Consider the following 55258-nt stretch of genomic DNA (forward strand, 5'->3'; position numbering starts at 1 on the left):
TCTCACGAAACTCAGGATCCTTTTCCTTTTCCAGGATTTCCTTGGAGCTGTCGATATTTTGCAAAACGAGCTTGTACTCGTCGTAGGCAGAGACTATTTTCTCAAGGTCTTTATACTCCTTGGTGAGCTTTGCGTATTTGCCCATGTCGGACATAGAGTCCGGCAATACGATGAGTTGTGCTACTTCTTCGAAGCGATCTTTAAGGGCCTGTAATTTATCCAGCATGGGTTTTTCCTTCGCAGCGCAAAAGTAGGAATTTTATCGGGAGCGCGCGTGCATAGGCTGGGTATTAAACTTTGGGTAAGTAGCGTTTCCATCAAGCAATCCGTTCTTTAGGATATGAAAAAACCGGCATTCTTTCTCCTTTTTGTTCTAGCTTGGTTCTCTTTCGGATGCGGGGAGGAAAATCCACCCGCCGACTGTATCGACCCCGAAGAAGCTTGGACCGGCCCCTGTACCCTGGAGTATGTTCCAGTCTGCGGCTGCAATGGATCCACCTATCCCAACTCCTGTGCCGCAGACCAAGCCGGCCTCAAATCATGGACTTTGGGCGCTTGCAAGTAAAAAGGCTGCCATTTCCTGACAGCCTTTTGGTCTATTCTACTATTATGATCTTTTCCTCCAGCCTGGATTCGTCCACGGTCAGTTGGCAGATGCTGAGCAAGATGGTGCCTGCTGTCACCGCATAGCCCGCATAGGCCAGGAGGATTTCATTTATTGTGTTCATGGGAGTTAAGAGTGGACTCCGTGTAAAATGTAACTTCCTGCACAAAAGTAAAGGTGTCATACAAGTATATAGGGGGTATCTAGGGAGTATCCTGCGCGTATCTAGGGAGTATCGTGCGGCATAGTACGGCGGATATTGGGTTGTAAGCTTCGCATTTTGGGGAGGGAAGCATAACCTGAAATATGCTTTAGCAATTCTATCGCGGACAGTAATTGCTTCAATATCTGTCTTGTAGTTGATTTTGCCCAATTCACGTTTGGCAGACCAGCCGAGTAATTCTTGCTCCTCCTCCTTGAGCCGTTGGAATTCGGTAATCAGGTACATCTTAAAAGGAATGCTGATCCGGAACCGAATTCAAAAGCAATGTCTTTATGGGCGTAGGTTCCCCCATATTTTCCCTTTCTGACGGTAATTCCAATGGCATTGGCACGACTCTCACTTTTCTTGGCATTTGCCATATCTGTAAGTGATGTATTATCCTTTTCTTCAATGGATAAGATCGTTATTTCAGCATTTTCCACTTTTATTTTAGCCATCTAACCCTGCAATATTAAATGATTAACAATCCAATATGTGAAGCCGGTTGATCAAGAAATAAAAAGATTAGGACTATTAAAATGCCGTGTAGTGGGTGTTTTTTAAACTACCTCACCCCTCACAATACCACCCTGCAAGCTGGCCCCTCGCTAGTCCTCCCTACAGCCCGACTCTTCGCTAGATTGATCTGCCGCGGCCGGTTAATCCTCCATGCTCAGCCCTCCAAAGGGATCATTTCTTAGCGCTCGGTTGCTTCGCACCAGCCCAAGGATTTCCTCCAGGTTCCCGTCCAGTTCATCAAGATGTATTTTTTCTTAATTTGGGCAGCTTTACAATTTCTCATCTATAATTCATGAAAAGCTCCCTGTTAAAAATCATTAGTATTGCCGCTATACTGCTGGTGAATATTCCTGCATTCTCCCAAACAAATTTCAGCAGTAATTTAATTGGTTTGGGCGTGGTGGTATCTGATCTGGAACGATCCTTAGACTTCTATGTCGATGGGATTGGTATGGCCAAGGCGTATAGCTTCACCATCAATGAAGATTTCTCCATACGTTCGGGTCTTTCAAACGGTGTTGCCGTCGAAGTAACCGTTCTAAAATTGGAGAACAGCCCAAACGCAAATGAGTGGAAGCTGATGAGTTTTGGCAATAAACAAACGGAGTCTAAACCGGGCTATATCCAGGATGGAACTGGCGTTCAGTATATCACCATTAATGTAAAGGCGTTGAATCCCGTGATTAAAAGGTTAAAAGAAAAGAATGTCAAATTTTTGGGAAGTACGCCTACACCATTAAATCAGAATTTACATTTCGTCTTGGTGCAAGATCCTGACGGGATCTTCATTGAACTGATAGGGCCTTTGGAATAGTCGACTTTTTGGCATGATCATTCATGCCTTACCCACATCTTCATAATTACAAAGACTTTGATAGCTCACCCTTCCCTCTCCTAGCTCATCCCTTCCTTCTTCCCGATATCGCTATGCTTAAGGGGAGAGGCTATCGGCCACATCATACGCAGAGGCAAATGATTGTTATGTTCTCAACTTTACTTAACAGGACCATTTGTACTTTTAGAGAATCTACCCTAATATCATGGAACTTGCCTAAGCCGTAGTTTTGTTTTTGCTTCTATGGAAGTAATGACCCTTTCGATTGCTTTTGCCACCACTTCAGGATTATCATAGTGAATGAAGTGGCCACTTTTTTCGTCTAGAATGAATATTGAGTTAGTCGATAAGGTGTATCGGCATTGAGAGGCTGCAGGCTAAAGTCATCCAGAATTAGCAGGTGTTTTTTTTCAATCTCATCACAGACTGATTTTTTTTTCCCGTATCCAAGACCCTGGAATAGACTTCCCTTCAATCCACAATCCCTCGGACTTTCCTGATGGAAAATCGATCCGCCAACTGCATTGACCCCGAATAAGCTTGGAACGGCCCCTGTACCCTGGAGTTTGCTCCAGTCTTCGGCTGCAATGGATTCACCTATCCCAACTTCTGAGCCGCAGACCAAGCCGGCCTCAAATCATGGACTTTGGGCGCTTGCAAGTAAAAAGGCTGCCATTCCTGACAGCCTTTTGGTCTATTCTACAGTTACGGATTTCGCTAGATTCCTGGGCTGGTCGACATTGCACCCTCGCATCACAGCGATGTGATAGGAAAGCAGCTGCAGGGGAACGACCGCAACCAAAGGCACAAAGGCCTCGTGCAATTCTGGTATTTCTATCACGTGGTCAGCCATGGCTTTTACCTGGGTATCCCCTTCGGTGACCACAGCGATTACTTTTCCCTTTCTGGCTTTTACTTCCTGGATGTTGCTCACCACTTTTTCATAGGAACTGTCCTGAGTGGCGATGAAAATCACCGGCATCTCCTCGTCGATCAACGCGATCGGACCGTGCTTCATTTCAGCGGCGGGATATCCTTCCGCGTGGATGTAGGAGATCTCTTTCAACTTAAGTGCTCCCTCAAGAGCAACCGGGAAATTATAGCCTCGTCCCAGATAGAGTGCATTTCTGACTTCCTTGTACTCGGAGGCGATGTATTTGATGAGCTCATTGGTCTGAAGAGCCTTTTCTACCTTGGCAGGCACTGCGGCCAATTCATGTAAAAGTTGTATATACTTGCTTTCAGGCAAAGTGCCTCTTTGGTATCCCAGCTTCAAAGCCATCATGGCCAAAACCGAGATCTGTGCAGTAAAAGCCTTGGTGGATGCCACCCCAATCTCCGGTCCTGCATGGGTATAAGAGCCCGCATGGGTTGCTCTGGGAATCGAAGAACCAACCACATTGCACACGCCGAAGATTGTCGCCCCTTTTGATTTGGCCAGCTCGATAGCAGCAAGGGTATCTGCGGTTTCACCAGACTGGGAAATGGCGATGACAAAGTCCTTTTCGCTGATCACCGGATTTCGGTATCTAAATTCAGAAGCATATTCCACTTCTACGGGTACTCTGGCAAATTCCTCAAAGAGGTATTCTGCCACCAAGCCGGCGTGCCAAGATGTCCCACAGGCCGTGATGATGATCCGTTCGGCATTTTGAAATTTGTTCATGTAATCCCGCAGACCGCCCAAAACCAATCGTCCTGACTTGGCATCGAGTCGTCCCCTAAGACAATCGGAAATTGACTTAGGCTGCTCATAGATCTCCTTGAGCATAAAATGTTCGTATCCCCCTTTTTCAATCGCCTCCAACTCCATTTCCAGTTGGTTGATATAGGGGTTGGTCTCGATGTTTTCGATCGTTTTGAGCTGTAGTTTTCCGTCGCGGATCACGGCGATTTCGTAATCGTCGAGGTAGACCACCTTATTGGTGTATTCGATGATAGGGGTAGCATCGGAAGCTAGGAAATATTCATCCTCCCCCACGCCTATGACCAATGGAGATCCTTTTCTTGCTGCAATGAGCGTGTCCGGTTCCTCCTTGTTAATCAGCACGATCGCGTAGGCTCCAACTACCTTGTGCAATGCGAGGCGAAGCGCCTCGTCAAGGGTGCACTGGTTATTCAGATAAATATCCTCAATGAACTTCACAAAAACCTCCGTGTCGGTATCACTTTGGAATTGATAGCCCTTCTGAAGCAAATCCTTTTTCAGCACCTCGTAGTTTTCGATAATCCCATTGTGGATCATCGCAAATTTTTCTGAGGAGGAGTAGTGCGGGTGCGCATTTACATCGTTGGGTTCTCCATGGGTAGCCCATCGGGTATGTCCAATTCCGATCTTGGATTCTATCGCCCCGTTTGAGTCGAGATATTTCTCTAGCTCGGAGACTTTTCCTTTCTTCTTATAGATGCTGAGCCCGTCTTTATCTAGAAGGGCCACACCAGCTGAATCATAACCCCGGTATTCCAATCTCCGGAGTCCTTTGAGGATGATGGGCAAAGCTTCCTGCTGTCCCACATACGCCACAATTCCACACATTTTTGAAAAATAATTAAAGTTGGTTTGTACTTCCGCAAAGAAACAGGATTCATGCCAAAAAAAATAATCCACTTTCCTAAAAACGGAAAGTGGATCAGGTATACTTATCGGAAATCGATTGAACTATCTGGATTTGGAGTAAATTACTTTTATCATGATTTTATCCTTGTTCACTTTAAACTGACGGAGGGATCTTTGAAAATCAATCCCTGTGCTTGACAGCCCAGGTTTAGGGGGAATTGAGCCGTCAAGAAGCCAGTTTTGGCGAATGAGGTCTCCGCGATAGATTGCATTGATATGGGAGGTCAGACCGGTCTGATACAATTTATCCTCCGAGTCATAGGCCAAGATAGCCGCAGTCGTAAAGGCGTTGTTTGGCACTCGCTCTCCCTCTGCGTTTTGCAAGACTTGGGGTTGAGCATCTTCCTGCACATAAAGTTGCGCATTGTTGATTGTACTTCGGATTGGCTCATTATTCTGATCCACGAACTTCATGACCATTCCTGTAATCGGAACGTTTTCCTCATCCTGATCTTCTATTGCGCCAATGGTAAATTGAACCTGATTGAATGTAACTCCAGACAATGTGTCCAAAAATGCATCCAATGGACTAGTGTCTATCCTCATGGCCATTGCAACTGTGGACTTCATCCCCACTATATGGGCCATATCATAGGACAGGCCATATTCCGTCACGACTTCTGTAGGCGTGCCGCTGCGGTCTGATTCTATTCCGTTGAAGCTTCTGGAGGAGAACGTATTGATATCGTATTTTAAGGGTACGGTGTCTCCTACCGCATGGTAATACACTGCGATACCGGTGTTCGCACCCAAGGCAACGCCAATAGTTGAATTGTCTCCTTCCTTGGCTTTGACCGCTATTCCGGGAAAATATTTTCTGAAATTGATCAGATTGTCAAACTCACTCCCGGACTTCAGCTTTTCGAAAAGCTCTTGCTGAAATGCCTCGTCTACCGAAAGCTGCATGACAGTGTCCTTGACCTCATCGAATGTGATGTCGATGGTGGCAAGCGGCTCTGTCATGTAAGCAAGCTTGTCAAAATTGTAATAAAGCGTATCCAGAATAGGCTCGGAGAGCATGTGAACCGAATATCTTTTCGCCTGGTCCAAATCGGAACCATTTACACTGACCACCTCCATATTGAAAAAGACGGAGTCGAGGATCGCATCTGCTTTTGGCCTCGCATCGGTCGCATCAATGTACATTCTCGAGTAGCCCGTAGCGTCCGTCTTGCCAAAGTAGTCATCGGACTCATTGCCCACCACCAAAACTCCAGAATTGGTCGTGTTAAACGAATCCAACAGCACCAATTGAGCATCTAAGGCAAACTCCTCGTAGAATACGCCGATCTGGTTGTTTCCCGGAGCCAACTCAAGGCCGACTGTTGCCGGGTCACTGCATGAACTGTTGAATAAGAAAGAAGCGATGGCCAATCCGGCCAATAATTTAGCCCGCAAGGCTGTTGTATATCCCAAAAAGCTCGTCGTGAGCCTGCTGTTCTTCTTGAATACTGATTTCAAACTTTTTGTCTTTTGAGAAATCCTCGATGAGTTGGTTTAATTCCGGGGAGACCGCTGAGCCTTTTACCACGAGGTCGGCGTATTCCATACCCATCTTGATAAAACCGGTGAAGTCTTTGGTCTTCAAAGGTGCTAAAATAGTGTCATCGATATCCACCATCTTAACCTTGTTTAACAAATCGTCGCCAAAGGTATGCGAAAATCCATTGTTGTAGATCGCAAACACGGTTTTCGTGTCCTTAAAAAGTGGCTCGTTCTTGTAGGTCGTCTTTAGGTACATCGGAATCAGCGAAGTCATCCAGTCATTGCAATGCACGATATCCGGAGCCCATCCTAGTTTCTTCACGGTCTCTATCACACCTTTGCAAAAGAAAATTGCCCGCTCGTCATTGTCTTCGTAAAACTTCTGCTGTTTGTCATGGAAGACATGCTTTCGCTGGAAATAATCTTCGTTGTCAATAAAGTAGACCTGGAGCTTGGCATTTGGGATCGACGCCACTTTGATGATCAGGGGCTTCTCCTCGTCTCCCACTGCAATATTGATCCCGGAAAGACGGACTACCTCATGGAGTCTGTTTTTTCGCTCATTGATCAGCCCAAATCTTGGCACCAAGATACGGATCTCCATTCCTCGCTCTTGCATAGCTTGGGGCAGGGATCGTAAGAAATTGGCTACTTCGGAAGTTTGTAAGAAAGGGTTGATTTCACTGGCAACGTAGAGGATACGCAGTTTGGACATGCTAAAGGGATTTTAATGAACGTGATAAACAACGGGCACAAAGTTAAATAAAAAAAGCCAAAAAGCATTGTAATTCTGGATATTAATCTACTTTTGCCCCAATTTAGCCGAAATACTACCCTGGCGTGAAGCTAATCCGTACCGGAGCCGAATGGAACCCCCTCTGGCTCAATCACCTTCAGAAAAACCATCAGATCGGACTCGTACCCACCATGGGCGCCCTGCATGAGGGGCATCTGCAATTGGTCAGAAAATCCAAGCAAAGGTCAGATCTCACAGTGGTGTCCATTTTTGTTAATCCGACACAGTTCAACAATTCAGAAGATTTTGCCAAGTATCCTGTCACCCTTGAGGATGACTTGGAAAAACTCTCTTCAGAGGGCGTTGACTACGTTTTCGCACCGGAAGTGCGGGAGATCTATCCCACCCCGACCAAGCTTCGTTTCGACTTTGGGGATCTGGAAAGGGTGCTGGAGGGGAAGTTTCGACCGGGGCATTTCAATGGAGTGGGAGTAGTAGTGTCCAAACTATTCCATATCATCAAACCCCATAGAGCCTTTTTTGGGCAAAAAGATCTGCAGCAGGTTGGAATCATCCGGCGCTTGGTGTCCGACCTTTCATTTGATTTGGAGTTGGAAATTGTCCCGACCCACCGGGAACCAAATGGACTGGCAATGTCTTCTAGGAATGTGCGTCTCAATCCGGTCGAGAGAGAAAAGGCATTGATGCTCTTCAAAAGCCTGGAAAGTGCCAAGTCAGGCTTATTCCAAGGCAAACCTTGGACTGAAATCCAAAAGCAGGTAGTAGCGGATTTCGAAGTCGAGCCTTTGGCTAAGCTGGAATACTTCGATCTTGTAAACCCGGAGACATTTGAAGCCCACTCCGAATTTTCAAAAAACCGAAAATCCTCAATCTGCATCGCTGCGTATATCGGAGATGTCAGGTTGATCGACAACATGCCGCTTGTTTCTTAGCACTTGCTGCAAGCGTCGTTTTGTTATTGAACAAACCAACATTTTGCCATGCAAATCCAACTATTAAAGTCAAAAATCCACAGAGTAAGAGTAACCCAAGCCGAACTGCATTACGTGGGTTCGATTACTATCGATGAAGATTTAATGGACGCTGCCAATCTGATCGAAAATGAAAAAGTGCAGATTGTCAATATCAACAACGGGGAGCGACTTGAAACCTATGTGATCAAGGGTGAGCGAGGTAGCGGCGAAATCTGCCTCAACGGTCCCGCGTCCAGAAAAGTCGCCGTAGGCGATATAATCATCATCATAGCTTATGTGGGGATGGATTTTGAAGAAGCAAAAAAATTCAAACCCGTTTTGGTTTTCCCAGACGAAAGGAATAGAATAAGCTGATGCCTCGAACAAAAATCAAACAAGGAATCCAAATAGCACTGTCGCTGGCACTTGCTATTTGGATTTTTTGGCTTCTGTACAGAGACATCGAGTTTACAAACTTGGTAGCTCAAGTAAGGTCTTCCAAATGGATTTGGATTCTTTTGTCGCTCGTCGTTTCCCTTTTTGGGTATTGGCTCCGGGGCTGGAGATGGGCGCTACTGATGAACTTTGACGAGGGGAAAGAGGTAAGCGCCAGCCGGAGTTATCACGCAGTGATGGTGGGCTACGTGGTAAATCTTCTCATCCCAAGGGCAGGAGAGGTTGCGCGTTGCGGAGTCTTGTCCCGAACGAACGGAATCTCGATTGGGCGTCTGCTCGGTACCGTGATTGTGGAGCGAAGCATTGACCTTCTTTTTTTGATTGGAATCATCCTGCTAGCCTTTTTGGTCGAAAACCAACTCTTTATATCTCTTGCCGGCGAAATGGTCGACCTGAACAGTCTCGGGGCAAAGCTGTTGAACAATCTCCCTATTTTCTTGGCTGGAGTCGCAGTATTCGTGTTGCTCGTATATTATCTCGGCAGAAAATTCAGAAACAGCGGGCTCATTCAAAAGGCGCAAAGTTTTGGGAGGCAAGTGGTATTTGGGATAAAGAGTATTTCTGACTTGAAAAACCCATGGGGGTTTTGGGGAAGCTCCATCTTGATCTGGGTGATCTACTTTTTCACCATGTATACCGTATCGCTCGCAATCCAAAGTACTGCCAACTTGACACCAGGAGAGGTCCTTTTGGTGATGGTAATGGGAACTATTGGCATGGTCGCCCCGGTGCAAGGGGGTATAGGTACATTTCACGCACTGGTGGCTTATATTTTGATACAATTTGGCGTGTCGGAATCCGACGGGAAAATCTTCGCCGCGATCATCCATGGTACTCAGGTAATCCTAGTGCTCATCGCCGGTTTTATTAGCTGGCTGATCATGGTGAGAATACCCGCTTGGATTAAACCCGACAAGGTCTAACTTCGTATCCACACCCAGCTAAACAATAAAAAAATGATTATCGTAATCGTTGTCGTATTTGCAATTCTTGGATTTGTCGTCAGCAGCAAGCTGAAAAGCAAATTCAAAAAATACTCCCAGACGGCACTTCAAGCCAACCTCTCCGGAGCCGAAATCGCCAAATTGATGCTTGCCGACCATAACATCCACGATGTCCAGGTAGTTTGCGTCGAAGGTCAACTGACCGACCACTATAATCCGATGAACAAAACCGTCAACCTGTCTCCAGATGTATATTATGGACGAAATGCTGCCGCTACCGCAGTGGCTGCCCACGAGTGCGGGCACGCCGTCCAGCATGCGACGTCCTATGCTTGGCTTAAGATGCGCTCAGCACTAGTACCGGTTCAAAACGTCTCCGGAAAGATTCTGAACGTAGTCTTGATCGCCTCTCTTTTCGGCGGCTTTGCTCTGGGGCTACCGGTACCGTTTATCGGATACATTGTGGTAGGCGCCTATTCTGTGATGACTTTGTTCACCTTAGTCACTTTGCCAGTGGAATTCGACGCGTCCAACAGAGCCCTAGCTTGGGTACAGACGCGCAACATAGTCACCAAGCCAGAGTATGAAATGTCCAAAGACGCATTGCATTGGGCGGCCATGACTTACGTAGTCGCTGCGTTGGCCTCTTTGGCGACCCTCGCCTACTACATCATGGTCTTCTTTGGCAACCGCGATTGATAGGGGCAAAAATAAAAACCGAAAAGGGGCAAGCAGTTGTCCCTTTTCTTTTTTTTGGGGTATATTTTCGGGAAGAAGTCAAACCCAAAATATAATTCCCCATGTATTTTCAATTATCGGAGGAGCAGCTTGCCGTGAGGGACGCTGCTAGAGAATTTGCCAAATTAGAGTTACTCCCTGGAGTAGTTGAGCGTGACACCAACGCGGTTTTTCCCAAAGAGCAAGTCAAAAAAATGGGCGAGCTGGGCTTCCTAGGCATGATGGTAGATCCCAAATACAGCGGGGGAGGTATGGATACGATTTCATATGTCTTGGCAATGGAAGAGTTGTCCAAGATCGACGCTTCCGCCTCTGTGGCAATGTCGGTAAACAATTCGCTTGTCTGCTGGGGCCTGGAAAAGTATGGTACGGAAGAACAAAAGCAAAAGTACCTCACCCGACTTGCGAGCGGCGAGGTTTTGGGAGCTTTTTGCCTCTCTGAACCCGAAGCAGGCTCGGATGCCACATCCCAAAGAACCGTCGCTGAAAAGAAAGAAGACCACTACCTGCTCAACGGCGTAAAAAACTGGATCACTAACGGTTCTTCCGCTTCAATATATCTCGTATTTGCCCAGACTGATTCCCAAAAAGCACACAAAGGCATTTCCGTTTTTATTGTCGAAAAAGGATGGGAAGGTTTTGTGGTTGGAAAGAAGGAGGACAAATTGGGTATCAGGGGCTCCGATACGCATTCTCTGATTTTCACGGATGTGAAAGTTCCCTTTGAAAACAGAATTGGAGAGGAAGGATTTGGATTTTCCTATGCCATGGAAACCTTAAACGGGGGAAGGATAGGCATCGCGGCGCAGGCTCTCGGAATTGCGGCGGGAGCCTATGAATTGGCCCTTGCCTATTCCAAAGAGAGGAAAACCTTCGGCAAGCCCATCAGCCAGCATCAGTCTATCCAATTCAAACTTGCCGATATGGCCACTCAGATAGAAGCCGCTAGGCTTTTGGTGCATAAAGCCGCATGGCTCAAAGACGAGGGCAAAGACTATACACAAGCCTCTGCCATGGCAAAAGTTTTCGCCTCAGAGACCGCAATGAACGTCACCATAGAAGCAGTCCAAATTCACGGTGGTTACGGGTACGTGAAGGAATACCACGTGGAAAGATTGATGCGCGACGCCAAAATCACCCAGATCTACGAGGGCACTTCGGAAATCCAGCGAATCGTCATCTCTAGGGGGATTCTCAGATAATCTGGTTTATCTTATCACCTAGTTCATGGACACGCCACCAGGGTATTTAGCCGATTGTTAGTGGAGAATTTTGACATGTTATCACAATTAAAGCTTTATCAAAACTTACGAAATCAAATAGTTAAATTCCCCGAAACGGTATAATTCCAAATTTTTATCTCTGTTTTTTTATTTTCCTTTAGCATTTTATAGAATATTACTGTTTTCGCTTTGGAAAAATTATATTTTTGCGAATTAACTTTTATTCCGATTTCATGGATTATTACAACAAAGTCATAGAATCAGTCCACGTACGATTTTTGAAAGGCAACAACTTCAAGATTGAGAAGCCAGTAAGCGTGGTGGGCTACGAAGAAAACGAAAACAGCCTCATCCTCCTCCACCATGGCACTCTGAAATTTGGCGAAGATCAGGAGCTGGTCAATGAAGGCGAAGTGCTCTTTGTGCCCAAAGGCCAAAAAATTCAAGTCACCTTTGGCACCGGAGCGAAGAGAAATGAAGTGGACATGGAGCAGTTTGGTGACAACAGGCGCAAATACCTCCAAAGCATCAGCTTCAAGGATATCAAAACCAGTGAAGACGACTGCATTTCCTTGGTGCAATTCGAGTCTAAAGTCTTTGACGTGGTCAACTTTTTCAACTCCCTCGACATCCCACCTTTTATCATCCGCTTCAATGACCGCATCACCACGCTAGTCGAAGATATCATCAAGGAGTTGGAAGCCGCCAATGTTGGAAAAGAAAGATCGCTTAAAGCCCAGACGGAAGTTTTGGTGATCGAGCTGCTCCGCCATATTCTGAAAAACCGACTCTTCACCGAGGAGCTGTCTACCAACTCGACTTATTTCAAAGACCCAAGGCTGATTGACTTATTTAATTTCATTAAAGCGAATATCGGCGGGGATCTGTCCAATAAAGTACTTGCCAAGGTGGCAAATGTATCCGAGGACTACGTAGGCCAATACTTCAAGATGCTGACGGGCATCAATCCCCAAGACTACATCGAATACCAGCGCATGGAGGCAGCGGTGGAGCTCCTACGAACCACCAAAAAATCCATACGGGATATCGGAAAAGAGGTAGGATACAAAGACACTGCTTACTTCTGTCGCCGATTCAAGATGATGTACGGCGTTCCTGCCGGTAAAATGCGCCGCAGGGAGTCCCTGATCAATATTCAATAAAATTGTAGGATTGCTTGACATCCAGGACCTCGGCCAAAAAGCCGGGGTCTTTTTCAATAGCATTGCCGATCACAACCAAATCAGCCCCCGCTTCATATGCGGCTCTAACCTTCTCCGGAGAATTCAGTCCACCGCCCACGATGAGCGGACAATTCACGGATCTTTTTACTTCGGCTATGATGCTTGGGCTGACTGGGACCCTAGCTCCGCTTCCTGCATCCAAATAAAAATAGCGCATGCCGAGGAATTTCCCGGCCAACGCGGTTGCCCTCACCAAATCTATATCTCCGTTTGACAGGGGCAATGTTTGGCTCACTGAATGCACACTGAGCAGCTCACCGCCATTTACCAGCAAGTATCCTGTCGGCAGCACCTCCAATCCCATCTCAGCCACTTGCGGAGCAGCTTTGACTTGCTGGGAAATCAGAAATTCGGGGTTTCGCCCTGAGATCAGGCTCATAAACAGAATTGCGTCGGCATTGGGAGACAGTTGCAGATGGGAGCCTGGGAAAATGCATATCGGGATTTCGCCTGCTAGTGGCTTTAGCGACTGAATGGCTTCCTCAAATACCGAGGCAACCAAACCGCTACCCCCCACTAGGATCAGGTCAAGTGGTGACTCCTTCAGCCACGAGAATTGAGGGACTGAGTTTGTTTTCTCGGGGTCGATCAGCCAGGCAAGTCCCTTTCTGCGGTTTTTCGAGAGGGACTTGAGGAGATTACTTACCCTTTTCACTTGATTTCACTTCGGCTGGAGAAGAAAAAATCTGATGGAACAATTTGTCTTTGGCTAGTGCCAAGCCCAAAATCACCAGTCTTTGGGTAAAGCTGGGCCAGAATGTAGCCCCTTTTGATTTGCTCAGGCGTTTTTTAATGTCTTCGTTGAGCAGGCCTTCCCTCTCGAGAACCTCCATTGCTTTGTCCGTGGGTTTTACCTTCTTCTTTCGCGTTGCCTTGACTATCCCGTAGGTCAGCAGTGCGCCGACAGCCACCACGGCGCCAACTTTTAGCAAGTCCTCAGACTCCTTCTTCAGCAATTCCAGCTGTTTGGCAAGCGTCTGCTCGAGTTCCTCTGGCGTCTTATCCATTCTATTGCTCATTTTCTTCCTTTTCTTCTTGCTCCGATTTCAATTTTGCCTTAAAAATAAAGTCTTTGAGCATCAGCTCGACCCGCTGCTGAATACGCAGGGAGTCCCTGGTAAGGATCATCGCCAAGACTACCAAAAAATAAAGCAAGGCAACGATCAAAAAGCCCAGATACGGACTCTTGGTAAGTTGGCTCAGAAAAAATGCAAGGGAAAGTGATAGAAAAAGGAACACAAGAAGGAGCATGCTGCCGATCAAAACAAGTAAAATCAAACGCGACAAAATCCCAACAAACTCATCTTGGATTTCTTGCTTGACTATTCCGATTCGGGCCTCAATGATTCCCTTTACTGTTTGGACGATTTCGCCTATTTTCAACATAATCCGGGTTTTTACGACTTTTTTCCCCTAACATTTTCCGAATATACTGGAAAACGGAGGAGCAAAAAAATCGCCGAAGGTCTCTTTAGCCGGCCTCCTCGTAAAACTTGAACCTCAAAACCAGCTCCAGAGCTACCAAAATGGCCTGATTGATGGGATACTGCGTGGTGAGGGACTCATCCACATCATACAGCCGGGTATAGAAAGCCATAGCCATGGGGATATCCAACCCCGAATTGATGCGGGAGGTCGCATCGGCATAGTCCTGCGGTTTATTGGTCTTGAGCACCTTGCAAGTGATCAGCTCCTTTTGCCCGTACTTGTTTTTGCGGGCAGAAGCACCAAAAAGCCTGCAGATCAATCCTCGGCCTCCGTAGTTTCCACAAAAACCTTTGGTCTGATCCTCCGATTGAGATCTATACAGGACGCAGATTTCCAATTCGTCCTGCAAAGCCAGTCGGTTGGCAACATCCTCGGCTACTCCCTTTTCATACAGATCAAAAGCCAAAGGCAAAAACTCCAATGGCGACGCGGGTATTTTCGGGTTGGCGCAGCAAAATCCGCATCCAGACACGCAAGCCAGCCCCCCATCGGTTTGAAATTGGCGGGATTCGGATTCAAGCTGGCGAAAGACCTCCTTCACCGCTTCGGATTTTTCAAATAGATTCATTTCAGACAATAAGGATGCAAAAGTAGAGCGAGATTCACCCAAAAAAATCCCGTCCTTCACCATTTTTTTTCACTGATATTCAGAACGTTAGTTTTTCATCCTTCACAAAAACCACCTATTGAGTCTGAGAATCGTTTTTTTGAAAGACCAAAATGAGCAACATGAGCGAACTGGAAGACAAAAAAGCCGAAGAGCGTATTCGGAGAGCCTTCAAGGAAAGAGACTGGAGTGAGATCCGAAGCGAGGATTCCTGGGCAATTTTCAAAGTGATGTCTGAATTTGTCGAGGGCTATGAAAAACTCGCCAAGATTGGACCCTGCGTCTCGATCTTTGGCTCTGCCCGTACGCCCCGCGACCACGAATACTATCAAATGGCCGAAGAAATCGCCGCCAAACTCGTAAGGCATGGCTACGGCGTCATCACCGGCGGAGGCCCCGGCATCATGGAAGCGGGCAACAAGGGAGCTTATTCGGAGGGAGGAAAGTCAGTGGGCTTGAACATCATGTTGCCCTTTGAGCAATTCAACAACATCTACATCGACCGTGATAAGCTGATGAACTTTGACTATTTCTTTGTCCGCAAAGTCATGTTCATCCGCTATTCCCAGGGCTTTGTTGTACTGCCAGGCGGCTTCGGCACACTGGATGAGTTTTTCGAGGCACTTACCCTTATCCAAACTAACAAGATCGGACGCTTCCCGATCGTCTTGGTGGGCAAGTCCTATTGGGAAGGTCTCGTGGATTGGATCAAAAACACGCTCCTTGCCAGACTCAACTACATCATCGAGGAAGATCTGGAACTCTTCACCGTGGTGGACAATGCAACCGAAGCCGTGAAGGTCATCGACGACTTCTACAGCAAGTATCTGCTGAGTCCAAATTTCTGATTGGTCGGAAGCGGCGGGAATCTATGGGTTGCGCTCAGGCGAGCTTCAGCTTGAGCTCTCCCTGTCTTTTGACGACTTTCAGATCGAAGTATTGGTTGATAAAGGCCTTACAGTGGTTTTCTGCCCAGTCTGCCCGCGACTCCGAGTCGTAAAGAAGCGTCATGCGTAGCATCGTTTTCACGTACTGCTCATGCTGCCCGAGTTCAAGCAGCCATGCGATCAAGGTCGACTCCCACTCTTCTTTGAATTTTTCAAAATGGGTACGACCGTCAAAAAGTAACTCAAGTTGGTTGTCCCGGTTTTTGTAGCGGTAGATACCACAAAGCTGCCTGTAGATCATCCTGACCCGCTCTGCTGGAAAATCAAACGTGTCCAAGATCTTGGAATAGGTCTGATCCATAAGCTGGAGCGGATTGTAAAGGTAGGTGTAAGAACGCTTGAGCTCGTAAACCATCTGGTCCATCAACTCCTCTTCCAAAGCATACTGCGCCTGTCTGAGGATGTAATTTTTGTCCAGCGGAAAAAGCTTTTCGATCATGCAGCGTTGGGATTCTGGCAAAAATACAATTTATCTTCTTTATACCATGTATAAGGCCAAGCAAAAGCATGCTTTTAGCCATTGAAATCCCCAAAGTTTGCATCTTTTTTTCAGCCTACCAGTCTGACGGTCGTCGGGCCTGGTAAGCGGCCATTTGGTCCAAGAGATCTACTGGATCATCCGAGACAATAAGCAGCTCCTCCTGCTCGGGATACAAAAAGCCAGCTTCCATGGCATGGCTTAAGAAGTCGATCAACTTGTCATAGTATCCATTGACGTTGAACAGCGCGAGTGGCTTTTGGATATACCGGAGCTGATTCAAGGTCATGATCTCAAAAAGCTCCTCCAAGGTACCTATTCCCCCAGGCAAGGCGATGAAGCCATCCCCACGCTCGGCCATCAGCCACTTGCGGTCACGCATGGTCTCCACTATGATCAGCTCGGTACAGCCCTGATGAGCCACCTCTCGGTCGACCAGCTTTTGGGGGATAATTCCCAAAACCTCTTTGCCCGCAGCCAGCATCTCATCAGCTATGACCCCCATCAAGCCTACCCTGCCCGCTCCGTAGACCAAAGAATAATCCCGTCGGATCATCTCCTGTACCAACGCCCTCGCTGCAGCTTCAAAGACACTGTTGTTTCCCTTTCTCGAGCCGCAATAAATCGTGATCTTTTTCATATCCACGAAAATAAGACAGGGGAATCACTGAAGAAAACCGAAAAGTACAGAAACCCATTTCTGCTCCATAATTCCAATTGTCCGCCGCCTTTGCACTACCTTTGGGCATCTTAAACCGAAAAATCCGTACATGAAAATCTGCTTTGCCACCAACAACCTGAAGAAGATAGAGGAGGTAAAGGCCGCGCTAGGACCCGAATTTGAGATCGTTTCTCTCCAGGAGATCGGGTGTTACGAAGAGCTGCCGGAGACTGGCGATACGCTAGAGCATAACGCCTTCCAGAAGGCTAGGTATGTCAAAGACCACTATGGCATAGACTGCTTTGCCGACGACACTGGCCTTGAAGTGGCGGCTTTGGACGGTGCTCCGGGAGTGTATTCCGGTCGGTTTGCCGGTGAGCCCCGTAGCGATGAACGAAACATCGCTCTTCTACTTCAGAAAATGGAGGGTAAAACCGAGCGCAGCGCTCGATTCCGCACGGTCATCGCCCTGATTTGGCAGGGAAAGGAATTTTCATTTGAGGGAATAGCGGAGGGCGAAATCCTGCCTACCGAACTCGGAAAGGGAGGCTTTGGCTACGATCCTGTCTTCAGGCCTAGCGGATTTGACAAAACCTTTGCGGAGCTGAGCTTGGAGGAAAAAAACCAAATCAGCCATAGGGGACAGGCGGTGAGGGCACTGATTGCCTTTCTTCGCGGTATCAATTCCGGCCAACAAGCTTAAAATGACTTATCTTTTAACCCCATGAAAAAGCCATTTATTGTCGGGATCACCGGCGGATCCGCTTCAGGCAAAACCTTGTTTTTGGAGCGTCTGCTGAGCAGTTTTGATCCTGGGGAGGTTTGCTTGATCTCTCAGGACAACTACTACAAACCGCGGCACGAACAGCCCGTGGACGCACATGGAGTCCACAATTTTGACACCCCCCACAGCATAGATTTCGAGCAATACGCGGGGGACATCCGCAAGATCCAGGATGGCGAGACTGTGCTACGCGAAGAGTACACATTCAACAACGCATCCAAAAAGGCCAAAATGCTCACTTTTACTCCTGCTCCTGTGGTAGTGGTAGAGGGGATTTTTGTGTTGTTTTATCCCGAGCTGGCTGATCTTCTAGACCTTAAAATCTTCATCGACGCCAAAGACCACATCAAACTCAAGCGTCGAATCATCCGTGACAAGGTGGAACGGGGCTATGATCTGGACGATGTCCTCTACCGCTATGAGATGCATGTGATGCCGACCTACGAGAAATACATCAAACCCTTTAAGAACGAAGCCGATCTGATCATTCCCAACAACTCCAGCTTTGACATGGCGCTGGACGTGATCCGTACCTACTTGAGAACCAAGTCGGGACAGCGATTCTAAAAAAACAGGGGCAGAAAGGATGATTTTCAAATAATGTCTATATTTGCGGCTCATGAAAACCAGGGAAACCCATAGTAATCTTTTCCAGCAGCGCTTCACGCTGTTGATGGCTTTGTTGCTATGCCTGTTTGTTTCCGGTATCGAATATTTGCCGCAGGAGGCTTCTGCAGAGCAGACTGAGCATTCCGAGGACCATCCTGACCAGACATTTCTCAATGTGGCCGTGGACGCCGTCGTGCCCTTTGTGCTGCATGTAGCCCACACTGTGCTCCATCTGATCTATCAGGTTTTCAGCTTTGAATTAAAACTACCCCTCGCTCCCGCGGTAGCAGCTATTGCCCCCAACAATCTCGTAGAGATACTTTTTGAGCGGATTATATCCCCCCAGGGACCCTGATTTCCATATTTCCCCGGAAAATCCCCCACGCTGAATCTGCAACGGTTCGGTTACCAATGTGTATTTCTTAAACAATTAAATATCCAACACTTATGCAAAACAAAGGTGTCATTGTGTTTTTGACAGTGATAATCACGGCGCTCTGCCTGTACTATCTGTCATTCACATTCGTCTCCAGCGGTATCCAGCAGAAAGCAGAAGCTTATGCCACGGATGCCTCAGGCAATATCGACTTTGCCAAAAGAAGAGCTTATCTAGATTCCATCTGGCGTGAGCCGGTTTACAACTTCCTCGGAGCTGATTTCACCTACCAGGAGATCAAAGAAACCGAACTTGGCCTTGGCCTTGACCTTCAAGGCGGTATGCACGTGACTTTGGCCGTCTCTCCTGTAGAGATCGTAAAAGGTCTTGCAGGCAATCCAAAAGACGAAGGCTTCAACAAATCCATAGAAGAAGCCAGAGAGCAGGCCAAAACCTCCGACTCCAAGTATGTGGACTTGTTTTATGCTGCTTGGCAGAAAAACAACCCCGGCAAAAAGCTCAGCTCCATCTTTGCCACCGCTGCCAACAGAGGACGCATCTCCCTTGAATCTTCCGACAGCGAAATCCTTGATTTGATCAACACAGAAGTCGAAAACGCAATCGAGCGTTCTTTCAACATCCTGAGAACTCGTATCGACCGATTCGGTACGTCCCAGCCTAACATCCAGCGAATTGCCGGATCCGGAAGAATTCAGATTGAACTGCCAGGCGTGGACAACCAAGAGCGTGTGAGAAACATGTTGCAAGGTGTAGCAAAGCTTCAATTTTGGGAAGTATTGGAACTGAATGAATTTGGCGGAGCGATCGAAAACATCAACTCCACTTGGGTGGCTGACCAAAAAGCAACCGCCACTCCTGTGGACTCGGCTTCAACTGCAGAAGTATCTCCAGAAGATTCCCTGAAAAATGCGCTGGAAAAGCAGCTCGAGCAGATCGACCCTATGGGCAACACCACAGACGTATCTCCACTCATCAGCTCCTTGAAAGCCAACTATGGCTTGGTTTACGATGTCAAAGACACAGTCGCCATCAACAGAATCATCAAGAATGAGCGCTACAAGTCTTTCCTTCCAAGAGACCTGAAGCTCCTTTGGGGTGTAAAACCTACCGTAGCTGAAGATGGAAGCGAATTGTTGGAGCTCTATGCAATCAAAACTACCAGAGGCAGCGACGAAGCTCCACTGGAAGGCGATGTGGTTACCGATGCCCGACAGACTTTGGACCAGACTTCCCGTCCGGCTGTTTCCATGCAGATGAACGCAGAAGGAGCCCGCAAGTGGAGAACTTTGACTTCTGAAAACGTAGGCCGAAGAATAGCCGTCGTACTCGATGACTATGTGTATACTGCCCCAGTGGTAAACGGAGAGATTCCAAATGGCCAGTCTGAGATCGCAGGCAACTTTACACTCGTGGAAGCTCAAGATTTGGCGAATATCCTGAAGTCAGGATCTCTACCTGCACCAACCCAAATCGTAGAAGAGAGCATCATCGGCCCAACCTTAGGCAAGGAAGCTCAAAACCAAGGCGTGTTCTCCATGATCGCCGGTCTGTCGCTTGTGGTTCTTTTCATGATCGCCTACTATGCCAAGGGCGGCTTGGTCGCTATCGCAGCATTGGTGTTCAACATTTTCTTCATCCTGGGCATCCTAGCCCAGCTCGGTACGGCTTTGACTTTGCCCGGTATCGCGGGTATCGTGTTGACGATAGGCATGTCCATCGATGCCAACGTCTTGATCTTTGAGCGTATCAAGGAAGAACTCCGCAATGGTGTCGGTCTGATTGCCGCAATTAACGCTGGTTATAGCAAAGCCTTCTCCGCGATCCTAGACGGTAACGTCACTACCTTCTTGACCGGTGCCATCCTGTTTGCGCTGGGTCAAGGTCCTGTGAAAGGATTTGCAATTGTATTGATGATTGGTATTGCCTGCTCGTTCTTCTCCTCCGTATTCATCACCCGAGTGATCGTATCTTGGATGACTAAAAAAGGTGATAAGAGCAGCATCAACTTTACCGCTCCTTTTGCCAAGAACGCACTCTCAGGCATGAACATCGACTTCATGAGCAAGAGGAAGTTTGCCTACCTGATCTCCACTTCCATCATTGTGATTGGACTTGCAATCGCCGCAATCAACGGCCTGAAATTCGGCGTTGACTTCACCGGTGGCCGTTCCTACATTGTAGCGTTTGAAGAAGCGGTAGTACCTTCTGACTTGAAAGTCGGACTCGACGGCGAATTTGACGGATCTGTGGAAGTAAAAACATACGGATCAAACAACGTGTTGAAAGTCACCACTTCTTATTTGATCAACGAAGATGATGACGCTTCCAACAAAGAAGTGGAAGCAAAAGTAAAAGAAGGCATCGCCAACGTAACCGGATTCACCTATGTGGATAATGCTGAGCAGATCTCCGATGGACAGTTCTCCATCACCGGTTCATCCAAAGTAGGTGCTACTGTGGCAGACGATATCAAGGCTTCTTCTGCTGAAGCGATGATTGTAGCCCTGATCGCCATCTTCCTTTACATCCTCTTGAGATTCCGCAAGTGGCAGTTCTCTTTAGCCTCTATCGTCGCCTTGGTGCACGATACACTCTTTGTGATCGCGGCCTTCGCGATAGGCAGCGCCTTCGGAGCGACCTTTGAAATCGATCAGGTGTTCATCGCGGCGGTATTGACGGTGATCGGTTATTCGATAAACGATACCGTAATCATCTTTGACCGTATCCGCGAAAACATCGATGCAAGAGGCACCAATAAGCTGGTCAAAGTCTTCAATGACTCCATCAACCAGACCTTGGGAAGAACGCTGATTACTTCCTTTACGACCTTGATTGTGGTGATCATCCTCCTACTCTTCGGTGGTGAGGTGTTGAGAGGTTTCTCTTTTGCCCTCTTCGTGGGTATCGTCGTTGGTACTTATTCGTCCATCTACATCGCGACACCGATCGTGGTGGATTTGATGAAAAAGGAAATTGAAAACGAAGGTACTCCTGCTCCAAAGGAGACTAAAAAAGTAGCATAAACCTCACTTTTCCAAATTAAAAAAAGGAGCGGGAGCAATTCCGCTCCTCTTTTTTTTGCCATGCAAAATCAAAATCCATTATCTTTTAAAAGCAAAAAACATTTTTAAACCCACTTTCAACAAAACCAGAAACACCAAATCATGAAAATCACCAAAGAACAGTTCGAAGAAATGAAAGCCAAGTACGATAAGGAGGTCAAAAAAGGAAAACCGGCCAAAGGACCTAGACACGACATCGAAAATCAGACCAACTGGGAGTCCTATTCCAAGGAAGACCTGATGGAAGTACTCAACCAAGACGGTGTGATCGGTCTGAAATTTCACTTGACGGAATACACCCAAAAGGTTGCCGAGGAATTTCACGGCGCAGATGCTGCGGAGTATGTGGGCAGAATCAATCTGGTCTATTCTCCTATCTACGCCGACTCAGGAGCGGATCGATCCGGTAGGGTCGAAGGAGGCGATGAATATTACGATAGAGGCACCACTTGTCCTCCAACTTGCCAATAAAACAAGTAATGAATCAGTTCGATCTTGACTTATTTTTTAATCGTCTGAATTACTACCCAATACTATTGGTAGGCTTCGCCTTTACGGCTTTGGTGGGATATTTTTTACTTTCAAAACAGCAAAGGATGAATGAGGCTGTGTGGTTGTCACTTGCAATTTTGGTTATTGTTGCTTTTTATGAAATGCTTGGGACGGTAATAAGCTCCCAAAAAATTATAAACAACTGGGTTTACAATCTTTTCAATTCGCACGTTGCCGCTATTTTATTCTTTCTGCTGATCCGGAGTTTTCTCAAAAGGAAAAGTCACAAAAAAATGATTATCATTTTTATTGTACTTTTTCTTTTGATTTCCCTGGTTTTACATCTGATCGGGTTTGTGCATTACAATGACTCAGGGGAATACATTTCTTTTTTGAACACTGTCTTAATGTTGTGCTCTTGCGGTTTGTATTTTTTTGAATTGATCACAATTGATGAGGTCTTGGACATCAATCCTCTGAGAGAATTCAGCTTCTGGGCAACCACTGCCATCTTATTCTATTTTTCTTCCTCTTTTATGGTATATATTTCCCATAAATATCTCTACACCCATCATTTGGATATTTTTTACATGGTCAACGAGATCCCAAGAAGTATGACACTTCTCTGTAACCTACTGCTATGCTTGGGCATTTGCCTGGCGGTGATTAGAGATCGGTTTCAAAAAGAGTTCATCCATGTCTGAGCAAGAGAGCCAGTTTCTGCTGATCCTATTTGGAGGGATATTTTTCGCCTTCCTGATGTCTCTTTTTGTAGTGGCTATGGTGATTCTCCACCGTCAGCGCCAAGTCAAAAACCGTCAAAAGCTAGAACAGATAAAGTCAGAATATGAAAAAACCCTGCTCAATGTAGAGAATGAGATCCATCAGGAAACCCTTGCCCAGATCGGCCGGGAGCTTCATGACAACATCGGCCAACTCTTGTCTCTCACCAAGCTAAGTCTCAACTCGGCCAAGCCCGAAAAACAGCAACAGGCCAAGGAGTACGTCAACCAGGTCATCAAGGAAGTGCGGGCGCTGTCCAAGACCCTGAACCTGGACTGGGTGGAATCCCTCAGCTTGGATGAATTTATCAACCAACAGCTGCATCGTATCCAAGCGACAGGGTTTTGCGAAACTTCCCTGCAGTCAGACCATTCCTTCGCAGAGCTGAAAAAGGAGGAAAAGCTGGTCCTGATCCGGGTGATCCAAGAGTGCCTCAACAATGCGATCAAGCATGCCGACCCGAGCAGGATCGATATCCGAATCCACCAAAACGGGAAGGTCCGAATTCTGCAAATCGCCGACGACGGACGTGGCTTTGACACCTCTCAAAAGTCCAGCGGCAGCGGCATGTACAATCTTGGCAAGCGGATGGAGACTATCGGGGGCAAGTTTCAGCTGTCATCTATCGTCGGAAAGGGAACAGTTGTGAATTTGGAGTTGCCTTTCTCGGTTTAGAATCCTAATTTCAGGATCATTATTGCTTTCTCCCCTGCTTTTCTCCGACACACCCATCCAAAAATGATCCGGATCGCCCTGGCTGACGACCACAAATTATTTGCAAAAGGCATCGAAGGGCTCATCGAAGAGCACGAGGGCCTCCTGGTAGTCGGGCTATTTCACAACGGAAAAGAACTGCTGGAATTTTTGGACAAGGAAGAAGTGGATGTCGTATTGACCGATTTGAATATGCCAGTATTGGATGGTTTTGGCGTACTCAAGCACTGCAAGCTCCATCATCCCGAACTGAAAGTCATCGTACTCTCCATGTACGACGAGGAAAAAATCTTCAAGGAATGCATGGTCCTGGATGCGGATGCATTTATCCTCAAAGATGCCGATCCCGACGAGCTTATCTTCACGATCATCGAGGTGTATGAGGGGCGCTACGTCAAAAATTTCAAGCGTGTGATCCAGCAGGCGGAACAGGCTCCCTTCTTTGACGCTTTCCGCGAAAAGTACCGCCTTTCCCGTAGGGAAACCCAAATCCTCAAACTCATCAGTGATGGGATGCTCAATCGCGATATCGCCGACGAGCTGAGCCTGAGCATACAGACCATCGAGACCCACCGCAAAAACATACATCAGAAACTGCAGGTATCTTCCCGCATCGAGTTGATCAAAAAAGTCAACGAGATGCATCTCTAATCCTATCTTCCGATGACCCAACCCCTCCGAACTGCGCTCGTAGGCTATGGCTCTGTAGCCGAAAAGATGCACGCCCCCCTGATCAACGCCTGCCCCGAGCTGGACTTGGTGGCTGTGGTGGAAAGAAATTCGAACAAATGTGAGACTAAATTCCCCAAGGTGCGGACATTCCGAAGCTTGGAGGACCTATTGGCCGCCGATGCGGCCGACCTGATCTGTATCACCACGCCCAACGAACTCCATTTTCCCATGGCCAAGCAATGCCTTCTGGCCGGAAATCATGTAGTGGTAGACAAGCCCGTGACCATCCATTCTTGGGAGGCTGAGGAGCTGAAGGAGCTAGCCCGATCTAAGGGATTGTTCTGCAGTGTGTTTCAAAACCGAAGGTTTGATGGAGACTTCCGCACGCTGCAGAAGCTGGTGGATGAAGGTACATTGGGGAGATTGGTCTATCTGGAGTCCCATTTTGATCGCTTCAGACCGTCTGTCTCCGAAAACTGGCGAGAGGCACTCGTGCCTGGCAACGGCATCACCTACGACTTGGGCTCCCACCTGATAGACCAAGTAGTCCTGCTTTTTGGCAAGCCCGAGGCGGTCTTTGCCGATATCCAAAAACAGCGTACAAATGCCGTAGCGGACGATTATTTCGACATTATGCTTTTTTACGAAGGCTTCAAAGCCCGCGTCACGGCAGGGATGCTAGTGCAAGCCCCTACACCCAAGTTTCTACTTTTGGGGGAGAAAGGAAGCTATCAAAAATTCCATCTCGACGTGCAGGAGCAAGCCTTTAAAGAGGGTAGAAAGCCAGAAGGAGACGATTGGGGTGTAGATCCACCGGAGCGATGGGGAAATATTTTCCTAGACGGAGAGGCCAATCCTCTGCAAACCGTGGATGGAGACTATAGGATTTTTTACCAAAATATTGCTGATGCGATACTCGGGGGAGCCGAACTCAAAGTGACTTTGGATCAGGCCATTTCGGTCTTAAAACTCATCGAAGCGGCTCATGCATCTGCCCGAGATGGCCGAAAAATACGGCAGGAGGAATACGCATGGTAATTTGCTTGGCCTAGGTTTTGCCAATGGCAGACCACACCAACGTTTATTACCATGAAAAAATTGTTTTTCCTTTCGTTCATCCTCTTCGGGTTCATTTCTGTCGCCCAAGCCCAAGTCAGTGTTGGGATCAACTTCCAAACCTCAGACACCTTCATCACTGTAGGCACGGATGCCGACAAGGAGTTTTTCGGAGAAGCCCGCCTGGGCATTGGACACGACTTGGGCCTGGAACTGATGGGCGGATACAACTTCCTGAGGAAATCCGAGGTAAACGCCTATGTAGGGGCCGGGCTTGGGCTCTTGGGCGATCATCACCACCACCACCATCATGACGACCACGACGACATCTATGTGGCCATCCCGGTGGGCATCCTGGTGAAGCCCTTCTCCAATACCCGAAATCTCGGCTTCCTCGTAGAGGCCGCTCCAGTATTTTCCGGCCATGATCACAATTATCTCAGAGGCGGCATAGGGATCAAGTACACATTCAAATAACGGCTCCTGAGGAATCTTGGAATTGGGCCGTGACGGCAAAACCTTGTTGTCCACACATAACTGTGTCTGACATTAAAAAAAGAGCAGCGGAAGCTTGCTCTTTTTTAGTTTTATAGGTTGTAGAAAAACTCCTTTGTCAGAAAATCGGATTATTTTAGGCACTCTTTTTTAACCAAACGAACCTATTTCATGAAAATTTCCAAAGAAGACTTCCAGGAGATGCGCGCCAAGTACACTGCCGAAGTCCGCCAGGGCAAACCTGCCCAAACGCTAACTGGCGAAAACACCAACCAAACCAGCTGGCTTTTTTTCAACCGGGAAACGCTCGAAGGGCTGCTGGCCCAAGTAGACGAAGATCCCAAAATCGGCGGAGTCCAGATTTTTCTCTCGGAATACACCGAAGAAGTAGCCAAAAAACTCTATCCTCAATCCTATGAGAAGGTCGTCGGCTCGCTGACTCTGGTACTCTGCCCCGCCAATCTCAAAGAGGGGATGCTGACCCGAGTGGAACTTGAAAACGGAGGCACCACCTACGAAAACAGGGGAGAGCTGTGTCCACCCGTGTGCGAACCTGATCCTACGGACGTCTAGGCCGTGCGTACTGAACTTTTACCCTACATGTTCAGAGATTGGGTATCTGTATCCAATTACGTCTTCATCGTTTTGTTTTGCGTTGTCTATCTCCTGCGTCGGCCTGCCTTTCGGCAATGCAGCTCAGATCGCTACGCTTTTCTATATGCATTCCTATTGGTGGCTACCCCACCGATCGGATTCGCTTTTCGGGTTTTCCAGGATCTGAACGGGGAGATCAACGCTTTTTTTGGAAATTTGGACAAACCGTCTTACAATGCTTGGTGGCATAATTTGACCCTGTGGATAGTAGTGCCAATGGTAGTCATGCTGCTTATCCATTCCTACCTCCCCAGAGGCAAGAAAGCCCTAATCAAAAAACTAATGTATGGATTCATGGTTTTTGTGCTCATTTTCGAAGGATTGCAGATCCAGCCCTTTTATCTTGTGCAGGGCATCTTGGCAGCCGTCGGCTCGCTTTGTATCCTTGCCTCTTGCATGACTTATTTTTATAGCCTCATGACCCATGAAGAGTATTTGTCGGTAGAGCTACTCCGCCTGCCATCCTTCTGGCAAGTGACGTTTATATTCTTCTACGTCTCCTTAAACTACAGCAGCGATATCTCCTTTTCCTATCTATCTGAACGAAATCCAGAATTCGTGACATCCATTCTATGGGTAGCCAAAGTCAGCGGGGTAGCCCAATCCTTGGTTTTCTTAGCCTGCTTTACTGCACCAGCTTTGAAAATCAAACTAGAAAACCAACCCAGCTATGCTTGACCAAGAAAGCCAAGTCATTGCCATTGTCCTTTCTGGGATCTTCTTTGCGGGACTGATGTCGGTCTTTGTGGTGGCGATGGTCTTTGTCCACCGTCAACGTCAGGATCTCGCCAGACAAAAACTCAATCAGTTACAGGCTGAGCATGAGAAAACCCTGCTCAGCATCGAGAACGAAATCCAACAGGAGACCCTCTCACAGGTCGGAAGGGAACTTCACGACAACATCGGCCAGCTCCTATCCCTCACAAAGCTCAACCTTAATTCTTCCAAGCCAGAAAAACAGGCCGAGGGCCTCAGCATGCTCGGCCAAGTCATCAAAGAGGTCAGAGGCCTCTCCAAGATTCTGAACCTCGACTGGGTAGAAGCATTGACTTTGGAAGACTTTCTTGCCCAGCAGCTGGAAAAGATCCAGTCCACCGGCTTTTGCCAGACGGAGCTGCAAAGCGACCTGCCGCTACCCGGTCTTCCAAAAGAAAAGAAAATCGTCCTGATCCGGGTCATCCAGGAATGCCTCAACAACGCTCTCAAGCACGCCGAACCGAAACAGATCTCAGTGCGTATATCCCTGCCATCTGCAGAAAAAGCTCTACTGGTGATCCAAGACGATGGACGGGGTTTTGATGCGTCTATCCCTTCCCAAGGCAGCGGAATGAGCAATCTCTCCAGCCGGATGAAGGCAATTGGGGGATCCTTTTTGTTGACCTCCAAGCCTGGCGCGGGTACAAAAATCATCTTGGATTTCCCGATCTGAGCCGCAAAAAACCGAAAGCATCCCGAGAACACAGGCTCTCGGAATTCTTTGTTTTTAGAAAAAGAAGGTAGCGCCGATCTGGTAGGAGGAGAAAAGGCCGGCGTTTAAATTTGATGTCGTGTTATCCCCCTCATAATTCTCTGGAATTGACCGATGGTAGTCATAGTCGATCAAAGAGCTTTGGAGATGAATGCCCAGAAAACCTGCTACCAAGTACTGTAAGCCGACAGCGGCAGACCCGCTGAGGCCCTTGCGTTTGGTATGAACAATACGCTCGCCGGAGTCGACGTCCATAGAGGTTGGCTTCCCTAAATAGCCTCCTACCCTCAGATCCCCGTAAAACGCAAGTTTTTCGGAAACTGAGACATACTTCCTCGTAAAAAAGCCCAGTCCGTAGCCCCGGTAGTTTCCTTTTCCGGCTTCACTGCCATCCAGGTTCCTCGTTTCCCCGCTCAAAAACTGGAAATCTCCTGAAATACCCAAGGCCCAGTTTTCCTTCACGAAATACCCCACGCCAGGCTGTAGGTAGAAATTTGCGGTTCTATGCCAAGTGTAATAACTTCCGCCAGCTAGAGTCGCCCGGTTTTCTTCGATCTTGTTATGAGTTGACCCGGCCTGCCCGTCGAGCAACCAAGTTCCTTTTTGCATTTGGGCATGGCCGCTTATAGCCAACACTAAAACCAAGGCAAGAGTAAAAAAAGACTTCCTCATTTCTTTGACAGAAAAAAGTTGACGCCTAAGGTGATCACTGAAGTGTCTATTCCAAAGCTAAATCCGCTGCTGTCCCCCTCGGAATTCTCGGTGTATCCATCATCCTCCCAAGAAGTATTCGTATAGCTGAGCGGGGATATAGAAAGATTAATTCCAAGCCATGTTTTGGGAAAGTAGGAGAGTCCGAGAGAAGCGGCGGCATTTACGCTATTGATATCCTTGCTGGAGGAGGCGTCCTCGTTTCCGTTGGGGATGTCAGTGAATGAGACGTGCGAATATCCGACTTGTACTTGTCCAAAGGCACTGATCTTTTCCCCAAATGGAAAATATCCCCTCACAAACGGCGCCACTCCCCACGAACTGTATTTGGACTCACTGGAGAGTTCCGACGCTCCAGATGAAGACAAGGAACTGGTTGTTGAATTATTCCAACTAAGCGGGAGGCTAATACCGAGCAACCAATTGTCTTTGAAAAAGAAACCAGCGTCGGGGCTGAAGTTGAAATTGCTGTTTTTCGTTTCGGCGTAAAAAGCTCCCGCTTCGGACGATGAACTTGATGATCCGAATCCCACTCCGCCTCCGAGGAGTATAGTTCCTTTTTCGAGCTGCGCAAAGGCCGTAAGGGATAGCAGGAGCATCATGGGCAGCACTGCCAAAAATCGTTTTTTCATAAGGGTTTGGTTAGGTAAGGTTTGGATCATTTGACGGATTTCTGAAAAATTAGTTTTTCTATACAATCGGAATAGAATGCTTGATTTTTTATTTATTTGGTTTAAAACCACTTGCGTTTCTGGATGCTTTCGGAAAAAGTGGAAAATCCTTCCTGAACGGCAAGCGTCAACTTTACCCAAATCAATTTGTTTCCCTATTTTTGCGGCCTATGGCAAAAACTGAGACCCCGGGCGAACACGCCCAACTGAAAGATATTATTTCCCATGCCAAGGAGTATGGTTTCGTTTACCCAAGTTCCGAGATCTATGATGGCCTTCAGGCGGTCTATGACTATGGGGCTTATGGCGTGGAATTGAAAAATAACCTCAAGCGGCTTTGGTGGGAAACCATGACTCGCGTTTCCGACAACATTGTCGGCATCGATGCGGCCATCTTCATGCACCCGACCACCTGGAAAGCCTCCGGTCACGTGGACAGCTTCAACGATCCGATGATCGACAACAAGGACAGCAAAAAACGATACCGTGCCGACGTGCTCGTCGAGGAGCATGCGGCGACTTTTGAGCGTGCTGGCGATATCGAAAAGGCCAACTCCCTGACTGGAGCTTTGGCGCGACTGCTGGAAGCCGAGGACCTGGCCGGAGTTCGCGACCTGATCACCAACGAAGGGATCAAGTGCCCCATCTCCGGCACCTCCAACTGGACCGATGTACGTCAGTTCAACTTGATGTTTTCGACCCAAGTGGGTTCCGTGGCGGAAGATGCTTCGACCATCTACCTCCGTCCGGAGACTGCACAGGGGATTTTCGTGAACTTCCTCAATGTGCAGAAGACAGCCCGAATGAAGGTTCCGTTTGGGATTGCACAAATCGGAAAAGCATTCAGAAACGAGATCGTAGCACGTCAGTTTATTTTCCGTATGCGGGAGTTTGAGCAAATGGAGATGCAATTCTTTGTACGTCCCGGCACGGAGCTCGATTGGTACCAAAAATGGGCTGACACCCGAATGAGATGGCATCTGGCTTTGGGTACACCTGCGGCAAAGCTTCGCAAACACGACCACGAAAAGCTCGCTCACTACGCCAATGCAGCGATGGACATCGAGTTTGAGTTTCCGTTTGGATTCAAGGAAGTGGAAGGAATACACTCCCGAACCGACTTTGATCTCAAGTCCCACCAGGAATACTCCAAGAAAAAGCAGCAATACTTCGATCCGGAGATCAACCAAAACTACATCCCGTATGTGATCGAGACTTCGATTGGTGCGGATCGCCTGTTCCTTTTGACCCTTTGCAATGCTTACACTGAGGAATCTTCAGAGGAGAAAAGCAGAACCTACCTGAAATTCCACCCTGCCATCGCCCCAGTGAAGGCTGCCATCCTTCCTTTGACCAAAAAAGACGGACTACCGGAAAAAGCCCAAGAAATCGTGGACTTGCTCAAATACGACTTCAACATAATCTATGAAGATGCCGCATCGATTGGCAAGCGGTACGCGCGGCAGGATTTGATCGGCACGCCGTTCTGTATCGCGGTGGATCACCAGACTTTGGAAGACAACACGGTCACCATCCGTCACAGAGATACTACAGAACAGGAACGTGTTGCCATTTCCGAGTTGCATGGCAGAATCACCGAAGCAACCAGCTTCAGAAGGATTTTCGAGAAAATTTAAAAGGTCGGATACTTGATGTCCGATGACCGATGAAAAAAACCGTCAGAACCCCAATTCTGACGGTTTTTTGTTTTATGGAAATTGTTTAAAACTCCACCTTCCCCTTTTCCTCGCCTTTACCCAATAGCATACTTTTTGGGGATTTAGAATTGAAGTATACGTGGATGATGTTCTGTTGCCCGTCAAATTCCCCCAAAAGCAACGTATTTCGCATCTCCACGGTCTTGGGAATTTCCGCCTCTGCCGACTCCAAGTAAAACCAGGCTGCATCTTCCTCGACCTCATAGCCCATGTAGTTCAGAGCGATGGGCTTTCCATTTACCCAAAGCTGGTTATGCTTGAGCAGATAGGTCCTGACCAGCTGGTCGAGCTTGGCTTTGTCCTTGGGATTGAGAAAATCCACCGACTGGCCGAACTCCTTCGCCAAGGAAATTTCCAAATCATCCCAGAATATCTTCTGGGCCATTTCCATTTTTTGGGAGCTGGTATTGTACCGCAATTCCGTCAGACTGATGAAGAACGGATGGACGACAAGCAAGGAAAACAAGGCCAATAGCGGCAGCAAAGACAATTTCATGGGGGCGATTCTTTGGGAATAATCCTGTAATATTGCCGCAATTTAATGCTTTAGAGCGCTTACCGCCCAAATATGTCTTCATTTGAACTTTACTTCAAACTTGGCCTCCAGCACATTCTGGATATCAGGGGATTTGATCATATTTTGTTTGTCCTTGCCCTTTGCGCCATCTACGTCGCTCGGGATTGGAAAAAAATACTGATTCTTGTCACCGCATTCACTGTCGGCCATTCCCTCACTTTGGCACTCGCCACTTTCAATATCGTCAACTTTCGATCAGACATCATCGAGTTTCTCATCCCTGTCACGATCGCGATCACGGCTCTAGCCAACTTGTTTAAAAGCAAACCGACCACTGGGAAAGGAATCACCCTAAGTTACTTTTTTGCCGGATTCTTCGGCTTGATCCATGGGCTCGGCTTCTCCAACTACCTCAAGGAACTCTTGGGCAAAGAGGCCAGTATTTGGCAACCACTCCTAGCCTTCAATCTAGGTCTGGAAGCAGGTCAAATCGTCATCGTGGCGGCATTCCTTCTGGCTACCTCTCTCGTCCATCTTGCCGGCGTCAACCGGAAAGACTGGACGCTGATCGTCTCTGCTTTTGTTTTGGGTGTCGCCTGCATGCTCTTGCTGGAAACCAAATTTTGGTAAAAATTAACCGCCAAAAACAGAATTGTTTTCTGTTTGACAATCAATCCGTTTCTTAGCGACCCAATACCCTACTACCCATATGATGAAAAAATTAATTGCTATTGCAGCAGTTGGGCTAGCTGGAATCACTCCACTTCTGGCTCAACATACTGAACAAAATCATGGTTACCGATTTGAACAATTGGGCACCATGCTCCGCACACCAAATGTCTACAGAACCGCCTCCGGCGCTCCGGGGCATATGTACTGGCAGCAGCAGGCCAACTATGTAATCGAAGTCGAGCTCAACGATGACAACCAGTCTATCAAAGGCTCCGAAACCGTCACCTATATCAACAACTCTCCGGATCAGCTCACCTACCTGTGGCTGCAATTGGATCAAAACAATCGGGGAAAGGATTCCGACACCCCAAAGGTGACAGAATCGAGCATTGGACCGAGGATGTCCATGCGGGATTTGGAGGGGATCCTCTGGCATTCAGATGATCACGATGTGAAAATCATCTCTATCAAGGACGCCCAGGGCAATCCGCTCCACATTGCCATCAACAAGACCATGATGCGCGTGGATCTCCCCCAGCCTTTGAAGGCGGGTGAGACCTTTACTTTTTCCATTGATTGGAGCTTCAACATTACCGACCGCGTAGGCTTTATCGGAGGCCGACCGGGTTACGAGCTATTCCCAAAAGACGGCAACTACCTCTACACCATGTCGGAATGGTTTCCAAGAATGGCGGTTTACTCGGACTTCGAAGGCTGGCAAAACAAACAGTTCCTAGGCGCAGGTGAATTTGCCCTAACCTTTGGAAACTATGAGGTGCGAATCACCGTACCGGCTGATCACATGGTCGGAGCTACCGGAGTCCTTCAAAACCCCGAAGAGGTGCTATCTTCCACCGAACTGGAAAGATGGAATAAGGCCAAGCAAACCTATGACAATCCGGTAATCATCCGTACTCAAGCCGAAGCAGAGCAACTGGAAAAAGGGAAATCCAAGGAGAAAAAGACCTGGATTTTCAAGGCAGAAAATGTTCGGGACTTCGCCTGGACTTCTTCCAGAAAATTCATCTGGGATGCGATGGCCGTGAAACTGGGCGCGAAAGACGTGATGGCAATGTCCTACTACGCCAAAGAAGCCAATCCACTTTGGGAGCAATATTCTACCAGAGTGGTAGCCCATACGCTGAAATCCTATTCTGCCCACACTTTTGACTACCCGTATCCCGTAGCGATCTCCGTCGAGGCCAGCAACGGGATGGAATATCCGATGATCTGCTTCAACTTCGGCAGACCGGATGCGGATGGAACCTATTCAGAAGCGATAAAAAACGGAATGATCGGCGTGATCATCCACGAAGTAGGCCACAATTTCTTCCCCATGATCGTCAATTCAGATGAGCGTCAGTGGACTTGGATGGATGAGGGCTTGAACACCTTCATGCAATTCATGGCTGAGCAGGAATGGGACAGAAACTTCCCTTCCAGAAGAGGGCCAGCCCATAAGATCGTTCCGTACATGAGAAGTGAGAAGAATCTCCTGGAGCCAATCATGACCAATTCCGAAAACATTATCCAATTCGGTCCAAACGCCTATGCAAAACCAGCCACGGCCTTGAACATTCTTCGCGAGACAGTGATGGGTCGTGAGCTATTTGACTATGCTTTCAAGGAATATTCCCGAAGATGGATGTTTAAGCACCCGACTCCAGATGATCTATTTAGAACTTTGGAAGATGCGTCTGCTGTGGATTTGGACTGGTTCTGGAGAGGTTGGTTCTATGGCACTGAGCCGGTAGATATTTCCATCGAAAATGTGAGCTGGTACAAGCTGGACAACAGGACTCCAAAAGAGAAAAAAGCCGCTGCCCAAGCTGAAGCAGAGTTGGAAGAAGCCTATGTCAGCAAGGACTTCAACAAAACCGATGTCCCTCAGACGGTCGTGGAGGCGAATCCTGCCACCCGGGATTTCTACACAACTTACAATCCATTCATGGTCACTCCAGAGGATGAAGAAGCCTACAAGAAATTTATGGCGAGTCTCTCTGAAAAAGAAAAAGCAATCCTTGACAAGAACCTGAACTACTATGAAATGACCTTCAAAAACGTAGGCGGTTTGGTGATGCCCTTGATCATCGAGTTCAGGTATGCGGACGGAACGTCTGAAATTGAGCGAATCCCCGCGGAAATCTGGAGAAAAAATGAATCCCAAGTGACCAAGGTTTTTGCGAAGGAGAAGGAAGTCGTAAGCTTTGTCCTCGATCCAAAACGGGAAACCGCCGATATCGACGAAAACAGCAATTACTGGCCAAGGCAATATCAACCGACCCGCTTTGAGCTCTTCAAGGGAGCTGGCGGCATTCGTGGCGCGTCGAGCGGCGACAACCCGATGAAGAGCGCGCAGAACAAGAAAAAGTAAGATTTACGTTACTCAATGTGCATTCAACCCTCCAAGGAAGTCCAAATCCTTGGAGGGTTCTTTTTTGTATTAACCCGAAGATCGATTGCCTTTGGCGACTTCTTTGCAACTCTGGATAGGCAATAGTCCTCATTCAACATCTAAAGGCGCTAAAATGAAATTAGGAAATCCCCAACTTCGAGTTCTGTTTTTGATTTTATTTCTGGCCCTACCACATTTGGTCAGATCCCAGGTTAGGCTCAATTTGGAGTCTGGAGCCGCTTTTTCGCAATACAACGACGTACGCGTTCCGAATGCCGGGGCCGATCCCGGGACGCTTTTTTCGCTACAGGACGATTTCAGTCCACAGCCCACCGCGTTTATCAGACTGGAGATAAGCTACCTCATCAAGGGCAAACATACGGTGGAATTGACCGCGGCACCTTTGCAGCTTGAGTATCTCGATTCCCAGCTTGGGGAAATTGATTTCGCCGGCACCCTTTTTTCGGGAGATGGGATAGAAGCGAGTTACCAGTTTATACCTATCGAGCCAGTTATCGCTATCGCCTGGTGAACACAGAACGGTGGATTCTGGATTTGGGAGCCACGATTCTGGCAAGGGATGCGCGTATCGCACTGACACAAGGTGACGTGGAGGCAGAGGATACCGATTTGGGTTTTGTACCACTGCTGAGTTTCAATGTGAATTATACACCAAAAAACAAACTCTCTTTGGTAGTGAAAGGTGACGCGCTAGTGGGCCCCCAAGGAAGAGCAGAGGATATCTTTGCTGGAATTCAGTACCCGATCTGGAAAGAAGGTCTAAAGCTCAAAGCTGGCTATCGTCTCATCGAAGGGGGAGCTGATGTGGACCAGGTTTATAATTTCGCCTTTATTCACTTTGCAAGCCTTGGATTGGTATACGATTTCCCCTCTAATTGATTGATATTCCAGGAGTAACTCTCAAACTCTTGACTTAAGCATTCAGACCTCTTTTTTTAAGACCAAAAGAGAAAAGGCGGCAAATCGGTGGATTAAATGCCCTCCCTGACAATTCGCTCAAAGACATTCACCCCGGTCTCTATAAGTTCATCCGGAAAATCATAGGTGCCTTCATGCAACTGGGGAGAGTTTTCTCCAGCTCCCAATCCGAATAAAAACGAGGGACAAACTTGGGAAAAAAGTCCAAAATCCTCCGACCATCGAAAAGGATCCGACTTTTCTGTGATCGGAAGGGAAAGGTCTCGAGCTGCTTGAGCCACTATCGGATAAAGTGCCGGGTCATTTTTGGACACTGCAAAACGCTCCACAAACCCAAATTCTACCTTTATTCCTTCGTTGGAAGCTTCTTTTATTGCCGAGCTTTTCACCAGTTCGATCAAATGTTCCAGCTGATCCTGATCAAAGGCCCTCAAGGTCAAGCTCAGGCTTGCCTTTCCAGCGCTGGTTCCAAAAGCCAAACTTCCCAAGTCTGCATGAATCAAGGTGAGCAACGCAAAATTTTCAACTTGCTTAGGCAGCTCAGGTAGCTTTTGGATCAGGCGGGCTAGGACTTGGGCCGGATTGAGTCCGGCCTCGGGATGGGCGGAGTGGGAAGTTTTTCCTGTCAGGTATATCGTCATTCCAGTACTTCCAGCAGCAAAAGTCCCCTTTCGGACTACCACTTGATGGAGGGGATAGCCGGGTAAGTTGTGCAGGGCAAAGGCGGCGTCCGGCCGTATCTCTGCAAATCTCTCATCCTCCAAGACCGCTTTGGCTCCATCCCCGGTTTCCTCAGCAGGTTGGAAAAGCAACACCACCTCTCCTGACTCTGGCCGATTTTGGGCTAGTCTTTCGCCCAATCCACAGATAATCGCCATGTGCCCATCATGTCCACAAAGATGACCTTTTCCCGGAATCTGACTTTGGTGATCACTGGATTTTAGGTCTTCGATTGGCAGAGCATCCAGTTCGCAACGGAAGAGTAATCGCCTGCCTGACTTTTCTCCTCTAAACACAAAAGCCAATCCCGTACCGCCCAATTTATCAATTACAAAATCAGGATACAGGGGAGCAAAAAAAGCCTTGATTCGCTCCGCAGTTTGGTATTCCTCCAAGGCAACTTCTGGAAATTGGTGGAGCGTATGACGAAGTTGGATGAGATTATTCATCTTTGGACTAGCTTAGATTTACTTGATAGCTGACACTTCTTCCTCCACCCTGAGGAACGAGAATTCCCAAATCCCGCAAATGTTGCAAATCCCGGGTAGCTGTAGCCTTGGATGCTCCTGTAAGCGACATATATTTTTTGGCGTTCATTCCGCCTTCAAATCCTTCCGGACCCTCCTCCAGCATTCGACTCAAAACCTTCAATTCCCGCTCATTAATTTCAGCTCGATATGTATCAAAAAATTGAGCCTTTTTTAGTGAAAATTCAATGACCTCTTCCACCTTTTCCTGCGCTTTCAAAATCACATTTCCAAAATAAACCAGCCAATTATCTATATGAAGCGTGCGTTGGGCCTTTTTGAGTTCGTCATAATAATTGCTCCGATCGGCTTCAATCACCGTCGACAAGCTGATCAAAATCGGTTGTCCAATTCCCTGATGCAAGGCCTTTTCAGCTAAAGCCCGTCCGATTCGACCATTTCCATCTTCGAAGGGATGGATACTCTCAAAATACAAATGCACCAAAGCGGATCGGAGAATGGGATTCAGTATTGCCTTATTATTTCCAGGAGCGGTGGAATTATACCAAGTGATAAATTGGAACATTTCCTTCGGAATCTGACTGGAAGGCGGTGCTTCGAAGTGAACGATTTCCTTTCCGATAGCCCCCGAAACCACCTGCATAGGATCAGCTCCGCTTCTCCACTTGCCTGCCTCCACATATCGATTTCCTTCCATCAGCATCTCGTGCCAAGAAAAAAGCATGGCTTCATCCAAAGGATCCTCCCATTTTCGGCGCACGGCCACCATGAGCTTAGCAATGCCTTTCGCACGATGATCTTTGACCAGTTTGGGTTGTTCTTCATGGATGCCCAAGTTTTTCTTGAGCGAAGACATTACATCAACCCGACTGAGAAATTCACCTTCGATTTCAGAAGTTTTGATCGCCTCGGACAAAAGGATATCCACCAGAAGTTGGTCTTTCTTCTCTGCTGAAATGCCGGAGTATTGCCCGCTGGTTTTCCCGGATTTCAGCAAAAATCTCAACTGAAAATCCTCAGTCAAACCTGGTGAATACTGAAATTCCGGCCAACCGTCTTGTTGCCAATTATAAGTCATGAGCCGATTATGTTCGCTATTCGGCTCAAATATACTCAATATATGAGCCGAATAGTTAATTTATTCGGCTCATAATATCAAAATAAATGAGCCAATTAGGTTCGCTAATCGGCTCAAGCAAGTTTCCTAGCCCAAAAAATCCAAAAAAGTAAGTATCTGTAATCCAAGAACTAATTTGTAGATTCTGGAAAAATTAGTCCACAACCTGCCTTAAGCCGTGCCCATGAAGCCTTTTCCCAAACTCCATCTTTGGCTCTTGATTCCCTTTGGATTCACTTTGCTCGGTTTCAGAAGTTATTGGACAGGCTTTTCGGAGGCTCCACTCCGATGGCATTTGCATGGCATATCCGCTACGGCTTGGTACATCATCTTGATTGTCCAACCTTGGCTTTATCACCATCGCCCCATCCAAATACACCGAAAAGTCGGGATGCTTGGATTGTTGCTTGCCGGGTTTGTGACCGCTTCGGCTCTAGGAGTCATTCGTGGAAATCTCACCCAACCGGAGCAAAGCCCTCTTTTTAAGGTACGCTATAGTCTTTCTCTCTTGGATTTTATCTTCATTGCCGGCTTTTTGCTCTCCGTAGCCGCTGCTGTTTGGAATGCAAAAAATACGCAAGTCCATGCGAGATGGATGATCAGCACTGTTTTTTGGGTGCTTTCCCCCGCAACAACCCGCTTGTCTTTCTTGCCTTTGGGGATGATTTACCAGCCAAAGGAATTTTCGGACTTCCCGTTTTTGTGGGTAGATGTGTTAGCCTGGAACCAAGTTCTGGTTTTCCTGATTGTTGCTTTTCTGATGATTCAGGACTACCGCAAAGAGAAAAAAATCTACTTATCCTTCGCTTTGGTAGCAATAGTTCAGCTGAGTTGTATTTGGGTGGTCTTCGCTTTAAAAGATGCAAAATGGCTAATCACCTTGTTCAACCACCTCTTCGAATTATAGTCTTATCTGGAGCCGAACTGAAATCCCATCCAAGCTCCACCCAGCATCAGCACCAAAGTAATTAGGATTAAAAGTAAAAGCGTGGAAAGGGGCATTTCCCAATCCTCTGAGCCGATTTTGAATTTGACGTTTTTCTTCCAGTCCATGATTTCATTCAAAATAAAGAGTCCACAGCAGTTTACTATGGACTCTCAGTAGTTGCTCTTAGGCGATTTTGATTCTTATTTTTTCAATATGGTTTTCCAGCCCTTTTCCTCGATTTGGGCAGCGGATTCTTCCACTTTCTCACGAAGGCCAGTCTTAAAGGCATCCATCTTTTTCCCAATCTCGGCATCATATGCTCCGACAATGGAGGCAGCCAAAATTCCAGCGTTCTTTCCTCCATTTAGGGCTACCGTAGCTACCGGAATTCCGCTTGGCATCTGCAAAATGGATAAAATACTATCCCACCCATCTATGGAATTTGAGCTCAACACAGGAACGCCGATTACGGGTAGGCTTGTCAATGAAGCTACCATTCCCGGCAAATGCGCAGCGCCACCAGCTCCGGCAATGATTACCTTGATACCTCTTTCTCTGGCAGATCCAGCGTAGTCAATCATTCGCTGCGGGGTGCGATGCGCGGAAACCACGGTCAATTCGTATGCGATTCCCAATTCTTCCAAAAACTGGGCGGCTTCCGCCATGATAGGAAGGTCGGACTGACTTCCCATGATGATTCCTACCTGTGGTTTCATTAGATCGATTTGATTTTGATTAGTTCTTTGATTCGGTTGGCTTTGGCTTTTAGACTCGTCACGTCTTCGTCAAGAATAGTCACATGGCCCATCTTGCGAAAAGGCTTAGTCAGCTTTTTCCCATACAAATGGATATACACGCCTTTTTCAGCCAGTGCCTCTTCTTTGCCTTCGACGACAGCTTCACCGGAATAGCCGTCTTCGCCGAGCAAGTTGATCATGGCAGCTGGGCAGCGAAGACCGGCATCACCCAATGGCCAGTTCATGACTGCACGCAAATGCTGCTCAAATTGTGAGGTAAAGTTGGCTTCAATGGTATGATGTCCACTGTTGTGGGGGCGGGGTGCGACTTCATTAACAAGAACCTCTCCCGATTTGGTGACAAACATCTCCACGGCAAGAATGCCCACCATATCGAGTTTTAGAATCACCTCCTTGGCGATTTCTTGGGCTCTGGCCTCTATATCGGGGGAGATTTCCGCTGGGGCAAAAAGGAACTCTACCAAATTTGCCGTTGGGTGAAAAGCACATTCGACCGCAGGGTAGGCAATCAATTCCCCGCTCTCGTTTCGAGCCACGGTGACGGCGATTTCCTTATCAAAGTCAATCAGCTTTTCCAACAAACCCGGCGCATCAAAGGCCTTATCCAGATCGGCTTCGCTTCGCAAAACCTGCACACCTCTGCCGTCATACCCTTCTTTTCCAAGCTTGTTGACGGCGGGCAAAAAGTCTTTTTTTGCAAGTACCTCAGCTTTATCCGCAGTCAACACATAGTCAGCGGTAGGTATCCCATGCTGCTGGTAAAACTGCTTCTGCTCACGCTTGTCCTGAATAAGTTTGAGGATGTGCGGTTGGGGAAAAACTTTTTTGCCCTGATCAGCGAGCTGCTGCAGGGCATCAGTGTTAACGGCTTCAATCTCGACTGTGATCACGTCACACTTTTTTCCAAAATTGACGACCGTGTCAAAGTCCTTGAGAGACCCCACCTCGAACGCCTGAGCAATGTCCCTGCAGGGAGCATTGGCATCAGGGTCGAGAATGTGGATATCTTGATTGTAATTGATGGCAGCTTGGATCACCATTCGTCCAAGCTGCCCTCCTCCGAGAATTCCGAGAGTCTGGTTTTGTGCAGAATTAGTCATAAGCACGCCAAAATTAACAGATTCCCAGAGATTAGGCGTACAAATAAAAGTCTGGATCGGATCCTTTCCAGCTTTAGACTGCTCTGCCTCCGCCAATCAGTCGAAGAAGGACAGCCACTACCGCCAAGACAAGTAGAATGTGGATCAAGCCTCCAACGCTGTAAACGAAAACTCCCAACAACCACCCGATGATCAACACCAATGCGATAAGATACAATAAAGAGCTCATGATAAATTTGGTTTAGGTATAAGATTCATTTTTCAACCACTTACCCAATCCAAATGCCATAAGCACCTAGCTCTCGAATCGAATACCCATCAATTCCATCAGTTTATGTGCGTTAAAACTAGCGCAAGGGCCTTTTTTGACCCGATAATCAAAATCTATAGAGCGATCGTGAATCTCCGAATGGAACGAAAAATTGTGTACTTTTTCCACAGTATGGGCAAGCGCGGACAGCTCAACGTCATGGGTGCTGATGATCCCGAAGCCATTGGTCTTGAGGGTTTGACGTATCAAAGCCTCTGACCCGGAAATCCTGTCCTGGGTATTGGTGCCTTTTAGGATCTCGTCTAGCAGGAAAAAAAGTATCTCGCCCGACTCCAGCCGCTCGATAAGGGAATGGATTCGCTTCAGCTCCGCGTAGAAGGAGCTCACGCTTTCCCCCAAGTTATCCGAATTGCGCATGCTGGTGAAAAGCTGGCATCTCCCTAAAACCAAGCTGTCTCCAAATGGGCGGAGGCCTAAGTTTGCTAGAACACAATTGATCCCAAGCGTCCGCATAAAAGTAGTCTTGCCACTCATGTTGGCTCCCGTCAAAAGGATCAATCGATGGTTGGCGTCGAATTGCATCGAATTGGGAATCGCCTTTTCCGGCAAAATGAGGGGATGGGCTATTTCATCTGCCAAAAGCTTCGCTTCTTCCGTCCATTCAACACGCCCTTTTCCTCCCAGCTCCACCTCAAAAGCCCCTAGAGAAACGAGCACCTCCCATTTCTCGAGATTCTCCGGCAGGTGGCTAAGCGACTGTCCCACTCGGGTCTTCCAGGATACCAGCTGGGTAAAAAGCAAAAAGTCCGTCCAAAAGAGAAGATTGATCGGTAGGTAGAGGAGATTGAGTCGGTTTTGAATCCAAAGACCAAGCTTGTCCAGGTCACTCAGTAATACCGAAGGAGAGATTCCGTCCGGGCAAAGTGCCCGCTGCCGCTCAAGAAGTTCCTCCGAGGCGAAGGTTTCCCTCTCGATCAGCTCTGCACGAACGCGAAAGGATTTGAGCGTTGCCGCAAAGGGAATCGCCTCGTCAGCCTTCTTGAGCGGCAGGAAAACGGAACTCAAAACTGCAACACCCAGCAAAACCCAGATACCCAGAAACGCGGCCGGTAAGATGTCCAGATAAATCAAAAAAAGTAGGGTCAGTCCTCCCAAGGGACCGACAACCGCAAAAGCCTTTGCAATCATGGTTTGCTTTTCTGCCTCTCCCAGCCACGCAATCCATTTTCCATCCTCTTTTCCTTCTTTCTTCAAAGCCAAGCCCGCCGCCTCCATCGACTGAAGAAACAGGGGATTCGAAGTCAGCTCCGCCACCGCCTGAGCGCGCGCCTCGGAATCTTTCCTTTCAAATTTACTTTTCATCAGCTCGGCAAGTCTCTTTTTTCCTCCCGACGAAACCGTATGGTTTAGCAATTGAAAAAGGGAATGCTCACCGAAAAGATCCAAGTCGTTGCAAAAGGGATGGCTTTTGTCCAAAAATTCACTTCCAGGTTCAAAACCCGATAGCTGCCGTCGGCTGCGATTTTCTTTTTGGGCTTGCATCTTATCCAATGCGAGGTAGATTGACTCCTGGTCCTTTTGAAAATTGTAGGCCTCTACCAACCGAATAAACAGATACGACACCATCAAAGCTGGAATAAGCCAGATGGGGTGCTCTGCAATGCCGAGGATAAAAAGTGCACCAATGCCAAAAAACAACACGACGCGCAAGAGGGATAACTTGGCGGCCTTACTCCTGGCGACAGCAAGTTTGGTATCCAATCCCTCCCGCTCAAAATCAAAACTATTCATGCTCAAATATAGAGATAGCCAACATCGCTCATTAAGAAAATTAAACCTGTAGGACAATTCTATGGTAAAAAAAGGCGATTTTAACAGCCACCCTTTACCCTTCTGAATTATGAAAAAGAAAAAGAACCAGCCTATCGTCGAGGAATGGGACCTTAGCGAAGGAATGGGAATCCTACCCAATGACATCGGGCTGACCCAAAACATAGGCTGCGTGGGAGGCAAGAACCCAAAAACCGAGAAGCAGGAAAAGAATCAGAAAAAATAAGTTGTAACTTTCGAAACTCAATCTACACATCACCATGAAATTCAGATTATTACACCTAATCAGGCCTGCCCTCTTTGCTGTGCCGTTCCTTATTTTTTCCTGCGGCGAAGATGAAGACCCCGTCGATTCCGAGCCCAATCTCGTGGTCGTGGAGGAGCAATTTGAAGTCAATGCTGCCTATGAGGATACCGATCTGTTGACTCTCGACATTCTGCAGAGCAGCGGATTGGGTACCAGGACGCAGTCCGAGGCGGATATTTGTGCCAACACCGTGGTGGAGCACAATGAAGGGGCAAAAAAAATCACCATCGACTTTGGTGCGGGATGCACCAGTCCAAAAGGAGTTGAGAGAAAAGGCAAAGTAATTCTTACCTATTCCGGCACCAATTTCCTCCAGCCCACTACCTCCATTGTCACAACATTTGAAGGCTATGAAGTAAACGGAATCAAGATCGAAGGATCCCGCACCCTTACTAACGCCGGCTTCAATATTCTCACCAGCAGTCTCATTCTCAATGTAAAAATCGAAAATGGCAAGCTAACTTGGCCTGACAATTCCTTCGCTATCTACACCAGCACCCAATCGAGGGTACTCACTCTTGGATCCGCCGGCTATCAAATATCGATCACAGGAACCTCCTCGGGCAAAAGCAGGGAAGGGGTCGATTACACGGCGTTAGTAACAGATCCGCTAATCGTGGATCAGGAGTGCGTGAGAACTGGAGTTTTCATTCCAAGTGCCGGCAAGCTGGATTTTGTCGTTCAGGGAATTACCATCACGGCTGATTTGGGCTCGGGAACCTGCGACAAAACCGTAACCGTCAGCTACCCGGGCGGGTCGAGGGAATTGACAATGGACTAAAAGTCCGACATCCCATCCAAAAACGGTTAACTTTCGGGCTAACCGTTTTTTTTATGAAAAAGAAACTGATCAATGGCTTTGAGCATATCGCATACAGCCGGCCGGACATCAGCATGGAAAAACTGAGGGAAAACGCCTTGGATTTTTACCAAAGCATGAATCAGCGACGAACAGTGAGGGAATTTGACAGCCGCCCCATTCCAAAAGCAGTAATCGAACACCTCATCCTCACAGCAGGCACAGCTCCCTCAGGAGCGCACAAGCAGCCCTGGACCTTCTGCTTGGTCGAAGCTCCCGAAATCAAACGGAGGATAAGGGAGGCCGCCGAGGAAGAGGAGAGAATCAGCTATTCCAGCCGGATGCCAGACACCTGGAAAGAAGACCTAAAGCCACTCGGTACTGACTGGCGAAAGCCTTTTTTGGAAGAAGCCCCCTGCCTCATTGTAGTTTTCAAACAATCCTATGGTGTCCATCAGGGAAAAAAAGTCCAACACTATTATGTGTCCGAATCCGTCGGCATCGCTTGTGGATTTCTGATCGCGGCAATCCACCAAGCAGGCTTGGTCACGGTCACCCATACTCCGAGCCCTATGAACTTCCTAGGCGAGATATTGAATCGCCCGGCGCATGAGAAGCCCTTTTTGCTACTCCCTGTTGGCTTTGCCAAAAGTGAAACGTTCGTACCTGAAATCAGCAGAAAATCCCTCGAAGAAATCTTGGTCCGCTACTAGCAAAAAAATCCCCCAAACCAGCTCCTGCCGATTGGGGGATTTAAGAGTCGCTGCAAGCTTAGTCGTTTTTTGCATATACCACCCGCTGAGGAAACGGTATTTCGATCTCATTGCTATCGAAGGCGGATTTGATCTTCTCCATAGAGTCGAAATAGACAGGCCACAAGTTGCCGGTGTCTGCCCACGCCCGCACGACCAAATCCAGGGAGCTGTCTCCAAAATTTTGGAGAAAAACCACAGGCTGTGGTTCGGCGTGTACCCGCTCATCCTTCTTTAGAATATCAAGGATAACTTCCCTGGCCTTTTGCAGATCGGTACTGTAGGCAACTCCGACCTTGATGTCTATACGCCTGGTCGGCTGCGAGCTGTAGTTGACCACTTCCGAGTTGGCCAGATTGCCGTTGGGAATCACAACTTCTTTGTTGTCGAAGGTATTCAGATGGGTATAAAGAATATCAATCTTGGTCACGGTGCCCGTATTCCCTTGGCCCTCAATCACATCTCCCACTTTGAACGGCTTAAAAAGCAAAATCAACACACCCCCTGCAAAATTGGAGAGGGAACCTTGTAACGCCAAACCAATAGCCAAGCCTGCTGCACCCAAGATCGCAAGGAAGGACGACATCGGCACGCCAAGGATCGTGGCAATCCCGATAAAAAGGGAAACATACAGGAGAGCCTTGACCAAGCCCACCAGGAAGGTGTTCAGAGAGGGATTGGCTTCGCGGGCATTGAGGACTTTCTTAAACCCTTTGACCAGCTTGTTGACAATAAACCGCCCGACGATGTAAAAAAGCAGGGCGTAGATGAGCGAGGGTACAATCCTGTAGATCAGTGCGATTCCCTGATCCAAAAGCGATTCGATGGTTTCGGGGGAAAGTTCCATAACGAAAATTATTTGGTTGTTTGAATTAGAATACGATCAAAATTTGCCATCTAAAAGCCCAAAACCAACGGATTTCGAAAGAATCTATTCCAGAGATCTCAAAAATCCGTTCCCAGTCCTCTTTTGTGAAACTTCTTAGCACCGACAGCGACGCATCATTCCGGACCATGGCAGATTTGCTAAATACACGGGTTAAAAGCCGAATACTGTGAAAAGCGAACCAGTGACGGTGAAGGTCATTGATGACGATGCCCATGGATGCTTTGGCCCGAAAGGCTCTAATCAGGCTGGCCAGTTCCTGATCAGTAAAGTGATGGGTAAAGAGGGTACAGGTTATGATGTCCACTTTTTCCCTGGGAAAATCGGGATCGAATACGTTTTGCACCTTCCAGCGAACATTCGTCACTTCTTTCAACCTGATTTTTGCCAAGTCTATAATGTTCGGGTTGGCGTCAATCCCGATAAAATTAACTTTCAGATTCTGTGATTTGGCCCATCTATCCATAATGCCAATCATATCTCCCCCGCCGCAGCCGATATCTGCAATCCGGTAAGATGACTGGGGGCGAAGTTTCATCAGTTTAGCCAATCCATTGGTAGTGACGTGGTTTCCTCCCAGCCATCTATTGATCGTCTTCAGCTCTCGCAGAGTCTGCTCCAGCTCTTCTCCGGAGCAGTCGAGGTTGTCCATGAGCTCCTTTTGCCCGCTCCGTTTTTCAAAGATGCTCATTGCTTCACGAGGTGTAAAGTCTCCAAAGTCAGCCCTGGACCAAAACCCATCGAAAGGATTTCCCCTTGGACATTTGGATCTTTCATCATACGATCCAACACAAACAGGATGGAGGCGGAGGACATGTTCCCGAATTGCCGCAGCACGTCCGAAGCATGGAAATTTGCCTCTGGTCCAAGTTCAAAAGCCTCCTGTACTTTTTGCAAAATCTGTTTTCCCCCAGGGTGGATCGCGAAATTCGGGATTTTACTCAGGGCAAATTTCCTCTCGAAGACGTTTCTGAGTTGACGAATTCCCTGATCCAGAAGGGTAGGGATGTATTTGCTCAGCTTCATCTCAAACCCAAAATCCCCAATTCCCCAAGCCATATCCTGGTCACCATTCCGAAGCACCTGACTAAGGTAGGACTTGATTTTAAGGCCTTTTTTCGCATTCATTACCAAAGCAGCGGCGGCGCCATCCCCAAACAGGGAATTGGCAAGCTGGTTGTCTTCCGAAAATTCTTTCTGAAAATGAAGCGTGCACAGCTCCACCGAGACCAACAAAACTTTGGCATCGAGCTCAGTCCTCAAGATTTTGTCCGCAAGTTTCAATCCGGTAAAAGCCGCATAGCAGCCCATGAAATGCACACAATACCGCTCTACAGAATCATCCAACCCCAGCCTTTCCATCAACTGAAGCTCCACTCCAGGAGCGACCATTCCCGTGCAGGATACCAAAATCAGATGAGTGAGTGCCTTAGTGTGCACCCCTGCCTGCTCCAGGCTGGAAAAAGCGGCCTTGGCAGCGAGATCCGGAGCAGCTTTCTGAAAAACCTCCATCCTAGCCTTGGTCCCCGGAAAGGGCTCTAAGGCTTGGTTGTTGGGAAAAAAAGAGAAATCCTCGACCCTCAATTTGTCAAAATCCTCCAGTACACTGTGCCTGGTTTCAATACCGGTCTTCCGATAGAGAAATCCCAGCTTTCTACCTTCCACTTCATCCAGCTGATGAGCGAGCCGCATAAATCGGGCAATTTCGGATTGTGGTATCGGAGCTCCGGGATTCGAAAGGCCGATGCTAACTATGGTCGAACTCATCAGTTTAAGTTAAAGGATAATTTCTAAATTGATAACTACTTCTTAACCATCCAAACCAGATAAGGTTATGGGGCAACCAAACAAGACATGATTACCAGATCCAGTCTACGCCACCTCCGCATCCCCTTCTCTTTGTTTTTGATGCCGGTATTTCTATTTGCCCTTGGCCTGACTCCAGACTTGGACGGTGAGCGAGTGCTGTTGGTTTTTTTGGCGCTCCACCTGTTTCTATATCCGAGCAGCAACGGATACAACAGCTACTTTGACAAGGACGAAGAGAGTATCGGTGGACTGAAGCATCCGCCCAAAGTCACCGCAGACTTGTATTGGCTTTCCTTTGGATTTTTGTTTGTAGCGCTAGGATTGGGGGCAATGATCAGCTGGAGTTTTGCCAGCATGCTTTTGGTCTATGCCTTGGTAAGCATGGCTTATTCCCACACTTCCATTCGGATCAAAAAATACCCCTGGGCGAGTTGGTTTATCGCCGGATTTTTTCAGGGCTATTTCACATTTGCGATGTGCTATGTAGGGTTGGGCAATCTGGGCTGGGACACTATGTTAAAGCCCCACGTCTTTATTCCAGGACTTTTGACCAGTCTGATGCTGTGGGGAAATTACCCCCTGACTCAGGTATACCAGCACGGCGAGGACTCGAGACGCGGCGATCATACTTTAAGTCTGAAACTGGGTATCAAAGGCACGTTTATGTTTTCAGCTTTACTTTTTGCGCTTACGGGGGCTGCCTTTGCGTGGTATTATATGGATCGAAATCAGACGGACATTCTGTGGGTTTATCTCGGTGCTATGGCGCCTGTCATGCTGTATTTTCTCACGTGGTTCAGGTTCGTGATTTCCAACCCGGAGAAATATGCTTCTTATTCTTGGGCGATGGGCATGAACAGCATCTCATCCTTGCTTCTAAACGCCTTCTTTATCTATTATTTTCTGGAAAATACCCAGGTCCTACAGCTATTTAGCCAGTGATCAAAAGGGTTTGCCGTGCGTGTTTTTGATTATTTGCTGCGCAAAAAAAGGACTATTCCGGATGAGCTTCCCTGCAAACACTGAAACTCCCCTTGCCCCAAACAGTCGCTGAAGGTGTCTGCCGACCCAAAGTCGCCTGCGAAAAGCGGCATTCCAAGATTTAGAGTAAATGCTTTCAACTTCTACTCTGCTTTTTCCCAGAAGAATCGCATCCGCAGCCATCTTTCCAGAATGGATCGCCATGGCCATCCCGTTGCCGCAAAGCGGTGTGATCAATCCTGCCGCATCTCCCGCCATCAAGATGTGCTGCTCTACTGGCATTTTTGGCTCGAAATTGATCTCATTGATCACTTCCGGTTTTTCCAGGAGAAATTCGCTTTCCTGAAAAACCCTTTTCAAAATCGGATTTTTCCATAGAATCTGTCGCTCCATTTCTTCTATCGAACCGTGCATACGCAGCTGATCCCTATTGCCGAGATAGCAAAGATTTACCTTTCCATCCTCTATCGCATTGAGCCCACAATAACCGCCGGAAAAATTGTGAAGAGCGACGGTGTCTCGAGGAAAATCGGCGTAGATGTGGTATTTGACACCGATATACGGGCTCACTTTTTGTATAAAAGGACGATCCAGCGTCTTATCCAATTTGCTTCGTTTGCCAAAAGCACCGATCACAAACCCGGCTTCAACAATGGAGTGGTCGGAAAGGGTCAGAGCGAACTTTTCTGTCCGCTCCTCAAACACCGCATCGAACACCTGAATTTTGGTCTTTACTTCCACTCCGGCTGCCTTTGCCTTTTGGTAGAGCCAATCGTCCAGCATATATCTGCTGATGCCAATTCCCCCCAAGTCGAGGGGAATACTTACGGACTTTCCCTTGGTATCACTAAACTCGAAATTGGAGATCGTGGGTATTTCCAAAAAGTCAGGATAAAGCTGCTCCCTTTTCAAAAAATCAAGCACCTCGTTGGAGATGTATTCCCCGCACACGCGGTGAAACGGATATGCTTTCTTCTCGATCAACAGGACCCTCTTCCCCTTTCTTGAAAGAAGAATAGAGGAGACCAGGCCAGCCAGTCCGCCGCCGATGACAATAATTTCCTTTTCTGTTTCCTTCAAGAGCCTTTGGTTTGAGGATGGAACCGCTTATCAAAAAACGAGTTTGCCTGTCCATTTATCCCACGGTTTGGAAGTTATTTTAATTCCAAATTTCAACTTACGTTAAAATGAACAAAACACTACCCAAATTACTGAGGAGATCTCTTCTTGTTTTGGGTGTGATGGGGGCTCTACTTGTTTCAGAGGACTCATTCGCCCAAAAGAAAAAGAAAAAAGGCAAAGAGCAGCCCGCCCCTACCGCTCCAGCCAGACCGCAAAACGGCGGACCGACCAACGGCCCTAAGCCCTATAAAGAAGTCATCACTGCTAAGGCAAAGACCAAGGAAGGCTTGTTTGATGTCCATCAGGTCGACGACAAATACTTCTACGAAATCCCGGATTCACTCTTTGGCAGAGACATGCTGATGGTCGTCCGTGTGGCTAAAACGGCAGACGGAATCGGGTACGGGGGCGAAAACACCAACAACCTCATGGTACGCTGGGACAAAAACGGAGACGATATTCTCCTGAAAGTCGTCTCGGTCAACAACTATGCGGCTGATTCCCTCCCGATATCGATGGCGGTAAAAGCCTCCAACCTGGAACCGATTCTTCAGAAGTTCCCAGTAAAGTCCAGGGCTACCGACTCTACGGGTACGGTCATCGACGTGACCGACCTGTTTAGCAAAGACACACCTGCCCTTGGCCTACAGCGAAATAGAAGAACCCAATACAAGGTAACCCGTCTAGACACTGACCGCACCTACATCGCGCATATCAATTCCTACCCGATCAATATCGAGTCGCGCTATGTGTTGACCTATGCCGCTTCCGAGCCCCCCTCAAATAGTTCGACCGGCTTGATCACTTTGGAGATGAACGCCTCCATGATTCTGCTTCCCAAAGTACCGATGAAGCAGAGGCTCGCGGATCGTCGAGTGGGCTGGTTTGCAAGATCCTATGTCGACTACGGATCCGATCAGCAAAAGGCCGCTTCACGCCGCTACCTCGACCGATGGAGACTGGAGGTCAAGCCTGAGGATATGGAAAAATTCAAGCGAGGCGAATTGGTGGAGCCGGTGAAGCCGATTGTCTTCTACATTGACCCTGCCACGCCAAAACAGTGGATTCCCTATCTGATCGCAGGCGTGGAAGACTGGCAGGTAGCCTTTGAGGAGGCTGGTTTCAAAAATGCCATCCTTGCCAAGGAAGCACCAAGCCCGGAAGAAGATCCGACTTGGAGCGCAGAGGACGCGCGTTTCTCTGTGATTAGGTATTTTGCCTCTGATATTCAAAACGCCTACGGACCCCACGTATCTGATCCAAGGTCTGGGGAGATCCTGGAGTCCCATATCGGGTGGTACCACAACGTAATGAACCTGCTAAGAAACTGGTTTTTTATCCAGACTGCCGCCATCAATCCTGATGCTAGAGGCGTAAACTTTTCAGAAGAAACCATGGGCAGACTCATTCGTTTTGTCTCTTCGCACGAAGTGGGTCATACCCTCGGCCTACCGCACAACTTCGCTTCATCCGTAGCATATCCGGTGGAAAAGCTCCGCGACGCGGAATTCACGAAGGAATTTGGCACCGCACCATCCATCATGGACTATGCCCGCTTCAACTACATCGCACAACCTGAGGACGAAGGAGTGAGCTTGATGCCAAATGTCGGCCCCTATGACAAATACGCGGTGATGTGGGGCTACCGTCCTATTCCTGACGCGAAAACTCCAGAAGACGAGCAAGCCATCTTGAACCAGTGGATATTGGACAAAAAAGGTGATCCCGTCTATCGCTATGGCCGCCAAGGAAACAGCTATGATCCTACTGCCCAGTCCGAAGACTTGGGTGACAACGCAGTAAAGGCCTCCGAATACGGTATCCAAAACCTGAAGCGAATCATGCCTAATCTGCGTGAGTGGACCACTGAGGAAAACAAGCCCTTCAAGGACTACTCTGATTTGGAAGAGATGTATGGCCAAGTGATCACGCAGTTTAACCGCTACATGGGCCATGTCAGAACCAATGTCGGAGGCGTAGAAGAGATCTACAAATCGGCAGGCGAAGACGCCCCTGTCTATATCCATACTTCCAAGGAGATGCAGAAATCCGCAGTGGACTTTCTGAACAAGCAACTTTTCGCCACTCCTAGCTGGATGATGGATGACGAGATCATTTCCAGGATCGGCGACTTCGGTGCGCTTGAGCGTATCCGAAGTATTCAGGCAAATTCTCTCAATGGCCTCCTCGAATGGGGTCGCTTGGGCAGAGTGATCGAAAACGAAGCGCTCAACGGCGCTGATGCCTATAAGATCACCGAGCTTTTCGACGACATACGCAAAGGCATCTGGACTGAGCTGTCCTCTGGCAAAACCATCGACGTACACCGTAGAGCGCTGCAGCGCGCGCACATCGAAAAGCTGGAAGAACTGCTCACCGAGAGCCCAAGCCCGGTGCCTGCACAATTCCGGCAGTATGTCGGACCGCAGATCAACGCCTCCCAGTCGGATATACGGCCTATGGCGAGAGGGGAATTGAAGACCCTTCAGACTCAGATCAAAGCAGCGATAGGCCGCACTTCTGATCGAATGTCCAAGCTACATCTGGAAGATGCACTGGCAAGGATCGACAAAATCCTAGCGGAGGAATCCGGAAAATAAACACCAAATGGCGCCGAATTCGGCGCCATTTTTTTTCACTTGATTTTTTGAGTTAATTTGACCGTCAAACAAAGCACATGATAAACCCAACGGCCATATTACAGTCCCACAAGCTAAGGATCACCGATTGTCGGCTGGATATCATCCAGGAGTTTTTGGACAAGAATATCGCTTTGTCCCATTCGGATTTGGAAGAAACGCTCAATCAGCAGTTTGATCGGGTGACGATCTACCGCACGCTCAAGACCTTTCTGGACAAAGACCTAATTCACAAAGTATTGGACGACAGTGGCGCGACTAAATACGCACTGTGTTCCCATGGAGAAGCAGTTCATGACCACAGCCATGAACACGTCCATTTCAAGTGCGAAAACTGCGGCGAGACCACGTGTTTGGAGGACATCACCTTACCCCAGATCAAGCTTCCTCCAAGATTTGTAAAGAAGGAAATGAGTTTGTTGGTACAGGGGATCTGCGAAAAATGCCGCTAAAATTCCACCGGTTCGGGAGATTTTGATTTTTTGGGTGCATCTGATGGCCAAATCACCCCTGGAGGCAAATCGATCTTGGGAGGCGTGAGGTTCTCTATCCCCCCATCCCCATCGTCATTGTTGCTGTTGCCCCTCCGGAGAGAATTTTTTGTCATGGTGGCCACAAAATAAATCAAGATGACATACGCCACTCCGCACATAAATAGATCGATCACGAGACTGTTCATGGCCAAAAATTTTCAGATAAGATAATCGAATGCGCCTTCTAAATCAATGGAATAATCCATTTGTTTTCATCCCATTGCAGGATTTATGATTTTATTCGGCTTGCTTAATCAATCCGATAGGCGGATATTTGCGCTCTCTAATTAGTCACCGATGATTATCAAAACCAAAAAATACCAGCTCGAGACGGGCACCTATATTAAAATGGGTCTAAAATCCATCCTCAAGGAACAGTGGTGGGTCATCCTGATTGCTTTGGCGATCTGCTGCGGATACTTTTGGATCGCTTCCATTTGGTGGATCGTCGGAGCTTTGATCGCCTATGGCCTATATGTGCTCTTTTGGACGATCCAGTTTACAGGAATCACACAGATGGAGCAAAACAAGGCTATTTTCCAAAAAATGGCCTATGAGATTGACAGCCGCCAGATCCTGATGAAGCTCAACGCCCGTGAAGGCATGCCGGTCCAGTGGAACATGATCAAGCGCGTGGAGCTCACCAAAGACGCTTTTGTACTGTACATGTCCAAAGCGCAGTTTATCCACCTACCATTCCGCATCTTCAATACCGAAAACGAAAAGAAATTCATGGAGACAATCCTGAAGCGCAAGGAGTTGATCAAGTAAGTTTTTTAGGACTAGAAATTTGAAAGCCACCCCAAAAAATTGAGGTGGCTTTTGTTTTCAACCGACTTTGAGCTTTTTCGGGGACGTTTACTAGAGATTTTTTGGGCAGTTCAACGACTCGCTCCTTTACAAACATCGTATTTTGGTCGAGCACACTCCTACTTCAACTTTTCCAAGATCACCTCGATTGCCTTGTCCAATTGTTTTTGATGGCCTTCCAGGCGATCCACAAAGCCCTCATCCATGCGGAAGTCCGGCTCGACTCCGTCTTTCTCCAGATTTCGCCCATCCAAGGTGTAGCAGCCCCAAGCTGGAAGTCGGTAGAAAGATCCATCCACCAATCCTTGTCCCGAGGTGAAAATAATCCAGCGGTAGGTCTCTGTTCCAATTATTGTCCCCAACCCGAGATGCTTAAAGCCATGCGCGGTCATTTCCGCATCAGAAAGGGATTGCTCGTTGATTAGCAGGACGATGGGTTTGTCCGAAGGAGCAAAGTTGGGCTGCTTGGTCAGCTTCCCGTCCCGGTATTTCCACTGGAGATAGCTTCGCTGGCTGAGAAACTGCAACACCTGGTCGTGGACATTTCCCCCGGTATTGTAGCGCAGATCGAGGATAAGACCTTCACGGTCGGCCTTGTTGGACACCATGTATTCGAGGAAATGCTGGAGCTCTCCTCCACCCATATTTTTCATATGTACGTAGGAAATCCGATCTTCTGACTTTTCGTCCACATAGGCTTCGTTGCTGTCCATCCATTCGTCATAAAGCCAAGCCTTCATCTGACCGGTGGAAGCCGGATGAGCCTTGAAGCTGACTTCGGTTCCGCTTCTGTCAAAGGTCAAAACCAGCTCCTCTGCCATGCTAGGTGCGGCAAAGTAAGCTTCCCGATTCTTGCCTGACTCGATTCGCACACCGTTCACTGCCACTAGTTTGTCGCCGGGGCGTACGGGCATAGGCTCCAGATCGGCCGGACTGTGTTTCAGTATTCGGTTGACCACGAAGGGGTTTTCTTCCTCGAAGACAATCCCTGCATTCATGGAGCGGGTACCAAAGTATCCCTGTTCTTCCTCCCCGAATGAACTGAAGCCAAAGTGAGAGGTATTCAGCTCACCAAGCATATCGTTGAAAATCGTACGGAGGTGCTCGCGATTGTGGACATAGGGTAGAAACTGCGCATATCGATCCCGCAGCTCCTGCCAGTTTTCGCCATGGAAGTCCCCATCGTAGAAGTTTTGCTCCATCCCAACCCATGCTTCGAAGTACATCTGCTCAAACTCATCCCTAAGTTTTTTGTTGAAAGTCTGGGAAAACTTGATCTCCTCGGTTTTGTTCGCGGCTGGGTCCAAGGTGTGGACTTTTCCGCCTGCCAACAAATACACTTTGTCTTTGGCCTGCACCAAGTCAAAGCCCCCGATTCGGTCGTCGCTCACTTTTTCAGTTTTGGGTTTTTCAAATTCCTCAAACGTTGTCTTCCATAGCTTGGGATTACCCTGATCGTGGTTGGAAGTATAAAATACCCAAGTCTTGCCATCCTTTTGCAAGACGAAGGGATTGTCCTGCTCACCAAATGACGGCCCAACGAGTTCCAATCTATCCATCAAGTCGCCTGGAGTGATTTTGACTTTTACAGCCGGCTTTTCAGCCGGGGAGTCTTTCTTGTCTTTGTCTTCCTTGGGCTCTTCTTTGAACAGTTCGGCCACTTTATCCGACTCAAAAAGCTCCGCAAACTTGTCCAGCTTCATCCGGTAGATATGGGCGCTCGTGGTGCCGTAGGGGTAGCTGACGTGGGTGCGGTCCGACGAAAAATAAATGTATTTGCCATCGGGAGACCAATAGGGAGAATTCTCCGTCACGAGGGTTTCCGTGAGATTGAGGATTTT

63 protein-coding genes (2 of these 63 cut by a window edge) are annotated in these 55258 nt (G+C 47.8%); 35 read left to right on the forward strand and 28 right to left on the reverse strand.

The features are described 5' to 3' along the window. Positions 1–226, reverse strand: partial view of a peptide chain release factor 1 gene (prfA, locus tag J0A67_RS14645; RefSeq protein ID WP_206570110.1) — the start only. It extends 848 nt beyond the left edge of the window; 226 of the gene's 1074 nt are visible here — the first part of the coding sequence; the start codon lies at positions 224–226; its stop codon lies beyond the left edge, outside the window. Positions 227–340: 114 nt separating this feature from the next. Between prfA and J0A67_RS14650 the strand changes: the two genes are divergently transcribed. Beyond that, entirely contained in the window at positions 341–565 is a 225-nt protein-coding gene (locus tag J0A67_RS14650; protein ID WP_206570111.1) for a Kazal-type serine protease inhibitor domain-containing protein, read from the forward strand. Positions 566–596: 31 nt separating this feature from the next. Here J0A67_RS14650 and J0A67_RS23180 read toward each other — a convergent pair whose 3' ends face one another. Both J0A67_RS23180 and J0A67_RS23105 read right to left on the reverse strand, forming a co-directional pair. Continuing rightward, positions 597–728 (reverse strand): hypothetical protein, encoded by a 132-nt coding sequence (locus J0A67_RS23180; RefSeq protein ID WP_262897501.1) that lies wholly within the window; start codon positions 726–728, stop codon positions 597–599. 314 nt (positions 729–1042) lie between these two features. Continuing rightward, complete coding sequence (locus J0A67_RS23105) at positions 1043–1264, reverse strand: KilA-N domain-containing protein (RefSeq protein ID WP_241265200.1); 222 nt, start codon at positions 1262–1264, stop codon at positions 1043–1045. Positions 1265–1617: 353 nt separating this feature from the next. Here J0A67_RS23105 and J0A67_RS14660 point away from each other — a divergent pair, with 353 nt between their 5' ends. After that, positions 1618–2139 carry a VOC family protein gene (locus tag J0A67_RS14660; RefSeq protein WP_206570112.1) on the forward strand — a complete coding sequence of 174 codons (522 nt, stop codon included), beginning with the start codon at positions 1618–1620 and terminating at the stop codon, positions 2137–2139. 715 nt (positions 2140–2854) lie between these two features. Here J0A67_RS14660 and glmS read toward each other — a convergent pair. The 3 genes from glmS to J0A67_RS14675 all read right to left on the reverse strand — a co-directional run bounded on the left by glmS (position 2855) and on the right by J0A67_RS14675 (position 6977). Then, positions 2855–4696, reverse strand: a complete 1842-nt coding sequence (gene glmS / locus J0A67_RS14665; RefSeq protein ID WP_206570113.1) for a glutamine--fructose-6-phosphate transaminase (isomerizing) — start codon at positions 4694–4696, stop codon at positions 2855–2857. A gap of 123 nt (positions 4697–4819) precedes the next feature. Then, positions 4820–6238, reverse strand: a complete 1419-nt coding sequence (locus tag J0A67_RS14670; RefSeq protein WP_206570114.1) for a DUF4270 family protein — start codon at positions 6236–6238, stop codon at positions 4820–4822. After that, complete coding sequence (locus tag J0A67_RS14675) at positions 6165–6977, reverse strand: glycogen/starch synthase (RefSeq protein ID WP_206570115.1); 813 nt, start codon at positions 6975–6977, stop codon at positions 6165–6167. The genes J0A67_RS14670 and J0A67_RS14675 overlap by 74 nt, the downstream gene beginning before the upstream one ends. Positions 6978–7102: 125 nt before the next feature. Between J0A67_RS14675 and panC the strand changes: the two genes are divergently transcribed. From panC to J0A67_RS14705, 6 genes are all read left to right on the forward strand, one after another. Beyond that, positions 7103–7951, forward strand: a complete 849-nt coding sequence (gene panC / locus J0A67_RS14680) for a pantoate--beta-alanine ligase (protein ID WP_206570116.1) — start codon at positions 7103–7105, stop codon at positions 7949–7951. Positions 7952–7999: 48 nt separating this feature from the next. Beyond that, entirely contained in the window at positions 8000–8347 is a 348-nt protein-coding gene (gene panD / locus J0A67_RS14685; RefSeq protein WP_206570117.1) for an aspartate 1-decarboxylase, read from the forward strand. After that, positions 8347–9351 (forward strand): lysylphosphatidylglycerol synthase transmembrane domain-containing protein, encoded by a 1005-nt coding sequence (locus J0A67_RS14690; protein ID WP_206570118.1) that lies wholly within the window; start codon positions 8347–8349, stop codon positions 9349–9351. Before panD ends, J0A67_RS14690 begins: the two co-directional genes overlap by 1 nt. Before the next feature lie 33 nt (positions 9352–9384). After that, positions 9385–10071 (forward strand): zinc metallopeptidase, encoded by a 687-nt coding sequence (locus tag J0A67_RS14695; RefSeq protein ID WP_206570119.1) that lies wholly within the window; start codon positions 9385–9387, stop codon positions 10069–10071. 101 nt (positions 10072–10172) lie between these two features. Further along, positions 10173–11312, forward strand: a complete 1140-nt coding sequence (locus J0A67_RS14700; protein ID WP_206570120.1) for an acyl-CoA dehydrogenase — start codon at positions 10173–10175, stop codon at positions 11310–11312. A 254-nt stretch (positions 11313–11566) separates the two neighbouring features. Further along, entirely contained in the window at positions 11567–12496 is a 930-nt protein-coding gene (locus J0A67_RS14705) for an AraC family transcriptional regulator (protein ID WP_206570121.1), read from the forward strand. Here the strand turns inward: J0A67_RS14705 and J0A67_RS14710 are convergent. The 4 genes from J0A67_RS14710 to J0A67_RS14725 all read right to left on the reverse strand — a co-directional run bounded on the left by J0A67_RS14710 (position 12483) and on the right by J0A67_RS14725 (position 14633). After that, positions 12483–13232 (reverse strand): geranylgeranylglyceryl/heptaprenylglyceryl phosphate synthase, encoded by a 750-nt coding sequence (locus J0A67_RS14710; protein ID WP_206570122.1) that lies wholly within the window; start codon positions 13230–13232, stop codon positions 12483–12485. The genes J0A67_RS14705 and J0A67_RS14710 overlap by 14 nt on opposite strands. Further along, complete coding sequence (locus J0A67_RS14715; RefSeq protein WP_206570123.1) at positions 13216–13584, reverse strand: hypothetical protein; 369 nt, start codon at positions 13582–13584, stop codon at positions 13216–13218. Before J0A67_RS14715 ends, J0A67_RS14710 begins: the two co-directional genes overlap by 17 nt. A 1-nt stretch (position 13585) precedes the next feature. Continuing rightward, complete coding sequence (locus J0A67_RS14720) at positions 13586–13963, reverse strand: phage holin family protein (protein WP_206570124.1); 378 nt, start codon at positions 13961–13963, stop codon at positions 13586–13588. A gap of 85 nt (positions 13964–14048) precedes the next feature. Then, positions 14049–14633: a YkgJ family cysteine cluster protein gene (locus tag J0A67_RS14725; protein ID WP_206570125.1), complete on the reverse strand. Its 585-nt coding sequence runs from the start codon at positions 14631–14633 to the stop codon at positions 14049–14051. 161 nt (positions 14634–14794) lie between these two features. On the opposite strand from J0A67_RS14725, the gene J0A67_RS14730 reads away from it, so the two are divergent. Next, the gene (locus J0A67_RS14730; protein WP_438839592.1) at positions 14795–15520 is read left to right on the forward strand and encodes an LOG family protein; all 726 of its coding nucleotides are present in this window, start codon (positions 14795–14797) and stop codon (positions 15518–15520) included. A gap of 34 nt (positions 15521–15554) precedes the next feature. On the opposite strand, the gene J0A67_RS14735 is transcribed toward J0A67_RS14730, so the two are convergent. Continuing rightward, on the reverse strand, positions 15555–16058 hold the full coding sequence (locus J0A67_RS14735) for a hypothetical protein (RefSeq protein WP_206570127.1): 504 nt from the start codon (positions 16056–16058) through the stop codon (positions 15555–15557). 115 nt (positions 16059–16173) lie between these two features. Beyond that, entirely contained in the window at positions 16174–16737 is a 564-nt protein-coding gene (locus tag J0A67_RS14740; RefSeq protein ID WP_206570128.1) for an LOG family protein, read from the reverse strand. Positions 16738–16867: 130 nt separating this feature from the next. Here J0A67_RS14740 and J0A67_RS14745 point away from each other — a divergent pair, with 130 nt between their 5' ends. From J0A67_RS14745 to J0A67_RS14805, 13 genes are all read left to right on the forward strand, one after another. Next, complete coding sequence (locus tag J0A67_RS14745; protein ID WP_206570129.1) at positions 16868–17461, forward strand: non-canonical purine NTP diphosphatase; 594 nt, start codon at positions 16868–16870, stop codon at positions 17459–17461. A gap of 21 nt (positions 17462–17482) precedes the next feature. Then, entirely contained in the window at positions 17483–18109 is a 627-nt protein-coding gene (udk, locus tag J0A67_RS14750) for a uridine kinase (RefSeq protein ID WP_206570130.1), read from the forward strand. 52 nt (positions 18110–18161) lie between these two features. Then, positions 18162–18506, forward strand: a complete 345-nt coding sequence (locus J0A67_RS14755) for a hypothetical protein (protein ID WP_206570131.1) — start codon at positions 18162–18164, stop codon at positions 18504–18506. A gap of 92 nt (positions 18507–18598) precedes the next feature. Next, entirely contained in the window at positions 18599–21571 is a 2973-nt protein-coding gene (gene secDF / locus J0A67_RS14760; protein WP_206570132.1) for a protein translocase subunit SecDF, read from the forward strand. Between the two features lie 141 nt (positions 21572–21712). Further along, on the forward strand, positions 21713–22081 hold the full coding sequence (locus tag J0A67_RS14765) for a molecular chaperone DnaK (protein ID WP_206570133.1): 369 nt from the start codon (positions 21713–21715) through the stop codon (positions 22079–22081). A gap of 314 nt (positions 22082–22395) precedes the next feature. Then, positions 22396–22806 carry a hypothetical protein gene (locus J0A67_RS14770; RefSeq protein WP_206570134.1) on the forward strand — a complete coding sequence of 137 codons (411 nt, stop codon included), beginning with the start codon at positions 22396–22398 and terminating at the stop codon, positions 22804–22806. Next, on the forward strand, positions 22799–23560 hold the full coding sequence (locus J0A67_RS14775; protein ID WP_206570135.1) for a sensor histidine kinase: 762 nt from the start codon (positions 22799–22801) through the stop codon (positions 23558–23560). Before J0A67_RS14770 ends, J0A67_RS14775 begins: the two co-directional genes overlap by 8 nt. Positions 23561–23623: 63 nt before the next feature. After that, positions 23624–24250 (forward strand): response regulator, encoded by a 627-nt coding sequence (locus J0A67_RS14780; protein ID WP_206570136.1) that lies wholly within the window; start codon positions 23624–23626, stop codon positions 24248–24250. Between the two features lie 12 nt (positions 24251–24262). Next, entirely contained in the window at positions 24263–25309 is a 1047-nt protein-coding gene (locus J0A67_RS14785; protein WP_206570137.1) for an oxidoreductase, read from the forward strand. Between the two features lie 51 nt (positions 25310–25360). After that, entirely contained in the window at positions 25361–25804 is a 444-nt protein-coding gene (locus tag J0A67_RS14790; RefSeq protein ID WP_206570138.1) for an outer membrane insertion C- signal, read from the forward strand. Positions 25805–25993: 189 nt separating this feature from the next. Continuing rightward, on the forward strand, positions 25994–26395 hold the full coding sequence (locus J0A67_RS14795; protein ID WP_206570139.1) for a molecular chaperone DnaK: 402 nt from the start codon (positions 25994–25996) through the stop codon (positions 26393–26395). 27 nt (positions 26396–26422) lie between these two features. Further along, complete coding sequence (locus J0A67_RS14800; protein WP_206570140.1) at positions 26423–27154, forward strand: hypothetical protein; 732 nt, start codon at positions 26423–26425, stop codon at positions 27152–27154. After that, positions 27147–27905, forward strand: coding sequence for a sensor histidine kinase (locus J0A67_RS14805; RefSeq protein WP_206570141.1), 759 nt, complete (start codon positions 27147–27149; stop codon positions 27903–27905). The genes J0A67_RS14800 and J0A67_RS14805 overlap by 8 nt, the downstream gene beginning before the upstream one ends. Positions 27906–27959: 54 nt before the next feature. On the opposite strand, the gene J0A67_RS14810 is transcribed toward J0A67_RS14805, so the two are convergent. Together J0A67_RS14810 and J0A67_RS14815 are read right to left on the reverse strand one after the other, a co-directional pair. Further along, positions 27960–28616, reverse strand: coding sequence for a hypothetical protein (locus tag J0A67_RS14810; RefSeq protein ID WP_206570142.1), 657 nt, complete (start codon positions 28614–28616; stop codon positions 27960–27962). After that, positions 28613–29287, reverse strand: coding sequence for an outer membrane beta-barrel protein (locus tag J0A67_RS14815; RefSeq protein ID WP_206570143.1), 675 nt, complete (start codon positions 29285–29287; stop codon positions 28613–28615). The genes J0A67_RS14810 and J0A67_RS14815 overlap by 4 nt, the downstream gene beginning before the upstream one ends. Before the next feature lie 209 nt (positions 29288–29496). On the opposite strand from J0A67_RS14815, the gene J0A67_RS14820 reads away from it, so the two are divergent. After that, positions 29497–30963 (forward strand): glycine--tRNA ligase, encoded by a 1467-nt coding sequence (locus tag J0A67_RS14820; RefSeq protein ID WP_206570144.1) that lies wholly within the window; start codon positions 29497–29499, stop codon positions 30961–30963. Between the two features lie 85 nt (positions 30964–31048). On the opposite strand, the gene J0A67_RS14825 is transcribed toward J0A67_RS14820, so the two are convergent. Beyond that, positions 31049–31540: a DUF6702 family protein gene (locus J0A67_RS14825; protein ID WP_206570145.1), complete on the reverse strand. Its 492-nt coding sequence runs from the start codon at positions 31538–31540 to the stop codon at positions 31049–31051. 72 nt (positions 31541–31612) lie between these two features. On the opposite strand from J0A67_RS14825, the gene J0A67_RS14830 reads away from it, so the two are divergent. The 4 genes from J0A67_RS14830 (at position 31613) to J0A67_RS14845 (ending at position 35528) form a co-directional block, all read left to right on the forward strand. Next, entirely contained in the window at positions 31613–32191 is a 579-nt protein-coding gene (locus J0A67_RS14830) for a HupE/UreJ family protein (RefSeq protein WP_206570146.1), read from the forward strand. An 82-nt stretch (positions 32192–32273) separates the two neighbouring features. Next, complete coding sequence (locus J0A67_RS14835) at positions 32274–34607, forward strand: M1 family metallopeptidase (protein WP_206570147.1); 2334 nt, start codon at positions 32274–32276, stop codon at positions 34605–34607. A gap of 154 nt (positions 34608–34761) precedes the next feature. Continuing rightward, entirely contained in the window at positions 34762–35160 is a 399-nt protein-coding gene (locus J0A67_RS14840) for a hypothetical protein (protein WP_206570148.1), read from the forward strand. Beyond that, on the forward strand, positions 35157–35528 hold the full coding sequence (locus J0A67_RS14845) for a hypothetical protein (protein WP_206570149.1): 372 nt from the start codon (positions 35157–35159) through the stop codon (positions 35526–35528). Before J0A67_RS14840 ends, J0A67_RS14845 begins: the two co-directional genes overlap by 4 nt. A 92-nt stretch (positions 35529–35620) precedes the next feature. On the opposite strand, the gene J0A67_RS14850 is transcribed toward J0A67_RS14845, so the two are convergent. Beyond that, positions 35621–36736 (reverse strand): amidohydrolase, encoded by a 1116-nt coding sequence (locus J0A67_RS14850; protein WP_206570150.1) that lies wholly within the window; start codon positions 36734–36736, stop codon positions 35621–35623. A gap of 7 nt (positions 36737–36743) precedes the next feature. Then, positions 36744–37853, reverse strand: a complete 1110-nt coding sequence (locus tag J0A67_RS14855; RefSeq protein ID WP_206570151.1) for a Fic family protein — start codon at positions 37851–37853, stop codon at positions 36744–36746. 223 nt (positions 37854–38076) lie between these two features. Here J0A67_RS14855 and J0A67_RS14860 point away from each other — a divergent pair, with 223 nt between their 5' ends. Then, entirely contained in the window at positions 38077–38799 is a 723-nt protein-coding gene (locus J0A67_RS14860) for a hypothetical protein (protein WP_206570152.1), read from the forward strand. A 2-nt stretch (positions 38800–38801) separates the two neighbouring features. Here J0A67_RS14860 and J0A67_RS14865 read toward each other — a convergent pair whose 3' ends face one another. The 5 genes from J0A67_RS14865 to J0A67_RS14885 all read right to left on the reverse strand — a co-directional run bounded on the left by J0A67_RS14865 (position 38802) and on the right by J0A67_RS14885 (position 42740). After that, on the reverse strand, positions 38802–38945 hold the full coding sequence (locus tag J0A67_RS14865; protein WP_206570153.1) for a hypothetical protein: 144 nt from the start codon (positions 38943–38945) through the stop codon (positions 38802–38804). 75 nt (positions 38946–39020) lie between these two features. Beyond that, complete coding sequence (purE, locus tag J0A67_RS14870; RefSeq protein WP_206570154.1) at positions 39021–39536, reverse strand: 5-(carboxyamino)imidazole ribonucleotide mutase; 516 nt, start codon at positions 39534–39536, stop codon at positions 39021–39023. Then, a complete protein-coding gene (locus J0A67_RS14875) occupies positions 39536–40678 on the reverse strand; it encodes a 5-(carboxyamino)imidazole ribonucleotide synthase (protein ID WP_206570155.1) in 1143 nt (380 codons plus the stop codon). The genes purE and J0A67_RS14875 overlap by 1 nt, the downstream gene beginning before the upstream one ends. A gap of 73 nt (positions 40679–40751) precedes the next feature. After that, a complete protein-coding gene (locus tag J0A67_RS14880) occupies positions 40752–40907 on the reverse strand; it encodes a lmo0937 family membrane protein (protein WP_206570156.1) in 156 nt (51 codons plus the stop codon). 66 nt (positions 40908–40973) lie between these two features. Continuing rightward, entirely contained in the window at positions 40974–42740 is a 1767-nt protein-coding gene (locus J0A67_RS14885; RefSeq protein WP_206570157.1) for a MutS-related protein, read from the reverse strand. 109 nt (positions 42741–42849) lie between these two features. Here J0A67_RS14885 and J0A67_RS14890 point away from each other — a divergent pair, with 109 nt between their 5' ends. The 3 genes from J0A67_RS14890 to J0A67_RS14900 are packed head-to-tail and all read left to right on the forward strand — an operon-like array spanning position 42850 to position 44598. Continuing rightward, on the forward strand, positions 42850–43005 hold the full coding sequence (locus tag J0A67_RS14890; RefSeq protein ID WP_206570158.1) for a hypothetical protein: 156 nt from the start codon (positions 42850–42852) through the stop codon (positions 43003–43005). Positions 43006–43039: 34 nt separating this feature from the next. Continuing rightward, positions 43040–43867, forward strand: coding sequence for a hypothetical protein (locus J0A67_RS14895; RefSeq protein WP_206570159.1), 828 nt, complete (start codon positions 43040–43042; stop codon positions 43865–43867). A gap of 53 nt (positions 43868–43920) precedes the next feature. Further along, entirely contained in the window at positions 43921–44598 is a 678-nt protein-coding gene (locus J0A67_RS14900) for a nitroreductase family protein (protein ID WP_206570160.1), read from the forward strand. Positions 44599–44656: 58 nt separating this feature from the next. Here J0A67_RS14900 and J0A67_RS14905 read toward each other — a convergent pair whose 3' ends face one another. The 3 genes from J0A67_RS14905 to J0A67_RS14915 are packed head-to-tail and all read right to left on the reverse strand — an operon-like array spanning position 44657 to position 47290. After that, a complete protein-coding gene (locus tag J0A67_RS14905; protein ID WP_206570161.1) occupies positions 44657–45484 on the reverse strand; it encodes a mechanosensitive ion channel family protein in 828 nt (275 codons plus the stop codon). Between the two features lie 25 nt (positions 45485–45509). Then, on the reverse strand, positions 45510–46214 hold the full coding sequence (locus J0A67_RS14910) for a methyltransferase domain-containing protein (RefSeq protein ID WP_206570162.1): 705 nt from the start codon (positions 46212–46214) through the stop codon (positions 45510–45512). After that, entirely contained in the window at positions 46211–47290 is a 1080-nt protein-coding gene (locus J0A67_RS14915) for a type III polyketide synthase (RefSeq protein ID WP_206570163.1), read from the reverse strand. Before J0A67_RS14915 ends, J0A67_RS14910 begins: the two co-directional genes overlap by 4 nt. Before the next feature lie 87 nt (positions 47291–47377). Here J0A67_RS14915 and J0A67_RS14920 point away from each other — a divergent pair, with 87 nt between their 5' ends. Further along, positions 47378–48274: a UbiA family prenyltransferase gene (locus J0A67_RS14920; RefSeq protein ID WP_206570164.1), complete on the forward strand. Its 897-nt coding sequence runs from the start codon at positions 47378–47380 to the stop codon at positions 48272–48274. On the opposite strand, the gene J0A67_RS14925 is transcribed toward J0A67_RS14920, so the two are convergent. Then, positions 48275–49393, reverse strand: a complete 1119-nt coding sequence (locus J0A67_RS14925) for an NAD(P)/FAD-dependent oxidoreductase (protein WP_206570165.1) — start codon at positions 49391–49393, stop codon at positions 48275–48277. It abuts the gene before it with no gap. A 107-nt stretch (positions 49394–49500) separates the two neighbouring features. On the opposite strand from J0A67_RS14925, the gene J0A67_RS14930 reads away from it, so the two are divergent. Beyond that, complete coding sequence (locus tag J0A67_RS14930) at positions 49501–52035, forward strand: zinc-dependent metalloprotease (RefSeq protein WP_206570166.1); 2535 nt, start codon at positions 49501–49503, stop codon at positions 52033–52035. A gap of 77 nt (positions 52036–52112) precedes the next feature. Then, a complete protein-coding gene (locus J0A67_RS14935; RefSeq protein ID WP_206570167.1) occupies positions 52113–52526 on the forward strand; it encodes a Fur family transcriptional regulator in 414 nt (137 codons plus the stop codon). Here the strand turns inward: J0A67_RS14935 and J0A67_RS14940 are convergent. Further along, positions 52523–52753 carry a hypothetical protein gene (locus J0A67_RS14940; protein WP_206570168.1) on the reverse strand — a complete coding sequence of 77 codons (231 nt, stop codon included), beginning with the start codon at positions 52751–52753 and terminating at the stop codon, positions 52523–52525. The genes J0A67_RS14935 and J0A67_RS14940 overlap by 4 nt on opposite strands. 151 nt (positions 52754–52904) lie before the next feature. Between J0A67_RS14940 and J0A67_RS14945 the strand changes: the two genes are divergently transcribed. After that, entirely contained in the window at positions 52905–53378 is a 474-nt protein-coding gene (locus tag J0A67_RS14945) for a YcxB family protein (RefSeq protein WP_206570169.1), read from the forward strand. Between the two features lie 158 nt (positions 53379–53536). On the opposite strand, the gene J0A67_RS14950 is transcribed toward J0A67_RS14945, so the two are convergent. Next, positions 53537–55258 carry the 3' portion of a S41 family peptidase gene (locus J0A67_RS14950; RefSeq protein WP_206570170.1) on the reverse strand. It continues 1416 nt past the right edge of the window, so 1722 of the gene's 3138 nt are visible here — the last part of the coding sequence; its start codon lies off the right edge, out of view — the gene reads right to left on this strand; it ends in the stop codon at positions 53537–53539.

The organism is Algoriphagus aestuariicola (assembly GCF_017254835.1).
GTDB classification, from domain to species: Bacteria; Bacteroidota; Bacteroidia; order Cytophagales; family Cyclobacteriaceae; genus Algoriphagus; species Algoriphagus aestuariicola.

Excerpts from the sequence above, each read along its gene's own strand:
- J0A67_RS14650 (WP_206570111.1), top strand. The coding sequence starts at position 341 with ATGAAAAAACCGGCATTCTTTCTCCTTTTTGTTCTAGCTTGGTTCTCT.
- J0A67_RS23180 (WP_262897501.1), bottom strand. The coding sequence starts at position 728 with ATGAACACAATAAATGAAATCCTCCTGGCCTATGCGGGCTATGCGGTG.
- J0A67_RS23105 (WP_241265200.1), bottom strand. The coding sequence starts at position 1,264 with ATGGCTAAAATAAAAGTGGAAAATGCTGAAATAACGATCTTATCCATT.
- J0A67_RS14660 (WP_206570112.1), top strand. The coding sequence starts at position 1,618 with ATGAAAAGCTCCCTGTTAAAAATCATTAGTATTGCCGCTATACTGCTG.
- glmS (WP_206570113.1), bottom strand. The coding sequence starts at position 4,696 with ATGTGTGGAATTGTGGCGTATGTGGGACAGCAGGAAGCTTTGCCCATC.
- J0A67_RS14675 (WP_206570115.1), bottom strand. The coding sequence starts at position 6,977 with ATGTCCAAACTGCGTATCCTCTACGTTGCCAGTGAAATCAACCCTTTC.
- panD (WP_206570117.1), top strand. The coding sequence starts at position 8,000 with ATGCAAATCCAACTATTAAAGTCAAAAATCCACAGAGTAAGAGTAACC.
- J0A67_RS14690 (WP_206570118.1), top strand. The coding sequence starts at position 8,347 with ATGCCTCGAACAAAAATCAAACAAGGAATCCAAATAGCACTGTCGCTG.
- J0A67_RS14695 (WP_206570119.1), top strand. The coding sequence starts at position 9,385 with ATGATTATCGTAATCGTTGTCGTATTTGCAATTCTTGGATTTGTCGTC.
- J0A67_RS14700 (WP_206570120.1), top strand. The coding sequence starts at position 10,173 with ATGTATTTTCAATTATCGGAGGAGCAGCTTGCCGTGAGGGACGCTGCT.
- J0A67_RS14705 (WP_206570121.1), top strand. The coding sequence starts at position 11,567 with ATGGATTATTACAACAAAGTCATAGAATCAGTCCACGTACGATTTTTG.
- J0A67_RS14715 (WP_206570123.1), bottom strand. The coding sequence starts at position 13,584 with ATGGATAAGACGCCAGAGGAACTCGAGCAGACGCTTGCCAAACAGCTG.
- J0A67_RS14720 (WP_206570124.1), bottom strand. The coding sequence starts at position 13,963 with ATGTTGAAAATAGGCGAAATCGTCCAAACAGTAAAGGGAATCATTGAG.
- J0A67_RS14725 (WP_206570125.1), bottom strand. The coding sequence starts at position 14,633 with ATGAATCTATTTGAAAAATCCGAAGCGGTGAAGGAGGTCTTTCGCCAG.
- J0A67_RS14730 (WP_438839592.1), top strand. The coding sequence starts at position 14,795 with ATGAGCGAACTGGAAGACAAAAAAGCCGAAGAGCGTATTCGGAGAGCC.
- J0A67_RS14735 (WP_206570127.1), bottom strand. The coding sequence starts at position 16,058 with ATGATCGAAAAGCTTTTTCCGCTGGACAAAAATTACATCCTCAGACAG.
- J0A67_RS14740 (WP_206570128.1), bottom strand. The coding sequence starts at position 16,737 with ATGAAAAAGATCACGATTTATTGCGGCTCGAGAAAGGGAAACAACAGT.
- J0A67_RS14745 (WP_206570129.1), top strand. The coding sequence starts at position 16,868 with ATGAAAATCTGCTTTGCCACCAACAACCTGAAGAAGATAGAGGAGGTA.
- udk (WP_206570130.1), top strand. The coding sequence starts at position 17,483 with ATGAAAAAGCCATTTATTGTCGGGATCACCGGCGGATCCGCTTCAGGC.
- J0A67_RS14755 (WP_206570131.1), top strand. The coding sequence starts at position 18,162 with ATGAAAACCAGGGAAACCCATAGTAATCTTTTCCAGCAGCGCTTCACG.
- secDF (WP_206570132.1), top strand. The coding sequence starts at position 18,599 with ATGCAAAACAAAGGTGTCATTGTGTTTTTGACAGTGATAATCACGGCG.
- J0A67_RS14765 (WP_206570133.1), top strand. The coding sequence starts at position 21,713 with ATGAAAATCACCAAAGAACAGTTCGAAGAAATGAAAGCCAAGTACGAT.
- J0A67_RS14770 (WP_206570134.1), top strand. The coding sequence starts at position 22,396 with ATGATTATCATTTTTATTGTACTTTTTCTTTTGATTTCCCTGGTTTTA.
- J0A67_RS14775 (WP_206570135.1), top strand. The coding sequence starts at position 22,799 with ATGTCTGAGCAAGAGAGCCAGTTTCTGCTGATCCTATTTGGAGGGATA.
- J0A67_RS14780 (WP_206570136.1), top strand. The coding sequence starts at position 23,624 with ATGATCCGGATCGCCCTGGCTGACGACCACAAATTATTTGCAAAAGGC.
- J0A67_RS14785 (WP_206570137.1), top strand. The coding sequence starts at position 24,263 with ATGACCCAACCCCTCCGAACTGCGCTCGTAGGCTATGGCTCTGTAGCC.
- J0A67_RS14790 (WP_206570138.1), top strand. The coding sequence starts at position 25,361 with ATGAAAAAATTGTTTTTCCTTTCGTTCATCCTCTTCGGGTTCATTTCT.
- J0A67_RS14795 (WP_206570139.1), top strand. The coding sequence starts at position 25,994 with ATGAAAATTTCCAAAGAAGACTTCCAGGAGATGCGCGCCAAGTACACT.
- J0A67_RS14800 (WP_206570140.1), top strand. The coding sequence starts at position 26,423 with ATGTTCAGAGATTGGGTATCTGTATCCAATTACGTCTTCATCGTTTTG.
- J0A67_RS14805 (WP_206570141.1), top strand. The coding sequence starts at position 27,147 with ATGCTTGACCAAGAAAGCCAAGTCATTGCCATTGTCCTTTCTGGGATC.
- J0A67_RS14810 (WP_206570142.1), bottom strand. The coding sequence starts at position 28,616 with ATGAGGAAGTCTTTTTTTACTCTTGCCTTGGTTTTAGTGTTGGCTATA.
- J0A67_RS14815 (WP_206570143.1), bottom strand. The coding sequence starts at position 29,287 with ATGAAAAAACGATTTTTGGCAGTGCTGCCCATGATGCTCCTGCTATCC.
- J0A67_RS14820 (WP_206570144.1), top strand. The coding sequence starts at position 29,497 with ATGGCAAAAACTGAGACCCCGGGCGAACACGCCCAACTGAAAGATATT.
- J0A67_RS14825 (WP_206570145.1), bottom strand. The coding sequence starts at position 31,540 with ATGAAATTGTCTTTGCTGCCGCTATTGGCCTTGTTTTCCTTGCTTGTC.
- J0A67_RS14830 (WP_206570146.1), top strand. The coding sequence starts at position 31,613 with ATGTCTTCATTTGAACTTTACTTCAAACTTGGCCTCCAGCACATTCTG.
- J0A67_RS14835 (WP_206570147.1), top strand. The coding sequence starts at position 32,274 with ATGAAAAAATTAATTGCTATTGCAGCAGTTGGGCTAGCTGGAATCACT.
- J0A67_RS14840 (WP_206570148.1), top strand. The coding sequence starts at position 34,762 with ATGAAATTAGGAAATCCCCAACTTCGAGTTCTGTTTTTGATTTTATTT.
- J0A67_RS14850 (WP_206570150.1), bottom strand. The coding sequence starts at position 36,736 with ATGAATAATCTCATCCAACTTCGTCATACGCTCCACCAATTTCCAGAA.
- J0A67_RS14855 (WP_206570151.1), bottom strand. The coding sequence starts at position 37,853 with ATGACTTATAATTGGCAACAAGACGGTTGGCCGGAATTTCAGTATTCA.
- J0A67_RS14860 (WP_206570152.1), top strand. The coding sequence starts at position 38,077 with ATGAAGCCTTTTCCCAAACTCCATCTTTGGCTCTTGATTCCCTTTGGA.
- J0A67_RS14865 (WP_206570153.1), bottom strand. The coding sequence starts at position 38,945 with ATGGACTGGAAGAAAAACGTCAAATTCAAAATCGGCTCAGAGGATTGG.
- purE (WP_206570154.1), bottom strand. The coding sequence starts at position 39,536 with ATGAAACCACAGGTAGGAATCATCATGGGAAGTCAGTCCGACCTTCCT.
- J0A67_RS14875 (WP_206570155.1), bottom strand. The coding sequence starts at position 40,678 with ATGACTAATTCTGCACAAAACCAGACTCTCGGAATTCTCGGAGGAGGG.
- J0A67_RS14880 (WP_206570156.1), bottom strand. The coding sequence starts at position 40,907 with ATGAGCTCTTTATTGTATCTTATCGCATTGGTGTTGATCATCGGGTGG.
- J0A67_RS14885 (WP_206570157.1), bottom strand. The coding sequence starts at position 42,740 with ATGAATAGTTTTGATTTTGAGCGGGAGGGATTGGATACCAAACTTGCT.
- J0A67_RS14890 (WP_206570158.1), top strand. The coding sequence starts at position 42,850 with ATGAAAAAGAAAAAGAACCAGCCTATCGTCGAGGAATGGGACCTTAGC.
- J0A67_RS14895 (WP_206570159.1), top strand. The coding sequence starts at position 43,040 with ATGAAATTCAGATTATTACACCTAATCAGGCCTGCCCTCTTTGCTGTG.
- J0A67_RS14900 (WP_206570160.1), top strand. The coding sequence starts at position 43,921 with ATGAAAAAGAAACTGATCAATGGCTTTGAGCATATCGCATACAGCCGG.
- J0A67_RS14905 (WP_206570161.1), bottom strand. The coding sequence starts at position 45,484 with ATGGAACTTTCCCCCGAAACCATCGAATCGCTTTTGGATCAGGGAATC.
- J0A67_RS14910 (WP_206570162.1), bottom strand. The coding sequence starts at position 46,214 with ATGAGCATCTTTGAAAAACGGAGCGGGCAAAAGGAGCTCATGGACAAC.
- J0A67_RS14915 (WP_206570163.1), bottom strand. The coding sequence starts at position 47,290 with ATGAGTTCGACCATAGTTAGCATCGGCCTTTCGAATCCCGGAGCTCCG.
- J0A67_RS14920 (WP_206570164.1), top strand. The coding sequence starts at position 47,378 with ATGATTACCAGATCCAGTCTACGCCACCTCCGCATCCCCTTCTCTTTG.
- J0A67_RS14930 (WP_206570166.1), top strand. The coding sequence starts at position 49,501 with ATGAACAAAACACTACCCAAATTACTGAGGAGATCTCTTCTTGTTTTG.
- J0A67_RS14935 (WP_206570167.1), top strand. The coding sequence starts at position 52,113 with ATGATAAACCCAACGGCCATATTACAGTCCCACAAGCTAAGGATCACC.
- J0A67_RS14940 (WP_206570168.1), bottom strand. The coding sequence starts at position 52,753 with ATGAACAGTCTCGTGATCGATCTATTTATGTGCGGAGTGGCGTATGTC.
- J0A67_RS14945 (WP_206570169.1), top strand. The coding sequence starts at position 52,905 with ATGATTATCAAAACCAAAAAATACCAGCTCGAGACGGGCACCTATATT.